This window comes from Stenotrophomonas sp. S49, assembly GCF_016624905.1.
Lineage (GTDB): Bacteria > Pseudomonadota > Gammaproteobacteria > Xanthomonadales > Xanthomonadaceae > Stenotrophomonas.
In genome coordinates, this window is the sequence record NZ_JACVUD010000007.1 from 1 (window position 1) to 57,125 (window position 57,125).

Annotated in this window: 47 protein-coding genes (1 of these 47 running past the window's edge); 24 read left to right on the forward strand and 23 right to left on the reverse strand. The window is 66.9% G+C overall.

Annotated features, from left to right (window positions below):
• Positions 1–170: 170 nt before the first annotated feature.
• Both IAE58_RS02615 and IAE58_RS02620 read right to left on the reverse strand, forming a co-directional pair.
• Positions 171–716 carry a WG repeat-containing protein gene (locus IAE58_RS02615; protein ID WP_199933174.1) on the reverse strand — a complete coding sequence of 182 codons (546 nt, stop codon included), beginning with the start codon at positions 714–716 and terminating at the stop codon, positions 171–173.
• On the reverse strand, positions 713–2,419 hold the full coding sequence (locus IAE58_RS02620) for an alkaline phosphatase (protein WP_108753738.1): 1,707 nt from the start codon (positions 2,417–2,419) through the stop codon (positions 713–715). The genes IAE58_RS02615 and IAE58_RS02620 overlap by 4 nt, the downstream gene beginning before the upstream one ends.
• 154 nt (positions 2,420–2,573) lie before the next feature.
• On the opposite strand from IAE58_RS02620, the gene IAE58_RS02625 reads away from it, so the two are divergent.
• The 7 genes from IAE58_RS02625 to IAE58_RS02655 all read left to right on the forward strand — a co-directional run bounded on the left by IAE58_RS02625 (position 2,574) and on the right by IAE58_RS02655 (position 9,666).
• Positions 2,574–3,908: a dicarboxylate/amino acid:cation symporter gene (locus IAE58_RS02625; RefSeq protein WP_164275740.1), complete on the forward strand. Its 1,335-nt coding sequence runs from the start codon at positions 2,574–2,576 to the stop codon at positions 3,906–3,908.
• A 273-nt stretch (positions 3,909–4,181) separates the two neighbouring features.
• Positions 4,182–4,679, forward strand: a complete 498-nt coding sequence (locus tag IAE58_RS02630; RefSeq protein ID WP_233614806.1) for a hypothetical protein — start codon at positions 4,182–4,184, stop codon at positions 4,677–4,679.
• On the forward strand, positions 4,679–5,296 hold the full coding sequence (locus IAE58_RS02635) for a hypothetical protein (RefSeq protein WP_199933172.1): 618 nt from the start codon (positions 4,679–4,681) through the stop codon (positions 5,294–5,296). Before IAE58_RS02630 ends, IAE58_RS02635 begins: the two co-directional genes overlap by 1 nt.
• 43 nt (positions 5,297–5,339) lie before the next feature.
• Positions 5,340–6,722: an adhesin gene (locus IAE58_RS02640; RefSeq protein ID WP_199933171.1), complete on the forward strand. Its 1,383-nt coding sequence runs from the start codon at positions 5,340–5,342 to the stop codon at positions 6,720–6,722.
• Between the two features lie 139 nt (positions 6,723–6,861).
• Positions 6,862–7,566 carry a C39 family peptidase gene (locus IAE58_RS02645; protein WP_108750275.1) on the forward strand — a complete coding sequence of 235 codons (705 nt, stop codon included), beginning with the start codon at positions 6,862–6,864 and terminating at the stop codon, positions 7,564–7,566.
• Positions 7,567–7,579: 13 nt separating this feature from the next.
• On the forward strand, positions 7,580–8,332 hold the full coding sequence (locus IAE58_RS02650; RefSeq protein ID WP_199933170.1) for a hypothetical protein: 753 nt from the start codon (positions 7,580–7,582) through the stop codon (positions 8,330–8,332).
• A gap of 44 nt (positions 8,333–8,376) precedes the next feature.
• Positions 8,377–9,666 carry a transporter gene (locus IAE58_RS02655; protein WP_199933169.1) on the forward strand — a complete coding sequence of 430 codons (1,290 nt, stop codon included), beginning with the start codon at positions 8,377–8,379 and terminating at the stop codon, positions 9,664–9,666.
• A gap of 245 nt (positions 9,667–9,911) precedes the next feature.
• On the opposite strand, the gene IAE58_RS02660 is transcribed toward IAE58_RS02655, so the two are convergent.
• The 3 genes from IAE58_RS02660 to IAE58_RS02670 all read right to left on the reverse strand — a co-directional run bounded on the left by IAE58_RS02660 (position 9,912) and on the right by IAE58_RS02670 (position 12,940).
• Positions 9,912–11,264, reverse strand: a complete 1,353-nt coding sequence (locus IAE58_RS02660) for a sigma-54 dependent transcriptional regulator (protein ID WP_199933168.1) — start codon at positions 11,262–11,264, stop codon at positions 9,912–9,914.
• Between the two features lie 231 nt (positions 11,265–11,495).
• Positions 11,496–12,200, reverse strand: a complete 705-nt coding sequence (locus IAE58_RS02665) for a C40 family peptidase (RefSeq protein WP_233614814.1) — start codon at positions 12,198–12,200, stop codon at positions 11,496–11,498.
• Between the two features lie 200 nt (positions 12,201–12,400).
• The gene (locus IAE58_RS02670; protein WP_199933166.1) at positions 12,401–12,940 is read right to left on the reverse strand and encodes a C40 family peptidase; all 540 of its coding nucleotides are present in this window, start codon (positions 12,938–12,940) and stop codon (positions 12,401–12,403) included.
• A gap of 111 nt (positions 12,941–13,051) precedes the next feature.
• Between IAE58_RS02670 and IAE58_RS02675 the strand changes: the two genes are divergently transcribed.
• From IAE58_RS02675 to IAE58_RS02700, 6 genes are all read left to right on the forward strand, one after another.
• Positions 13,052–13,534 (forward strand): peptidylprolyl isomerase, encoded by a 483-nt coding sequence (locus tag IAE58_RS02675; protein ID WP_108753733.1) that lies wholly within the window; start codon positions 13,052–13,054, stop codon positions 13,532–13,534.
• A 101-nt stretch (positions 13,535–13,635) separates the two neighbouring features.
• The gene (locus IAE58_RS02680; protein WP_199933165.1) at positions 13,636–14,880 is read left to right on the forward strand and encodes a DUF418 domain-containing protein; all 1,245 of its coding nucleotides are present in this window, start codon (positions 13,636–13,638) and stop codon (positions 14,878–14,880) included.
• Positions 14,881–14,989: 109 nt separating this feature from the next.
• On the forward strand, positions 14,990–16,348 hold the full coding sequence (gene gorA / locus IAE58_RS02685; protein WP_199933164.1) for a glutathione-disulfide reductase: 1,359 nt from the start codon (positions 14,990–14,992) through the stop codon (positions 16,346–16,348).
• A 161-nt stretch (positions 16,349–16,509) separates the two neighbouring features.
• Positions 16,510–17,430, forward strand: coding sequence for a DMT family transporter (locus IAE58_RS02690; protein ID WP_108753730.1), 921 nt, complete (start codon positions 16,510–16,512; stop codon positions 17,428–17,430).
• Positions 17,337–17,765 carry an MGMT family protein gene (locus IAE58_RS02695; RefSeq protein ID WP_233614805.1) on the forward strand — a complete coding sequence of 143 codons (429 nt, stop codon included), beginning with the start codon at positions 17,337–17,339 and terminating at the stop codon, positions 17,763–17,765. The genes IAE58_RS02690 and IAE58_RS02695 overlap by 94 nt, the downstream gene beginning before the upstream one ends.
• Before the next feature lie 93 nt (positions 17,766–17,858).
• A complete protein-coding gene (locus tag IAE58_RS02700) occupies positions 17,859–18,533 on the forward strand; it encodes a rhomboid family intramembrane serine protease (protein WP_199933163.1) in 675 nt (224 codons plus the stop codon).
• 150 nt (positions 18,534–18,683) lie between these two features.
• Here the strand turns inward: IAE58_RS02700 and IAE58_RS02705 are convergent, their stop codons facing one another.
• Both IAE58_RS02705 and IAE58_RS02710 read right to left on the reverse strand, forming a co-directional pair.
• The gene (locus tag IAE58_RS02705; RefSeq protein ID WP_199933162.1) at positions 18,684–20,270 is read right to left on the reverse strand and encodes an NAD(P)/FAD-dependent oxidoreductase; all 1,587 of its coding nucleotides are present in this window, start codon (positions 20,268–20,270) and stop codon (positions 18,684–18,686) included.
• Entirely contained in the window at positions 20,267–20,749 is a 483-nt protein-coding gene (locus tag IAE58_RS02710) for a VOC family protein (RefSeq protein WP_108756811.1), read from the reverse strand. Before IAE58_RS02710 ends, IAE58_RS02705 begins: the two co-directional genes overlap by 4 nt.
• A gap of 125 nt (positions 20,750–20,874) precedes the next feature.
• Here IAE58_RS02710 and IAE58_RS02715 point away from each other — a divergent pair, with 125 nt between their 5' ends.
• The gene (locus IAE58_RS02715; protein ID WP_199933161.1) at positions 20,875–22,530 is read left to right on the forward strand and encodes an SDR family oxidoreductase; all 1,656 of its coding nucleotides are present in this window, start codon (positions 20,875–20,877) and stop codon (positions 22,528–22,530) included.
• 90 nt (positions 22,531–22,620) lie between these two features.
• On the opposite strand, the gene IAE58_RS02720 is transcribed toward IAE58_RS02715, so the two are convergent.
• The 4 genes from IAE58_RS02720 to IAE58_RS02735 form a co-directional block, all read right to left on the reverse strand.
• Complete coding sequence (locus IAE58_RS02720) at positions 22,621–24,627, reverse strand: M13 family metallopeptidase (protein ID WP_199933160.1); 2,007 nt, start codon at positions 24,625–24,627, stop codon at positions 22,621–22,623.
• Positions 24,628–24,975: 348 nt separating this feature from the next.
• The gene (locus IAE58_RS02725; RefSeq protein ID WP_108753725.1) at positions 24,976–27,123 is read right to left on the reverse strand and encodes a M13-type metalloendopeptidase; all 2,148 of its coding nucleotides are present in this window, start codon (positions 27,121–27,123) and stop codon (positions 24,976–24,978) included.
• Positions 27,124–27,282: 159 nt separating this feature from the next.
• On the reverse strand, positions 27,283–30,210 hold the full coding sequence (locus IAE58_RS02730) for a TonB-dependent receptor (protein WP_233614811.1): 2,928 nt from the start codon (positions 30,208–30,210) through the stop codon (positions 27,283–27,285).
• Between the two features lie 410 nt (positions 30,211–30,620).
• Positions 30,621–33,425, reverse strand: a complete 2,805-nt coding sequence (locus IAE58_RS02735; protein WP_199933158.1) for a TonB-dependent receptor — start codon at positions 33,423–33,425, stop codon at positions 30,621–30,623.
• Positions 33,426–33,782: 357 nt separating this feature from the next.
• On the opposite strand from IAE58_RS02735, the gene apbC reads away from it, so the two are divergent.
• Entirely contained in the window at positions 33,783–34,637 is an 855-nt protein-coding gene (gene apbC, locus IAE58_RS02740) for an iron-sulfur cluster carrier protein ApbC (protein WP_199933157.1), read from the forward strand.
• Positions 34,638–34,715: 78 nt separating this feature from the next.
• Here apbC and IAE58_RS02745 read toward each other — a convergent pair whose 3' ends face one another.
• Positions 34,716–37,763, reverse strand: a complete 3,048-nt coding sequence (locus tag IAE58_RS02745) for a TonB-dependent receptor (RefSeq protein WP_199933156.1) — start codon at positions 37,761–37,763, stop codon at positions 34,716–34,718.
• Between the two features lie 377 nt (positions 37,764–38,140).
• On the opposite strand from IAE58_RS02745, the gene dcd reads away from it, so the two are divergent.
• Positions 38,141–38,713 (forward strand): dCTP deaminase, encoded by a 573-nt coding sequence (dcd, locus tag IAE58_RS02750; RefSeq protein ID WP_108750257.1) that lies wholly within the window; start codon positions 38,141–38,143, stop codon positions 38,711–38,713.
• A gap of 82 nt (positions 38,714–38,795) precedes the next feature.
• Here dcd and IAE58_RS02755 read toward each other — a convergent pair whose 3' ends face one another.
• Genes IAE58_RS02755 through IAE58_RS02765 form a run of 3 tightly spaced genes read right to left on the reverse strand, consistent with a single transcriptional unit; the run spans position 38,796 to position 40,069 of the window.
• The gene (locus IAE58_RS02755) at positions 38,796–38,963 is read right to left on the reverse strand and encodes a DUF5668 domain-containing protein (RefSeq protein ID WP_005410498.1); all 168 of its coding nucleotides are present in this window, start codon (positions 38,961–38,963) and stop codon (positions 38,796–38,798) included.
• A gap of 15 nt (positions 38,964–38,978) precedes the next feature.
• Entirely contained in the window at positions 38,979–39,401 is a 423-nt protein-coding gene (locus IAE58_RS02760; protein WP_108762548.1) for an HIT family protein, read from the reverse strand.
• Positions 39,398–40,069: a dienelactone hydrolase family protein gene (locus tag IAE58_RS02765; protein WP_199933155.1), complete on the reverse strand. Its 672-nt coding sequence runs from the start codon at positions 40,067–40,069 to the stop codon at positions 39,398–39,400. Before IAE58_RS02765 ends, IAE58_RS02760 begins: the two co-directional genes overlap by 4 nt.
• 204 nt (positions 40,070–40,273) lie before the next feature.
• On the opposite strand from IAE58_RS02765, the gene rimO reads away from it, so the two are divergent.
• Together rimO and IAE58_RS02775 are read left to right on the forward strand one after the other, a co-directional pair.
• The gene (gene rimO / locus IAE58_RS02770; RefSeq protein ID WP_199933154.1) at positions 40,274–41,635 is read left to right on the forward strand and encodes a 30S ribosomal protein S12 methylthiotransferase RimO; all 1,362 of its coding nucleotides are present in this window, start codon (positions 40,274–40,276) and stop codon (positions 41,633–41,635) included.
• A gap of 8 nt (positions 41,636–41,643) precedes the next feature.
• A complete protein-coding gene (locus IAE58_RS02775) occupies positions 41,644–42,459 on the forward strand; it encodes a DUF3025 domain-containing protein (protein WP_199933153.1) in 816 nt (271 codons plus the stop codon).
• A gap of 79 nt (positions 42,460–42,538) precedes the next feature.
• Here the strand turns inward: IAE58_RS02775 and greB are convergent, their stop codons facing one another.
• Complete coding sequence (gene greB / locus IAE58_RS02780; protein WP_199933152.1) at positions 42,539–43,045, reverse strand: transcription elongation factor GreB; 507 nt, start codon at positions 43,043–43,045, stop codon at positions 42,539–42,541.
• A gap of 120 nt (positions 43,046–43,165) precedes the next feature.
• Complete coding sequence (locus IAE58_RS02785; protein WP_199933151.1) at positions 43,166–44,671, reverse strand: helicase HerA-like domain-containing protein; 1,506 nt, start codon at positions 44,669–44,671, stop codon at positions 43,166–43,168.
• 123 nt (positions 44,672–44,794) lie between these two features.
• Between IAE58_RS02785 and IAE58_RS02790 the strand changes: the two genes are divergently transcribed.
• Together IAE58_RS02790 and IAE58_RS02795 are read left to right on the forward strand one after the other, a co-directional pair.
• Positions 44,795–46,405 carry a transglycosylase SLT domain-containing protein gene (locus IAE58_RS02790; RefSeq protein ID WP_199933150.1) on the forward strand — a complete coding sequence of 537 codons (1,611 nt, stop codon included), beginning with the start codon at positions 44,795–44,797 and terminating at the stop codon, positions 46,403–46,405.
• A gap of 20 nt (positions 46,406–46,425) precedes the next feature.
• Positions 46,426–46,773: a ribonuclease E inhibitor RraB gene (locus tag IAE58_RS02795; RefSeq protein WP_199933149.1), complete on the forward strand. Its 348-nt coding sequence runs from the start codon at positions 46,426–46,428 to the stop codon at positions 46,771–46,773.
• A gap of 171 nt (positions 46,774–46,944) precedes the next feature.
• On the opposite strand, the gene asd is transcribed toward IAE58_RS02795, so the two are convergent.
• Positions 46,945–47,787, reverse strand: a complete 843-nt coding sequence (gene asd, locus IAE58_RS02800) for an archaetidylserine decarboxylase (protein ID WP_108771972.1) — start codon at positions 47,785–47,787, stop codon at positions 46,945–46,947.
• Complete coding sequence (locus IAE58_RS02805; protein WP_199933148.1) at positions 47,784–48,434, reverse strand: SCO family protein; 651 nt, start codon at positions 48,432–48,434, stop codon at positions 47,784–47,786. The genes asd and IAE58_RS02805 overlap by 4 nt, the downstream gene beginning before the upstream one ends.
• A gap of 122 nt (positions 48,435–48,556) precedes the next feature.
• Between IAE58_RS02805 and prmB the strand changes: the two genes are divergently transcribed.
• The 4 genes from prmB (at position 48,557) to IAE58_RS02825 (ending at position 52,736) form a co-directional block, all read left to right on the forward strand.
• Positions 48,557–49,486, forward strand: a complete 930-nt coding sequence (gene prmB, locus IAE58_RS02810; RefSeq protein WP_108754847.1) for a 50S ribosomal protein L3 N(5)-glutamine methyltransferase — start codon at positions 48,557–48,559, stop codon at positions 49,484–49,486.
• Entirely contained in the window at positions 49,483–50,586 is a 1,104-nt protein-coding gene (aroC, locus tag IAE58_RS02815; RefSeq protein WP_199933147.1) for a chorismate synthase, read from the forward strand. The genes prmB and aroC overlap by 4 nt, the downstream gene beginning before the upstream one ends.
• The gene (locus IAE58_RS02820) at positions 50,579–51,616 is read left to right on the forward strand and encodes a D-glycerate dehydrogenase (RefSeq protein WP_199933146.1); all 1,038 of its coding nucleotides are present in this window, start codon (positions 50,579–50,581) and stop codon (positions 51,614–51,616) included. Before aroC ends, IAE58_RS02820 begins: the two co-directional genes overlap by 8 nt.
• A gap of 91 nt (positions 51,617–51,707) precedes the next feature.
• Complete coding sequence (locus IAE58_RS02825; protein WP_199933145.1) at positions 51,708–52,736, forward strand: aspartate-semialdehyde dehydrogenase; 1,029 nt, start codon at positions 51,708–51,710, stop codon at positions 52,734–52,736.
• A gap of 275 nt (positions 52,737–53,011) precedes the next feature.
• Here IAE58_RS02825 and IAE58_RS02830 read toward each other — a convergent pair whose 3' ends face one another.
• The 4 genes from IAE58_RS02830 to mdcB form a co-directional block, all read right to left on the reverse strand.
• Positions 53,012–53,731, reverse strand: a complete 720-nt coding sequence (locus tag IAE58_RS02830; protein ID WP_199932277.1) for a GntR family transcriptional regulator — start codon at positions 53,729–53,731, stop codon at positions 53,012–53,014.
• A 302-nt stretch (positions 53,732–54,033) separates the two neighbouring features.
• Positions 54,034–55,401: an SLC13 family permease gene (locus IAE58_RS02835; protein WP_199932276.1), complete on the reverse strand. Its 1,368-nt coding sequence runs from the start codon at positions 55,399–55,401 to the stop codon at positions 54,034–54,036.
• Positions 55,402–55,506: 105 nt separating this feature from the next.
• Positions 55,507–56,427, reverse strand: a complete 921-nt coding sequence (mdcH, locus tag IAE58_RS02840; RefSeq protein WP_199932275.1) for a malonate decarboxylase subunit epsilon — start codon at positions 56,425–56,427, stop codon at positions 55,507–55,509.
• On the reverse strand, positions 56,424–57,125 hold the 3' portion of the coding sequence (mdcB, locus tag IAE58_RS02845; protein WP_199932274.1) for a triphosphoribosyl-dephospho-CoA synthase MdcB. Its footprint extends 156 nt past the window's final position; the window shows 702 of its 858 coding nt (coding positions 157–858); its start codon lies off the right edge, out of view; it ends in the stop codon at positions 56,424–56,426. Before mdcB ends, mdcH begins: the two co-directional genes overlap by 4 nt.

Sequence of the window (57,125 nt, forward strand, 5' to 3'; positions counted from 1 at the left end):
GCATGGATGCGGCTGCCAAGCCTACACGGACGTACTTGCGGCGTCCCCGCACTCCGACACCGCCCCGCCACCCCACGGGATGCCGCTTTTGACGTTGCCGTTGCCGTTGCCGTTGCCGTTGCCGTTGCCGTTGCATTGAGCGGGTGCAGGGAGCAGCCCTGCCGAAAACCCTACTTCAGCCGACGACCGCTGCGGTCGATGCGGAACCAGTCGCCGCCTTCCATCGGCGTGTGCCCGTCAGCATCGGGCGTGCCGCGCCGGCAGCCGTTGCAGACTTCGGCCACACCGTCGTGGAACGGCCAGGCGAAATCGAAGGTCGGTTCGATCACTTGCCGCAACGCCACGTCGAAGTAAGCGATGCGCTCGCCCACGCGGCCACGCAGCAGACCGTCCTGCAGCGTGTCCGGGCCGTTGTCCCAGGTGATGACCGCCAGGCTGCGGCCAGTGCGGTCCACGTAATGGAAACCGCCGCCGGCATGAACCACCGCCAGCCCCTGCGCGTCGTAGGGCAGGGCGGCCAGCGCCGTGGCGTCCAGCCGCGGCTGACCTTCGGCAACGGTGCAGCCCGGCAACGCCACCAGCCCTTCGCTTTCGGTCAGCAGCTGGCACGCAGGCGCTTGTGCCTGCGCACCGGCACTGGCCAGCACGCCCAGCAGGGCCAGCCACCGCGCGATGCGGCGGCCGGCCCCCTCGGCAGGGGCCGGCAGCGGCCTCACTTGGCCTCGGCCTTGCGTTCGAAGGCGTTCGGCGCCGGCAGCTGCACCGGCACACCCTGCGCATCGCAGGTGCCGGCCTGGCACAGGCGCGCGCGCAGGGCCGGGGCCGCCTGCACGATCATGTGGTAGATCGCGTTCTGTTCCAGCGTGCCGCGGATCGCTTGGCTGCCCGGGCCACGGGCCCAGATGCCCACGTCTTCGCCGCCGTGCGATTCGGACTTCATCGGCACCAGCGCTTCCTGCATGTAATCGGGGTGCTCGGTGTCCACCGCGTGCAGGTCGGGGCGGCCCTTGGCCTGCTCGAACGTGCTGGGGTTGTGCGGGTAGCGCTTCGGTCCGGCCGGCTGCTGGTTGGTGGCGCCGGTGTGGCCGGGGCCGTTGGCGTAGCTCAGCGTGGTGTAGGGCTGGCCGTTGCCGTCCAGGGCGTTGTCCAGCTTGCCGGCACCGTCCTCGCCCCCCTTGTCCTTCACCTTGCCCAGGATCGGGTTGCCGCGTGCGGGGTAACCGACGAAGTTGAGGGTGTGCGAGTGGTCGGCGGTGACGATGATCAGGGTGTCATCGGCCGAGGTCAGTTCGTTGGCCACGCGCACTGCATCGGACAGGGCAACGGTTTCGGTCAGCGCGCGGTAGGCGTTGCCACTGTGGTTGGCATGGTCGATGCGCGCGCCTTCGATCATCAGCACGTAGCCTTCCTTGTGCTGGGCCAGGTTCTTGATTGCCGCGGCGGTCAGTTCGGCCAGGCTCGGCTCGCCGGACGGATCCTGCGGGCGCTCGTATTCGTAACGCATGTGGTCCGGTTCGAACAGGCCGAGCAGGGCCGGGGCGTTGGCGGCGGCGGCCAGCTGCTTGCTGTTCCACACATACGCACCCTGCGGATGCGCCTGCTGCCATTCCTGCACCAGGCTGCGGCCGTCCAGGCGCTGGCCGACCTTGTCGTCATATTCGGGGTCGCGCTCTTCCACGGTGGTGAACTCGCCACGACCGCCGCCCAGGGCGACCAGCGGGCCACGCCCATAGCGCGAGGTGGACAGCAACTGCTGGGCGATGTCCTGGCAGCCGGCGGCCTTGGCTTCCTCGGTCAGGTCGGTGTCGTTTTCCCAGTTGCGCTCGGGCGAATGGGCGTAGGTGGCGGCCGGGGTGGCGTGGGTCAGGCGTGCGGTGGAGACGATACCGGTGGCCAGGCCGGCGCTGTCGGCCAGCTGCAGCCAGGTCAGCAGGCCCTTGGACAGGCTGTCGGCGCAGTCGGTGCGGCTGCCGGCGCTGACGCCGATAGCGCCCATATGGGTCTTCACGCCGGTGGTGATGGCGGTCATGGTGCCGGCCGAATCCGGCGTCTGCGAATCGGTGTTGTAGGTCTTGCTGAACGCGGTGGCCGGGAAGCGCTCCCACGACAGCAGGTTCTCTTCGCCGGCGCTGCCCTTGCGCTGGCCTTCATAGATGCGCGCGGCGGCCACGGTGGTCAGGCTCATGCCATCGCCCAGGAACAGGATGACGTTCTTGGCCTTGCCGGCCATCGCGCCGTTGGCTGCGGCCTGTGCGGCGCCACTGCGGTACCACCACTGCGGGGTTTCGCCGGCCGGATGGGCAACCGGATCGACGGCGACCTTCAGGCCGGCCGGGGCAGTGGCGGGGGCGGTGCTGGCGCAGGCGCCCAGCAGCAGGGTGGTGGCGCAGGCGGCCAACAGAGAGACGGAACGACGCATGGACGCTGGGATCTCACAAACTGTAACGGGACGTTCATTATGCCCGGCCCAGCAAGGCACGCCGATGACACACTGATTTGCCGGTGCGGCGGTCGTTCCCGCGGCAGGCTTGGGCTATCGTGGAACCATCCCTTCCTTCCCCTCTGGATTGCCTATGAAGCTGGTCTCTGCCTGGCTGCGGATTCCATTCTGGCAGCGCGTGGTCGGTGGCTTCGTGCTTGGCGCGCTGGCCGGCTGGGCGCTGGGCCCGGCCGCCGAAACGTGGTTCGGCCCGCTCGGCGAACTGTATGTCACCCTGATCAAGATGATCGCGGTGCCGCTGGTGTTCTTCGCGGTCATCAACGCGATCTCGTCGCTGCATGGCCAGAAATCGGTCGCCGCGCTCAGTGGCCGCACCTTCCTGTGGTTCGTGATTACTGCGGCACTGGCGGTGTGCGTGGGCCTGGGCGTTGGCACGGTGCTGCAGCCTGGTGCCGGTGGCCTGCAACTGTCAATGGCCAGCAACTACGTGCCGCGCGAAGTGCCCAGCGTGGTGCAGGTGCTGCTGGACGTGGTGCCGGCCAACGTGTTCTACGCGCTGTCGGGCATCGGCACCAAGGTCAACGCCGCCGGCGAGACCGTGCTGGCGGCCGGTCGCGGTTCGATCCTGCCGGTCATCTTCTTCGCCGGCCTGGTCGGCTTTGCCATCGTCAAACTGGGCGAGAAGGTGACCGAGGCGCGCAAGCTGGTCGGGCAGATGAGCGACATCATGATCCAGGTGACCCGCTTCGTGCTGGAAGTCACCCCGATCGGTACGTTCGGCCTGATCGCCGGCCTGGTCGGCAGCTACGGCTTCGAGAAGCTGCTGCCGCTGGGCCATTTCGTGCTGGCCCTGTACGTGGCCTGCGCGCTGCACATCGTGGTGGTCTACAGCGCGCTGCTGCTGTCGCACGGCCTGAACCCGCTGAAGTTCTTCCGCGGCGCGGCGCCGGGCATGCAGGTGGCCTTCGTCAGTTCGTCCAGCTTCGCGGCGATGCCGGTGGCGCTGCGCTCGATCACCCACAACCTGGGGGTGAACAAAGATTACGGTTCGTTCGCCGTGCCGCTGGGCGCCAGCATCAAGATGGATGGCTGCGGTGCGATCTACCCGGCGCTGTGCGCGGTGTTCATTGCCCAGTACAGCGGGGTGCCGCTCACCCCGGAACAGTACGTGGTGGTGCTGATCGCTTCGGTGCTGGGCAGCTTCGGTACCGCCGGCGTTCCGGGTACGGCGGTGATCATGGCCACCGTGGTGCTGAGCGCGGCCAACCTGCCGCTGGAAACCATCGGCTACCTGTATGCCATCGATCGCATCCTGGACATGATGCGCACGATGACGAATGTGACGGGGCAGATGCTGGTGCCGGTGCTGGTGGCCAAGGAAACCGGGCTGCTGGACCAGAGCGTGTACGACAACCCCAGCACCAATGTCGGTATCGACGATCCCGACCCGACCCCGCCGCGCAGCTGAAGCGGGGCTGCAACGGGTTGTATCAGCCCCTGTAACAGGACTGATACAGCCCCCGCGCAGCCCGTGAATCCTGCGTTTCGCGCGCGTTAAGCCCAACGAAATCCCAACGCGGCTGTAACACCGCGGCATCAACCGGCGCGCGTGAGCGCACGCGCAGGCCTTGTGCAACGGGCCTGCGGAAGTTGGCACGGAAACTGCTCCCTCCCTGCGCATACGCAACGGGAGAGCGGCATGGACGGCAGCAGCATCCTCATTGGTAGCCCGGTTCGTCAGATGGCACTGCTGCTGGCCATGGCCTGCCCGCTGGCCGCCGCCGCATCCGGTGCGCGCCAGGGCGTCAAGGCGCAGCCTGGCGAAATCGTGCTGCTGCGCGATGTGTCCACGCGCCCGGCCTACCGCATGGCCCCACCCGGCGTGGCGTTGATCGCCGACCCCAAGCCACAGCGTGAAATCGCCGGTGCACTCGGCAGCAGCGGCGCGCACGGTGGCATGGACGAACTCAGCGACGATGACTACGCCGGGCTGGGCGCTGGGCAGACCCAGCAGCTGGCCGCGCCCGGTGGCACCACGGTCGAACGGGTGACCCACCAGGCGCTGGGGGGCACGCTTGGGCGTTCCGGTGACAGCATGATGAGCGGCAGCAACCTGAGCGGGGCGATGAGCGGCCCGCTGGGTGCGGTGGGCAGCACCACCCGCGGCATCGGCGATACGGTGCGCGGTGCGCTGTCGCAGTTCCCGCTGGGCGCACCGGCGCCGGGCGGTGGCAAATGATGCGGCGCACGCGGGGCCTGCTGCTGGTGGTGGTGCTGCTGCCGGCCACGGCGCTGGCCGACGACTACAGCGGCATGCTGGCCTACCTGGATATCGCCCGCATCGACGGCCGCGCGCTGGCTGGGGCCAGCGGCGCCATCGCGGTGAACCAGGCCGCGGGCGATCTGAACATCCAGGCCAATCTGCAGGGCATGGCCAGCGGCAACCAGGCCAACGTGGCCGTGGCCGCACGCCAGCAGCACGGCGGCAACGTGGTGCTGTCGGCACCGTTGCAGGCCAGCGCACATATCGCCGGGGAAGCATTGGCCGGCGCCAGTGGTATCGCATCGATCAACCAGGCCAGCGGCATCGCCAACACGACGCTCAACGTCGTCAGCGTGACGCTGGCCCGGCAAGGGATACGCGAATCCGATGACGCGGCGTTGGCCGCAGCGGATATCGCGTCAGCAGGGGGGCAGGGCGACACCGGTGACGGTGTTGCGGCGGGTATCCGCAGTGTCGGCGTCGCTTCGACGGCACTGCGGGGCTTCGACGGTGTCCTGCAACTCAATCAGATCGCGGGAGCGCGCAATGACACGGCCAACGTGCTGACCATGGCCGTGCAGGGCAACCCGTGAGCAACAACCACCCGATGTATCACCTGATGAGAGAGAGGGCACCATGAACGCGAACCTGAAAAGGACCGTGCTTGCGATGGCGATTGCCACGGCCTCCACTGCGGCTGCGGCCAACGGCTGGGACAACCAGAACGCCAACGCCAACATCAACCACAACCATGTCGTGACCGAAACCCGCAACGACACCCACAACCACACCGACAACGAGGTCCGCAACTGGACCCGTACCAACACCACGGTACGCAGCAACACCGATACCTCCAACATCACCCGCAACCGCACGGTGAACGAGCAGGTACAGAAGCACAGCAACATCCAGGCCGACGAGCGCAAGGAAAAGAGCAACCACGGCGTCGACGTGAACTTGGAAAAGGACCTGCGCCTGAGCTCGGACATCAGCTTCTCGGGTGATCCGGAAGTGACCGGCTCGATCGATCTGGATTCGGCCGCCATCGCGGTCATCGACAACCGGCAGTCGATCAGCAACAACGTAGGCTCCAACAGCCTGGTGACCAACAGCGCCTCCATTGCCGACGATGTCGGCGCCGGTGCGTCGGGCAACCTCGGCTTCAACGTGGTAGCCGGTGACAACAACGCGCAGGACAACGCCGCTTCGCTGTCCGCCGCTGACGCGTCCTTCAGCTTCGGCATGGCCGACGCCGAAGTGTTCGTCAACCAGGCCGGTATGGGCAACGTCACCATGAACTCCGGCGTCACCAACGCCGCCAGCCTCGGTGGCAATGCCTTCGGTGGCGCGTCGGGCAACATCGGCGTGAACATCGCCTCGGGCAACAACAACGAGCAGAAGAACGCGCTCGCTGCGTCGGTGGCCACCAGTGCCATGGCCCAATCCAGCATCAGCTCCAACCAGATCTCCAGCGGCAACGCGGTGTCCAATGCCGGCTATGTGCAGTCCTACACCGACACCGTGGAAGTGGGCATGAGCGGTGGCGTGGGCGGCCTGACCCTGGCCTACGGCGCCGGCACCTACAGCGGCCGTGGCAACGCTTACCAGATGGCGAACTACTACCTCGACACCTGGGATGGCGACCTGCCGCATCCGGACGGCAACAGCACCGGGCACATCGATCTGGACAACGAGATCCAGAACGCAACGATGAACCCGTACCGTCAAGGCGTGGGTGGCCTGGGCTTCGACACGCGTGAAAGCGGCACCAGCCAGTTCGTCGAACTGGGCATTGCCGACCTGTACGCCAGCCTGAGCGGCACCGTCACCACCACCCGTTGGGTGAACGTCAACGCCACCAACACCTCGGCGCTGTCCGGCAGTGCCTTCTCCGGGGCGTCGGGCAACATTGGCGTGAACGTGGCGTCCGGCACCGGCAACCTGCAGGCCAACAGCCTGGCCCTGGCCGTGGCCCAGCCCAGCACCGGCGGTGGCGGCGGTACCGGTGGCGGCGAGTAACACCGTGCGTGACCGCTTTCGCAGCTGACCTGCGTTGAGCGCAACAAGCCCGGCCGTCCGCCAATGGCCGGGTTCCCCGGGGGCCCCTGTCCCTCCTCCCCCTTGGGGCAGGGGCTCCTTCCTTTCCGTGGAGAGCACCATGGCCGGTTCCCGTTGGTGGTTGCGTGTTCTGACCTGCCTGCTGTTGCTGGGCAGCGCCGGTGCCTGGGCCGGGGACGTCGCCTTCAGCGGCGTGCTGCCCAACGGTGCGCTGATGCAGCAGAAGGTGGAAAGCATGCAGGAGCGGCGCTACCGCAACCTGGTGCGCCAACACACCGACTACAGCTGTGGGGCCGCCGCGCTGGCCACGATCCTGCGCTACGCCTACCACCTGGACACCACCGAAGCCACGGTGATCGAGGGAATGATGGGGGTTTCCGATCCACAACTGGTCAAGGAGCGCGGTTTCTCGCTGCTGGACATCAAGCGCTATGTCGAATCGCTGGGCATGCGCGGCCGCGGCTACCGCATTGATGAAACGCGCCTGCGCACCCTGCGGGTGCCGGGGCTGGTGCTGATGGATGTGCGCGGCTTCCGCCACTTCGTGGTGCTCAAGCAGGTGCGGGGCGGCGTGGTGGAAGTGGCCGACCCGATCCTGGGCAACCGTGCGCTGCCGCTGCCGGAGTTCCTGGAGGCCTGGCCGTCGCGCGCCGTTTTCGTCGTCATCGGCAGCGACTTCGATCGCAATACGGTCCTGCTGCAACCGAGTGAACGGCCCAGTGCGCGCGCGCTGTATGCGCGGCAGGGGCCGATCACCGATGCCGAGCTGGTCGACTTCGGCTTCAGCCATGCCGACCTGTTCTGAAGGAGGCACGATCATGTTTCGCCAACGTGTACTGATTGCTGCGCTGCTGGTACTTCCTGCGTTGCCCGCGTGGGCCGCAGACGGTGCGCCGGGGCGCGGCTTGAAGGAAATCCCCGATCCGGAGCTGAACCTGATGCGTGGCCGCTACACCGTGGGCGGCAACAACGTGGCCTGGTTCGGCGTCACCATGATTTCGCAGTGGAAGGGCAATGACGGCGGCGCGGTGCAGGGTGCGCTCACCCTGGGCATGGATTTCCGCCAGGGCAGTACGCCCAAGCTGACCTTCCAGCCCAGCGTGCAGGTCACCGCCGCCGATGCACCGCTGCCCGATACCAGTGGCCGCAGCATCGACAGCACCGGCCTGGCCAATGCCAGTGGCCTGGTGCAGAGCGTGCAGGTGGCGGGCGATGGCAACACCGCGCGCAACGTCACCTCGCTCACCATTCGTGATGGCGCCGTGCCCGTGGCCGGCAGTGACGACGGAACGCGCATTGCCCAGGTGCAGCAGGGTGGCGCCAGCGCCAGCGCGGTGCTGGACGGCAACCAGGCACGCCTGCTGTTGCAGGTCGATGGCCAGGGCATGGTGCAGCAGTGGATCCGCAATGGCAGCGTCGGCCAGGGTATTGCCCTGAGTGGCGACGGCCAGAACGCCAGCAACCGGCTGCAGCTTGAGCTGGTACGTAATTCCGTGGCCGGCAACCTGCCGTTGAGCCAGAACGTGGCCCAGGCAATCGCGCTGAACCGCGGCATGGGCCCGGGCCAATAAACCGGTCCGGTCAAGGGGGACAACGTTCAACGCAGGTCACTGACATGCATACCTATGTGCGGCTTACCCCGCTGGCGCTGGCGGCGCTGGCGGCCAACGCCTTCGCCCAGCAGCCGGCGGCCAACGATGCGACCGACGTGCAGGCATTGATCGGCCAACTGGAACAACTGAAAGCCAACTACGCGCAGGAGGTACGGCGCCTGCGCGAACTGGACATGCAGGTGCAGGCCATGCAGGCCCGCCTGAACGGTCGTGCCGGCGCGGCATCCACACCGGCGGCGCCACTCGCCCCGGCGGCCGCGGCCGCGGTACCGCCCAGCAGCGAGGGCTACGCCAGCACCGCTGCCGAAGCACAGCAGGCCAAGCAGGAAGCGCGGCGCAGCGTGGACGACGTGAAGCAGCAGCAGGCGGCGCTGTTCTCGCGCAGGTTCACCCTGGAAAACAGCCTCACCTATGCCCGCTACGACCGCAAGCAGCTCACCCTCAATGGCTTCCTGGCGCTGGATGCGATCTTCCTGGGCAACATCGCCATCGAGAACGTCGAATCCGATTCGCTCACCTACAACCTGGCCGCGCGCTGGGGCGTGAGCCCGAACCTGACCTTGAACGCCGACGTGCCCTACCTGGCACGGCGCACGGTGTACCAGAAGGGCGGTGCCGGCGGTGCCGCCGCCGCGATCGCGCAGGAAGAAACCAACGGCAATGGCCTGGGCGATGTGAGCGTGAGTGCGAACTACCGGCTGTTCGGCGAACGTGGCTGGCGGCCGGAAACCGTGCTGACCGGCGGAGTGACCGCACCGACCGGGCGTGCCCCCTACGGGCTGGACTGGAAGGTGATCGAGCGTGATGACGACGACTACATCCGCTTTGCGGTGCCGCGCGAACAACCCACCGGCAATGGCGTGTGGCAGGCCAACCTGGGTGTGTCGATGGTCAAGACCGCCGACCCGGCGATCCTGTTCGCCAACGCCGGTTACATCCATTCGTTCCCGCGGGGTTTCAGCGATATCGACAGCAACCCGGACACCACCAACCCGGGTGACGTGAAGCTGGGCGGATCGGTGTACTTCGGCGCAGGCGTGGCGTTTGCCTTCAACGAGCGCACCAGCCTGAGCATTTCCTTCAGTGACAAGATCACCGCGCGCGCCTCGACACGGTTCAAGGGCGGGGAATGGGTGAAAGTGATCGGCAGTGATGCCAATGCCGCCTCGCTGAACCTGGGCGTGACCTATGCGCTGAACCAGAACACCACGCTGGTCACCCTGCTGGGCATCGGGCTGACCCCGGACGCGCCGGACTTCACCCTGGCGTTCAAGGTGCCGTACATGCTGTAGCGAAGGGCTGACGCCCTGCATCGGTAGCGCCGGGCCATGCCCGGCGTTTCGTTTCAACGACCGCGGAGGGGTGTCACTTTCTTTGCTTGTGCAAAGAAAGTAACCAAAGAAACACACCGCCGTCGGCGAGCCGGCGCTGCGCTCAGACACCGGCGCCTCTTCGCCCTCGCCGGACCTGCGGTGCTCGGCTCGCTTCAAGGCGGATCCAAATCAACGTCAACGTCAACGTCAACGGCAGCCGGGCATCACCGCTCCGGGGGCAGTTCCAGGCGGTGCTTGCGGCACAGCCGGTAGACGGTCACGCGCGATACCTGCATGTGCCGGGCGCAGGCGGATACGTTGTAGCCGTGCTGGCGCAATGCCTGCAGCAGCAGATCGCGTTCCACCTGGCCACGGGCATCCTGCAGCAGTGCGCGGGGTTCGGGCAGTGCGTCGTCGGCAAGTTCGAGGTCGGCGGCGGTGATCAGTTCGCCCTCGGCCACGATCGCCGCACGCTGCACGCGGTTCAGCAGTTCGCGCACATTGCCGGGCCAGCCGAAACCACGCATCGCTTGTCGGGCACCGGTGTCGAAACCCCGCGCGCGGCCGGGATGGCGCTGGCGGAAGCCGCGCAGGAAATGATCGGCCAGCAGCAGCACATCGCTGCCACGCTCGCGCAGCGGGGGCATCGGCAGGCGCAGCACGTTCAGGCGGTAATACAGATCGCGCCGGAAGCGGCCCTGGGCCACCGCCTGTTCCAGTTCGACATGGGTGGCGGCCAGCACCCGCACATCCACCCGCAGCGGCTGATTGCTGCCAACGCGTTCGAGCGTGCCTTCCTGCAGCACGCGCAGCAGGCTGGTCTGCGCATCGCCGGGCAGGTCGCCCACCTCGTCCAGGAACACGGTGCCGCCATGGGCCGATTCGAACAGGCCGATGCGGCGCTGGGCGGCGCCGGTGAACGCGCCGCGCTCATGGCCGAACAGCTCCGACTGCACCAGGTTGGCGGGAATGGCGCCGCAGTTCACCGCCAGGAAGGGCTTGCCGGCCCGGCCAGACAGCGCATGCAGGGCCTGCGCGGCCAGTTCCTTGCCGGTGCCGGTTTCGCCGGTGACCAGCACCGGCAGATCCACCGGCGCGAATTTGTGCAGGGCCGCGCGCACGGCCAGCACGCGCGGGCTGTCACCGATCAGGGCCGGCAGGCCACCGCCATCGCAGGCGCGCGCCGGGTCGCTGGTGTCAGCGTCGGCCTGGCGCCGCATGGTGGACACCAGCGCGCCCAGTTCCAGCGGCAGGGTGAACTGGTTCTGGCAGGCCAGCAGGACGTCGGTCCAGGCAGGGGGAGGGCTGTGCACGTCCGCCGGCAGCACCGCCAGCCAAGGCAGGTGCTGGTGCTGCTGCACCCAGGGCAGCAGTGCCTGCAGCGCGTCCAGATCGAGGTGGCGCAGGTCGATCACTGCCACCAGATGGTCACGACCGCGCAGGCCGACGGCCATCGCCGGCCCGGGCGCCACGCAGCGCAGCTGCCAGCCGGCGGCGGCCAGCGCGCCACGCTCGGACGCGTGCGGCTGTCCGAACCAGATCACGCAACGTGATGGAATTTCCAGGCTTGCTGCCATTCCTTTCCCCCCGGCACGCAGACAGCGCGGGCGGGGTCTGGCTGGGTATCCCGGCATGCCGCCCCACGCCGGGTTACGCAGGCCGCGGGCTGGCGGCCGGCCGCGGCCCAACGGACCGTGACATCAAGCACCAACGCACGGGGCGACGGCCAGCGGCCAGCGGCGCGGCCACGAAAAAGCCGCTGCAGGGCAGCGGCTCGGTCGTTCAGGCGGTGACGGTGCGGGCGGCGGTCAGAGATCGACCCGGCGCGCCTGCATGAACTTGTTGCCCCAGTAGCCGCTGAGCAGGGTGTCCACGCGCACGTCCTTGCCGGTGCTCGGGGCGTGCAGGAAGCGACCTTCGCCCACGTAGATGCCAACATGGTCGACCCGACCCTTGCGGCCGAAGAACACCAGATCACCGGCGGCCAGCGAGGCGCGGTCGTTGATCAGCTGGGCGTTGTTGTCGTGGGCCATTTCGCGCGAGACGCGCGGCAGTTCGATGCCCAGTGCCGAACGGAACACGTAGCCCACCAGACCGCTGCAGTCGAAGCCGCTGTCCGGGTTGCTGCCGCCCCAGCGGTACGGGGTGCCCAGCAGGGTCATCGCGCGGCGCAGCAGCGACTGCACCTTGCCGTTGTCGGCTTCACTGCCGACCACGACGCTGCCGTTGGCGGCGCTGCTGGTGTCGTAGTTGGCAAGCAGGCGGCTGAGATCGCCAGCGACCATGGCCGAGCGGTCCATCAGCGGAATGGTGTCGTTGGCAGCCAGGTGCGGCAGCAGGGCGGCCAGGGTGGCGCTGGCGGCGGCGTCGGCGCGGCTGCGCTGGGCGGCCGGTTCGGCCTTGGCGGCCGGCTTGGCAGTGGCTTCCACGGAAGCCGGTGCCGGTGCGTCGGAACGGTTCGGAGCGGTCTGCGCCCAGGCCGGAAGGCTGGAGAGGCAGAGTGCCAGGCCCAGCAGCAGCGGGCGGGCACGATGTGAAGGAACGGCGGTCTGGCCTTGGCCTTGCAGGTCGTCAGTCGTCACGCGTCGGTCACAGAAAAAAAACGATGGGGCATCATGCCCTGTAAAAGCCGCGATAAGTTAAAAATTCCGTTATAAAATCGTTATTTACAGTGTGATGCGCGTCACAGTTTTGAACATAGCGCCTGTTCAGTTTAGCGAAGGACGCGTTTCGCTCCTGTGTAGTGGTCTTTCCAGTAGGGACCACTGAGCGAATCCAGACGCACCGTGCCGCCGGTGCTGGGCGCGTGCACGAAGCGGCCTTCGCCCACGTAGATGCCCACGTGGGTCACGTTGCCGCGACTGCCGAAGAACACCAGATCGCCGGTGGCCAGGCGCTGCGGGTCGATCCTCGGGCCCTGCACCGCGGCCAGGTCGCGCGAGGTGCGCGGCAGCTTCACGTCGACCATTTCCCGGTACACGTAGGTGACCAGGCCGCTGCAGTCGAAGCCCGAATCGGGGGTGTTGCCGCCATAGCGGTAGGGCGTGCCGACCAGGCTGATCGCGCGCATCAGCACCGAATTGGCGGCCTCGGGGTTGTCCGGCGTGGTCGCCGGCCAGTGCGCCGAGGGCGGCGGCGGGGCGGGGCGGGTGGCCTTGCCGCCGCCGCAGGCGGACAGCAACAGGGGCAGGGCCAGCAGCAGGGCGGGCGCGAAGAGCCGGCGCGGGCCGGACGAAACTGGCGTGATGTGCATGATCTCCGGATAATGCGCCACCTTGGATTGGCCGTCATGATGGCGGCGTCCCCGCCGGGCGACAACCCGCCCCAACCCGCCTGCCTTCGGCAGATCCAGACAGAGTTGCGCATGAAGATCGAAAAAGACCGCGTTGTCCGCTTCCACTACACCGTTTCCGAAGTCGGCCAGGCGCCGATCGAGTCGTCCAAGGACCGCGGCGAGCCGCTGGCGATCCTGATCGGCCACGGCAACATCATCCCGGGCCTGGAAAACGCCATGATGGACCAGGAAGCCGGTGCGACCTTCAGCGTCGACGTGACCGCTGCAGATGCCTACGGCGAACGCCGCGAAGGCCTGTCCCAGCGCGTGCCGAAGAAGCATTTCGGCAACGCCAAGCTGGCCCCGGGCCAGCAGGTGGTGCTGCAGACCAACTTCGGCCCGCGCGCGGTCACCGTGCAGAAGGTCGGCATGAGCGTGGTAGACGTTGACCTGAACCACCCGATGGCCGGCAAGGACCTGCACTTCGACGTGGAAATCGTCGAAGTGCGCGAAGCCGGCAAGGAAGAGATCGAACACGGCCACGTGCACGGCGACGGCGGTCACCAGCACTGATCGCAGCACGATCGTGATGCCAGCAACGGCCCGCTTCGGCGGGCCGTTGTGTTTCCGGACCAGGCCGCGGGCAGACCCGCAGTGCGCCCGGCAGCGGCATAATGACGGACCTGCCCACCGGATGTTCCGTGAACGCCGCACTTCCTTCCCTGCAGCCGGTCCCCTCCGGCGAACGCATCGCCGTGCTGGATGTGCTGCGCGGGGTGGCCCTGCTGGGCATCCTGCTGATGAACATCGAGGCCTTCGCCGGCCCACTGGAGCTGGCCTTCACCGGCATCGACACGCACTGGCAGGGCATCGACTACTGGGCCGATGCGTTCGTCTACGTGTTCGTGCAGGGCAAATTCTTCACCCTGTTCTCGCTGCTGTTCGGTGCCGGCTTCGCGGTCATGGCCCAGCGCGCCGAAGCGGCCGGCCGTGACTTCGCCCCTTTCTACCTGCGCCGCAGCGCGGGCCTGCTGCTGATCGGGCTGTGCCATGCGCTGCTGGTCTGGTCCGGCGACATCCTGGTGCTGTATGCGCTGGCGTCGCTGCCGCTGCTGGCCTGTCGTGAAGCCCCGCGCAGCTGGCTGCCCTGGATGGGAGCCACGGTCTATCTGGGCGGGGTGCTGCTGATGCTGCTGGTGGGTGCCATCGTGTCGATGGCCACCCCGCATGACGTGCAGAAGATGCTGGCCGACGCCCAGCAGAGCATCGACCAGCAACGCCTGGTGTACGGGCAGGGCAGCTGGCTGCAGGCCAATGGCCAGCGCCTGCACGAGTTCGGCGTGGCGCTGGGCGGCATGATCATTTCCGGGCCGCAGGTACTGGGCATGTTCCTGCTCGGCAGCTGGTTCGCCAGCAGCGGTGCATTGGCCGCACCGGAACGTTTCCCGCGCCTGTACGCACTGCTGCGCTGGGTCGCACTGCCGCTGGGCCTGCTGCTGACGCTGGCCGGCACGTACTGGAAGCCCTACCTGCAGCCCGGCGCCTACGATCTGCCCACCACCGCCGCCATGGCCCTGGTGGCGATAGGCGCGGTGCCCATGTGCCTGGGCTACCTGGCGTGGATCGTGCGTTGGCGCGTGGCCCTGCGCGGCCTGGCCGCGGTGGGGCGCATGGCGCTGACCCATTACCTGCTGCAGTCGCTGTTGTGCACGCTGCTGTTCTACCACTATGGGTTGGGTGCGTTCGAGCAGGTGCCGCGCGCCTGGCAGCTGCTGCTGGCGCTGGCCCTGTTTGCGGCGCAGGCGGCGATCAGCCACGCGTGGCTGCGTCATTTCCGCTTCGGGCCGGTGGAATGGCTGTGGCGGGCGATGACCTACCGGCAGTGGCCGGCCATGCGCCAGGCGCGCGCGGCCGACTGACGTGCCGTATCACTCACGCTGAACCGCCGGCCTGCCATGGCATGCTGGCCGCGTGCGCGTGGCGTACCCCTGATGATGTTGTTGTTTCCCCTGACTGCGAGCGATTGCCATGAGTACTGCGCCCTTCGACTATGACCTGATCGTGCTGGGCGGCGGTTCTGCCGGCCTGGCCGGCGCGATCCGCGCCGCGCAGTACGGCAGGCGGGTGGCGCTGCTGGAACCGGGCGAGTTGGGCGGTACCTGCGTGAACATCGGCTGCGTGCCGAAAAAGGCAATGTGGCTGGCGGCCGATCTGGCCGAGCGTATCGGCCTGGCCCATGCGATGGGTTTCGACGTACCGGCACGCCCGGCGCTGTCCTGGAAGGAGCTGGTGATCCACCGCCAGGCCTATATCAGCAACATCCACAAGAGCTACCACGCGCGCCTGGACGAGACCGGCGTAGTGCGCATTCCTGCGCGCGGCCACCTGCTGGATGCGCACACCGTGGCCTGCACCGATGGCGTGCGCTACAGCGCCCAGCACATCCTGATCGCTACCGGCGCCCACCCGCAGCGGCCCGACGTGCCCGGCGCCGAGCTGGGCCTGGTATCGGATGATTTCTTCGATCTGCGCGCGGCGCCGGCCGAGGTTGCGATCGTCGGCGGCGGCTACATCGCCGTGGAACTGGCCGGTCTGCTGCAGGCACTGGGCAGCCGGGTCAGTCTGCTGGTGCGCGGGCAGCGCCTGCTGGACCGGTTCGACCACGAACTGACCGAACGGCTGGCCGAAAACCTGCGCCAGCAGGGCGTGCGCATCTGCTTCGAATTCGACCTGAAGGCACTGCAGCGCGACGACCAGCAGGTGCGCGTGGTGGGCGCGCAGGGGGCGCTGGACTGCGCGTTCGATGCGGTGTTCTTCGCTACCGGCCGCCGCGGCAACAGTGCGGATCTGGGCCTGGAGGCGCTGGGCATCGGCATCGGTGAGCACCGCCAGGTGCAGGTCGATGAATGGCAGACCACAGCGGTGCCGAGCGTGCACGCGGTGGGTGATATTGCCGGCAAGGTCGGGCTGACCCCGGTGGCGGTGGCCGCAGCGCGGCGCCTGATGGACCGCCTGTTCGGCGGCAAGCCGGAATCGAAGATGGATTATGAGACCGTCCCCAGCGTGGTGTTCTCGCACCCGCCGCTGGGCGCGGTTGGCCTGAGCGAACAGCAGGCGCGCGAGTGCTTCGATCAGGTAACGGTCTACCACAGCCGGTTCCGGCCGATGCTGCAGGCGCTGGCCAACGGCACCCAGCGCAGCCTGTTCAAGATGGTATGCGAGGGCCCGGAAGAACGCGTGGTCGGCATCCATCTGCTGGGTGAGGCCGCCGATGAGATCCTGCAGGGCTTTGCGGTGGCGGTGAAGATGGGGGCGACCAAGGCGCAGTTCGACGCCACCGTGGCGATCCATCCCACCTCGTCGGAAGAAGTGGTGTTGATGCGGTAACCCGGCTGGGTAGAGTCGAGCTTGCTCGACTGATCAACCTAGCTCGACTGAAGGACCGCGCGCAGTCGAGCAAGCTCGACACTACGGCCTGCGCCGCCCCATGCGACAATGGGCGCCCCACGATTGCCCCTGGCCGCCCCGCGCGGCCTGTTGCCGTTCCCATGTCCAGCCCGTCTTCGCGCATCGCCACCGCTTCGCCCCGCATCGCGCTGGGTGGCATCGGGCTGGCCGCAATCGGTGCCGTTGCGGCTTCCGGGAAGGCCATCATCGTCAAGCTGGGCCTGCGCCATGGCGTGGATGCGACCACGCTGCTGGCCCTGCGCATGCTGATGGCGTTGCCGCTGTTCGTACTGATGGCGCTGTGGAGCGCACGCCGCGCCGAACCGTTGTCCTGGGCGGACCGTGCGCGCGTGCTGTGGCTCGGCTTCACCGGCTACTACCTGTCCAGCCTGCTCGATTTCCAGGGGCTGCAGTACATAAGCGTGACCCTGGAACGGCTGATCCTGTACTTGAACCCGACCCTGGTGCTGCTGATCAACGTGCTGCTGGCGCGGCAGCGGCCGGGGCGCTGGCAGATCGCCGCGCTGGTGCTCAGCTACCTGGGGGTGCTGCTGGCCTTCGGCCATGACCTGCAGCGCGAGGGCGGGCAGATCATCATCGGCAGTCTGCTGGTGCTGGGCAGTGCGCTCAGCTACGCGCTGTACCTGTTCGGCAGCGGGCAGGTGGTGGCGCGCGTGGGCGCGGTGCGGCTGACCGCCTATGCCAGCTGCGTGGCCAGCGTGCTGGTGCTGCTGCACTTTGCGGTGACCCACCCGCTGCCGCTGCTGTGGCAGGCACCGGCGCCGGTGCAGTGGTTGTCGCTGGTCAATGCCACGGTGTGCACGGTGCTGCCGGTGCTGGCGATCATGCTGGCGGTGCAGCGCGTGGGTTCGTCGCTGGCCGCGCAGGTGGGTATGCTGGGCCCTGTTTCCACCATCGTGATGAGCCTATGGTTGCTCGACGAACCGATGGGGCCGGCGCAGATCGCCGGCACCGTGCTGGTCCTGCTGGGCGTGCTGCTGGTGACGCGCCTGCGGCGCTGACCCCGGAACAGGCGCGCGCGCGCATCCTGCAGGTGATCCATGCCATTCCGCCGGGCCAGGTGATGGGCTACGGCCAGGTCGCCATGCGTGCCGGTCTGCCCGGTCGCGCCCGCCTGACCGCCCGCGTGCTGGGGCAGAACGACGATCCCAGCCTGCCCTGGCACCGGGTGCTGCGTTCGGACGGCCGTATCGCCATGGCCGAAGGATCGGCGGGCTGGCGCGAGCAGGCGCAGCGGCTGCGTGCGGAAGGCGTGGTGGTCACCAATGGCCGCGTGCGCATGCCGGCGATCGACCCGGACGCCGCCCTGGACGCGGCGCTGTGGGGCCCGGCCTGAGCATCGCCGCCGGCTGAACCGGCACGCCAGCGCCGTCGCCAAACCCACACCCTGCACCGGCTATGATGGCGTTCGTTCCATGCCGGCCATCCCATGTTCCCGCGACTGCCCACCGTTACCAAGGCCCTGCTGATCGCCAACGCGATCCTGTTCCTGCTGCAGCAGCCGTTCCTGCTCGGCATGCAGACCTTTGCGCCGTTCATGCTGCAGCCCTTGCAGCAGGGCTTCGACGCCTTCTCGCCGGGCGGCAACTTCCAGCCCTGGCAGCTGCTGACCTATGGTTTCCTGCACGGCAGCTTCGGCCACCTGTTCTTCAACATGCTGGCCGTCTTCATGTTTGGTGCGCCGCTGGAACAGACCTGGGGCGAGAAGCGGTTCCTGATCTATTACCTGGTGTGCGTGGTGGGCGCCGGCCTGTGCCAGTTGCTGGTCGGCTCGCTGCTGGAAGACCCGGCGCCGGTGCTGGGCGCATCCGGCGGTGTGTTCGGCCTGCTGCTGGCCTACGGCATGCTGTTCCCGAACCAGCGGGTGATGCTGCTGTTCCCGCCCATTCCGATGAAGGCACGCACCTTCGTGATCCTGTTCGGCGTGGGCGAACTGGTGCTGGGCATGACCGGCTGGCAGCCGGGCGTGGCCCACTTCGCGCACCTGGGCGGCATGCTGTTCGGCTGGCTGCTGATCCGCTACTGGCGCGGCCAACCACCGTTCAGCAAGCGCCGCCCACCCGGCCCGCCAAAGCGCCCGAACCACCTGCGCAGCGTCAAATGATCCGAAGGATCATTTGACGCGGGTAGGTGCCGACCGTTGGTCGGCACACATTCAACCGGATCATTTGACGCGGGTAGGTGCCGACCGTTGGTCGACACGAAACCTCCGGTAGGTGCCAACCAATGTTGGCACCTACCCATGCGGACCATCTCACAGATCCTGCAGCACCACCTGGGCGGCATTGTGCCCCGGTGCCCCGGTCACGCCGCCACCGGGATGGGTGCCCGACCCACACAGATACAGACCGGGCAGGGCGCCGCGATACCCGGCCTGGCCCACCATCGGCCGCGCTGAGAACAGCTGGTTGGCGCTGAGCGCGCCATGGAAAATGTCGCCGCCAATCAGCCCGAACGTGCGCTCCAGATCCAGCGGCGACAGCACCTGCCGGCCCAGCACGCTGGCCGCGAACCCGGGTGCATGGCGATCAACGGTGGCGATCATCAGATCGGCCACGGTGTCACGGTGATCATCCCAGTGCCTGCCGCCTGGCAGCACCGGCGCCACGTGCTGGCAGAACAGGCTGGCCACGTGCTGCCCCGGCGGCGCCAGTGAATCATCCAGGGTGCTGGGAATCAGCATCTCCACGATCGGTTCGCGCGACCAGCCGTCGCGGCGTGCATCCAGCCACGCGCGATCCATGTAGTCCAGGCTGGGGGCCAGGATGATGCCCGCGCTCAGGTGTGGGCCGGGACCGGGCAGGGCACGGAAGTCGGGCAGGGCAGACAGCGCCACGTTCATGCGGAAGGTGCCCGAACCACAGCGCCACTGCGCCATGCGCTCGCGGGTGGGTGCCGGTACCTGCTGCGGTTCCAGCAACTGTTCGTACAGCAGTTTCGGATTGACGTTGGCCACCACCGCGTGGGCGCGCTCGCTGCTGCCGTCGGCCAGCACCACGCCGACCACGCGCCCGTGTTCGACCTGCAGGTGGCGCACGGCGGCATCGACCCGCAGTTCGGCGCCGGCCTCGCGTGCGGCCGCGGCAATGGCCTGGCTGATCGCGCCCATGCCACCGATCGCATGGCCCCAGGCGCCCTTCACCCCGTTGCACTGGCCGAACACATGGTGCAGCAGTACGTAGGCGCTGCCTGGCGTATACGGGCTGGCGTAGTTGCCGACGATGCCGTCGAAGCCGAACAGTGCCTTGATCGGTTCGCTCTCGAACCAGCGGTCCAGGTACTCGGCGGCCGACAGGGTGAACAGGTCCAGCAGTTCCTGCCGCAGCGCCGGGTCCAGCGCCGCCAGCTCGCGGCCAAGCCGGCCCATCTGCCACAGCGCCGGAAGCGCACGCCAGCCGGCGTCCACGCCCAGGTCGGGCGGCGCGCGCAGTGCCCAGGCGCGCAGCACGTCGGCGAAGATTTCCAGGCGGGCTTCATAGGCGGGCAGGGCCTGTGCATCGCGCGCGGAAAATTTCGCCACCTCGGCCTGGGTGCGGCCCGGTGCTGCCAGCAGGTAGCGGCCATCGGCCAGCGGCAGGAAGTTGTTCACCGGCCGCGCAACGATGCGCAGCCCGTGCTGGTGCAGCTGCAGGTCGTCGATCACTTTCGGCTGCAGCAGCGACACCGTGTACGAGGCCACCGAGTTGCGGAAACCCGGGTGGAATTCTTCGGTGACGGCGGCCCCACCCAGCACCGCGCGTCGTTCCAGCACCAGCACCCTGTGCCCGGCGCGGGCCAGATAGGCTGCGCACACCAGACCGTTATGGCCGCCACCGACGATGATCGCGTCCCAGTGGTTCATGCCTGCGCGATGGCTGCTTCGATGGTGGCGATGTCGATCTTCTTCATCGGCATCATGGCGTTGAACGCGCGTCGCGCCAGTGCCTTGTCGCTGCTGGTCACCGCGTCCATCAATACGCGCGGGCTGATCTGCCAGGACACGCCCCAGCGGTCCTTGCACCAGCCACATTCGCTTTCCTGGCCGCCGTTGCCGACGATGGCGTTCCACAGCCGGTCGGTTTCGGCCTGGTCCTCGGTCTGGATCTGGAACGAGAACGCTTCGCTGTGCTTGAACGCCGGGCCACCATTGAGGCCCACGCAGGGAATGCCGTACACGGTGAATTCCACCATCAGCACATCGCCCTCGCGGCCGTCGGGGTAGTCACTGGGCGCGGCATGCACGGCGGTCACCGCACTGTCGGCAAAGGTCTGGGCATAGAAGGTGGCCGCCGCCAGGGCGTCCTTGTCGTACCACACGCAGATGGTGTTCTTGTGGGCCATGGCCGGGCTCCGCAACGGTCGATGGCGCAGCGATAGCACGGGGCCCGTTAACACCGGATCGTGCTGCGCTGCAGGAGCGCCAGGCGGCGCGTTACCATGGCGCAATGACACGACAGGGAAGGCGCGTGAAGATCCTGGTTCTGGGTGGGTACGGTGTGTTCGGTGGGCGCTTGGTGCGGTTGCTGGCCGATCTTGCGCAGTTGGAGCTGTTGATTGCAGGCCGCAACCTGGCAGCGGCGCAGGCGTTCTGCGCGACCCATCAGGGCCAGCCGCGGGTACGCCCGCTGCAGGTGGACCGGCGGCAACTGGCCCCGGTACTGCAGGCCGAGCGCCCTGACCTGGTGGTCGATGCCTCCGGCCCCTTCCAGGATTACGGCGAGCACCGCTACAGCGCGGTGGAAGCGTGCATCGCTGCCGGCATCGATTACCTGGATTTCGCCGATGCCACCGACTTCGTGTTCGGCGTCTCCGCCTACGATGCACAGGCGCGCGCGGCCGGTGTGTACGTGCTGTCAGGGGTCAGCAGTTTCCCGGTGCTGACCGCTGCGGTGCTGCGGCAGATGGCCACGCGCATGGATATTGTGCGGGTGGAAGGCGGTATCGCGCCGTCGCCGTTCGCAGGCATCGGCCTGAACGTGATGCGCGCGGTGGTGGGCTATGCCGGTTCGCCGGTGAAACTGCGCCGGCGCGGCCGCGATGGCCACGGCGTTGGTCTGGCCGAGAGCCGCCGTTTCACCGTCGCGGTGCCGGGGCGCCTGCCGCTGCGCAACCTGCATTTTTCGCTGGTGGATGTGCCGGACCTGCAGGTGCTGCCGCCCGAACACCCGACCATGACCGATATCTGGATGGGCGCCGGCCCGGTGCCGGAAGTGCTGCACCGGGTGCTGAACCTGCTGGCCAGGGCGCGCTGGCGCTTCAAGCTGCCCTCGCTGGAACCGTGTTCGCGCCTGTTCTACACCGTGCTGAACCTGATGAAGTTCGGCGAACATCGCGGCGGCATGATCGTGCGTGCGCAGGGCACCTGCAACGGCGCGCCGGTTGAACAGAGCTGGCACCTGCTGGCCGAAGCCGATGACGGTCCCTACATTCCATCGATGGCGATCGAAGCGGTGATCCGCAAGCAACTGGCCGGTGAGCGGCCGGCACCGGGCGCGCGCGCGGCCACCCACGCGCTGGAACTGTCCGACTACGAACAGCTGTTCGTCGGCCGCACCATCCACACCGGTTTCCGCCGCGACATGCCCGGTGCCAGCCTGTACCAGCGCGTGCTGGGCGATGCGTATGCGCGATTGCCGGCCGCCGTGCAGGCGCTGCACGCGCCGGGTGCGGCGCAGCGCTGGGCGGGGCAGACGCAGGTGGAGCGCGGGCGCGGCGTGTTGTCGCGCGTGCTGGGCAGGATCTTCGGTTTCCCCGCCGCCGCTGCGAACGTGCCGGTGACGGTGCAGTTCAGCCCCGAAGCGGGCGGCGAGCGCTGGACGCGCACCTTCAACGGGCAGCGCTTCTCTTCGCTGCAGACCGAAGGCAAGGGCCGTGACGAGGCGCTGCTGGTCGAGCGCTTCGGTGCCGTGGCGGTCGCCTTGGCGCTGGTGGTGGACGGCGGACGGCTGCAGCTGGTGCCACGCAGCTGGTCGGTGCTGGGCATCCCGCTGCCGCGCGCACTGCTGCCCGGTGACCAGAGCTTCGAGTACGAGGCGGATGGACGTTTCGTGTTCGACGTGGAGATTGGCGCGCCGATCGTGGGGCGCATCGTGCACTACCGGGGCACGTTGCAGCCGGGTTGACCGGCATCCACGGGTGGCGTGGATCGACCTTTGGTACATGCGAAAAAGGCGCCCGAAGGCGCCTTTTCCGTTACTGGATCACCGCTGCATTCAACGCCAGACCTTGATCTGCTCTGCGTCGGTGCGCTGCATCGGCTGGCCGGCCTTGCAGCTGAAGGTCGCGCCGAAGGCCGGCAGGTTCGACAGCGGCCCGTTGGTGCGCCAGCGGCCCGGTGCACGGATGTCGGCTGTCAGGCGGCGCGCGGCTTCGTTCGGCGACAGCTGCTGCGGCCACAGTGCGGCCCAGGCGCGGAAGAAGCCCTGCTGCTGGGCCGGCTTAGCCTTGGGCTCCTGTGCCGTGTAGGCGGCCCAGGCCAGTTCCAGGCCAGCGATGTCGGCCAGGTTCTCTTCCTGGGTCAGCGTGCCGTTCACCTTGGCACCCTTCACACCGGGGAATTCGTAGGCGCCGTACTGCGCGGCCACGCGGTTGCCCAGCAGGGTCCAGGCGGTCTTGTCAGCGGGCGTCCACCAGCTGCGCAGCTCGCCCTTGGCATCCACCAGGGCGCCCTTGGCATCGATGGCGCGGTTCAGTTCATGGCCGACCAGGCCGCCGAAGCTGCCGAACTTGTCGGCGGCGTCGGCCTTGGCGTTGAACACCGGGCCCTGCAGGATGGCGGCGGTGACGATCAGGCGGTTCTGGGCCAGATCGTAGGCCAGCGACGGCTGCTGCGGCAGCACGTCCCAGCGGCGGTCGGCGTTGCCCTTGCCGATGCGCTTCATTTCTTCGCGGTGGCGCCAGGTGGAGGCGATCAGCATGTTGCCGCCGAACGAACCACGGCCCATCGGCTGCACGCTGTAGTCCAGGTCGCGCAGCGGGGTGCCGATCTCGATCTTCAGCGCGGCCAGCTTGGCCTGCGCTTCGGTCTTGGCCTCGGCGCTCATCCAGGTGCTGTTCTTCACCGCGTCGATCTGCACTTCACGCACCTTGTCGACGATCCACGCTGCCTGACGGCGGTCTTCGGCCGACAGGTAACGCGCGGCATATTCGCGGCCGACCATCGGGCCGGCAGCCACGTTGATGGCGTCCAGCACGCTTTCCCAGCGCTGCGGCGGCAGGGTTTCACCGCGCAGCACGCGGCCGCGGAATTCGAATTCCGCATCGCGGTAGGCCTTGGACAGGTACGGCGCCATCGAATCACCCACGCGCCAGCGCAGGTAGGCCTTCCACTGGTCCGGCTTGAGCTTGGTGACCATGCCGTCGAGCTGCTTGAACAGCTGCGGGTCGGCCAGCGAGACCAGGTCGTCGTTCACGCCCTGCGCCTTCAGGAAGGCATCCAGCTGCAGGTTGCGGTAGCGGCTGTTCAGATCCTTGGTGGAGATCGGCGCGTAGTTGTTGAACGGGTTGTTGATGCCGGCCAGCGACTGCGCATTGCGCGCCAGTTCGGTTTCCAGCGCGATGACCGACTGCGCTTCGGCATCCAGCTTGGCGGCCGGGGTGCCGGTCAGGGCCAGGATCTGCTTCACGTAGTTGCGGTAGCGGCCCATCAGGGCGACCGTGTCCGCGTCGGTGCGGGTGTAGAACGCCGGATCGGGCAGGCCCATGCCGCCCTGCATGAAGTAGCCGATGTGGCGGTCCAGCGCCTTCAGGTCCACGTCGGGGCCGAAGTTGAAGGCCACCGGAATACCGACCTGGTGCAGCGCGGCGATCGAGGCCGGTACATCCTTGGCCTTCTTGATGGCATTGATGCGGGTCAGCAGCGGGGCGATCGGGTTCGAGCCGTCCGCTTCCACGGCGGCTTCGTCCAGGCCGCTGGCCCAGAAGTCGCCCAGCAGCTTCTGCACGTTGCCCTGCGGCGCCTTCATCGAGGCGTCCAGCAGTTCACGCTGCTGCTGGCGGCTGCGGTCGACCAGCTGGCCCAGCGCGGTCGCGGCGCCGGTCTGCGGGGCCGGGTTGGCCTTCAGCCAGCTGGCGTTGGTGGCGTCGTAGAAATCGCTGCACTGGGCGCTCACGGCAGGCGCGCGCGCGGCCTTCTTCTTGGCGGCGAATGCATCGTGGGTCGGGACCAGGGTCGCCAGGCTGATGCCCAGGGCGACGGCAAGCGGACGGAAGTTGGGCATGTAGAACGAATCCATGATGGATTGAGGGCGGGCGAACTATAGCAAGCCGTGCATGGGCGCGGCATGCACGCGTCACGCGGTGTTCGCCGGGCATGGCCCGGCGCTACCGGGGGTGATGGCATGGGCGCGGCATGCACGCGTCACGCGGTGTCCGCCGGGCATGGCCCGGCGCTACCGGGGGTGATGGCATGGGCACGGCATGCACGCGTCACGCTGTGCTGCGCTTGCCCGCGGTAGTAGATCCACGCCATGCGTGGATGGCGTTGCCTGCATGGGATCCGACCCCGGAAAAACAAAGGCCCGGGACGTCCCGGGCCTTTGCAGGTCTACCGCAGCCTCAGCCGTGGCTTACCAGATCACCACCTGCTGGTCGCCGGTGCGGGCCATCGGCGAACCGGCCTTGCACTGGAACGCCGCAGCGAAGGTCGGCAGGTTCGACGGCGCACCCATGGCGCGGAACTGCGCCGGGGCGTGCGGGTCGGTGGCCAGGCGGACCTTGGCGTTTTCCGGGGTGTACTTGGTGCGCCACACGGTGGCCCAGTTGAAGAAGAAGCGCTGGTCGCGGCTGAAGCCATCGACCTTCGGGTCTTCCTTGCCGGCGCTGGCCTTCTGCAGGGCGTCGTAGGCCGTGGCCAGGCCGCCCAGGTCGGCGATGTTCTCGCCCAGGGTCAGCTTGCCGTTCACCGCCTGGCCGTCCACCTTGTACTGGTCGAACTGCTTGACCAGCTTGCCGGTCAGGCCTGCGAAGTTCTTCGAATCGCCTTCGGTCCACCAGTTCTCGAAGTTGCCGGTCGGCCCGAAGCGGCTGCCCTGGTCATCGTAACCGTGGGTCATTTCGTGGCCGATGACCGCGCCGATGCCGCCGTAGTTCAGGGCGTCGTCGGCCTTCGGGTCGAAGAACGGCGGCTGCAGGATGGCGGCCGGGAACACGATCTCGTTCTGCAGCGGGTTGTAGTAGGCGTTGACCGTCTGCGGGGTCATGCCCCACTCGGTCTTGTCCACCGGCTTGCCGATCTTGGACAGGTTGTACTGGTAGTTGAACGCGGTGGCCGCGCGCACGTTGCCCAGGTAGCTGTCACGGTTGGTCTGCAGGCCCGACCAGTCGCGCCACTTGTCCGGGTAGCCGATCTTCGGGGTGAAGGTTTCCCACTTGGCGATGGCCTTGGCCTTGGTTTCATCGCTCATCCAGGACAGGCCCTGGATGCGGTCCTTCAGCGAGGCGGCCAGGTTCTTCACCAGGTCTTCCATCTTCGCCTTGGCTTCCGGCGAGAAGGCCACCTTCACGTACAGCTGGCCGAAGGCTTCGCCGGCGTCGCTTTCAATGGTGCCCAGCACGCGCTTCCAGCGCGGCTTCTGTTCCTTCTGGCCGTTCAGGGTCTTGCCGTAGAAGTTGTAGCTTTCCTGCACGAAGGCTTCGGACAGGTACGGCGAAGCGCCATCCACGGTGTGGAAGCGCAGGTAGGCGCGCCAGATCGACGGATCGGTATCGGCCAGGGCCTTGCTCACTTCCTGGTGGAAGGTCGGGATGGCCAGCGAGAACTTCTCCGGCGCGGCGACGTTCTGCGACTTGAAGAACTCGGTCCAGCTGAAGTTCGGGGTCAGCGCGTCGGCCTCGGCCAGGGTGACCGGGTGGTAGAACAGTGACACGTCGCGCGACAGTTCTTCGCTCGACTTGGAGGCCTTTGCCAGGCGGGTTTCGAACTTGACCACGTCCTCGGCCTGCTTGGCGGCATCGGCCGCAGCCACGCCGGACAGTTCCAGCACCTTGGCCACGTGGGCCTGGTAGGCCTTCAGCTTGTCGGCGTTCTTGGCGTCGGTGTAGTAGGTGGTATCGGGCAGGCCCAGGCCGCCCTGGCTGGCGTAGGCCATGTTCATGGCCGAGTTCTTGAAGTCGGCTTCGGCGCCGAAGCCGAACAGCACGTTCTCGCCCTTGGCCGCGCTGCTGCGCAGGTAGTCGGCGATGGCGGCCTTGTCCTGCAGGCCATCGATGGCGGCCAGGTCGGCCTTCAGCGGCTCGATGCCCTGGGCGTTGATCTTGGCCTCGTCCATGCCGGTGGCCCACAGGTCACCGACCACCTTCTCAATGTGGTCCGGGTTCTTCACCTGCGCCACCTGCTCGACCAGCTGGTGCTGCACGGCCACCGAACGCTCGTCCAGGATGGTGAAGGCGCCCCAGCTGGTGCGGTCGCCCGGAATTTCGTTGGCGGCCAGCCACTTGCTGTTCACGTAGTCGCCGAAGGCGGTGCAGGCGTCCTTGCTGGCGTCCAGGTCACCGGGCTGGAAGGCGTTGTAGGCCGGCAGCTTGCTCTCGTCCAGCTTGTAGGCAGTGGCGGCTTCGGTGGCGGCCGGCGTGGAGGCGGTGGCGTCCTTTGCCGGGGTATCAGTCTTGCCGCAGCCGACCAGCGCGGCCGAAACGGCCAGGGTCAGCAGCACGATCTTGGGAGTACGGGTCACTTGAATGGCCTCCAGGCCGAGTGAGTCAGGGAAAGGCCGCATGGGCGGCCGTGGGCCGAACAATACGCCTGCGGCCCGGCCTGCAAGGGTGTCGAAGGTCATGGCCGATTGCAAACCCGCCAGCCGTTGGCCGGACCGCCAGATACGGAAAAGGAAAGGGCGGCTTGCGCCGCCCTTTCCGGGTACTGCCTTGCAGCGCTATCAGAACTTGTACGAGGCGCCCATGTAGAAGTAGCGGCCCACGTTGTCGTACAGCGCCGAACCCACGTCCGAACCGAAGTAGTTCACCGGCGGATCCTTGTCGAAGGCGTTGTCGATGCCCAGGTACACGTCGATCTTGTCGCCCGGGAAGCGATAGCCGAACTGGAAGTTGTTGTACACGTAGGAACCGTTGCGGATCGGGCTCTGCGAACCGGGGTTGCTGTTGTAGCTGTCCGGGGTCACGCGCAGGTTGCCGTCCACGTAGGTCATGTCCCACGACGCACGCCACTGGCCCAGCGAGTACTTGGTCTGCAACTGGGCGCGCCAGCGCGGATCGGTCACGTAGGTGACGTACTCGGTGTATTCATCCGGGAAGTCCTGGAAGGCCCATTCGCGGGACTGCAGCAGACGGGTACCAACGAAGCGCACCACGGTATCGCCACCGGCCAGCTTGAAGCGGTAGTCCATTTCCAGGTCGACACCGATGCGGCGCGAGCGGGCCAGGTTTTCGTTCAGCGCGGTCCAGCGGGTGATCGAGTACTCGGGGAAGGCGCGGCCCGTGGCGTCGGTGAAGCCGCCAACCGGCGCACGCACGATCTGGTCACAGAACGCGTTGCCCACGCCCCCCGGCGAATCGACGCAGCGGGTCGCGTTGGTCTGCGCGTTCACTGCACCGATGGCGTCCTTCAGGTTGATGTTCCAGTAATCGATCGACATGCCGAACCCTTCCAGGAACTCCGGCTGCCACACCAGGCCGTAGGTGAAGCTGCGAGCGCGCTCGGGCTTCAGGTCCGGGTTGCCGCCGCTCACGCCGGGGCGGCTGGCGGTGTAGGTGTCGACCCAACCCACCGGAATGCCCAGCGCCGAGCAGTTGGCCTGGCGCAGCGCCGGGTCCTTGGCGGTGGACGGACGGTTGCTGTTGGTCACCAGGTAGTTGCAGGGGTCGGCGACGGTGGCGAAGTTCTCGCTCTGCGGGTTGTACAGTTCACCGATGCTCGGTGCACGCACGGCCTGCGAAAGGGTGCCGCGGGCACGCAGCGACGGGATGATGGTCCAGTCCAGACCGACCTTCCAGGTGGTGGTCTTGCCGATGCTGCTGTAGTCGGACCAGCGACCGGCGGCATCCATGGTCAGGTTGTAGATACCCGGGATGTCGGCCAGCAGCGGCACGGTGGTTTCCACGAACGCTTCACGCACGTCGTACTTGCCGGCGCGGTTGGGAATGGCGTTGAGGAAGGTCAGGCCCTGTGCGGCCAGCGGATCGGTGATTTCGCGGCTCTTCTCGCGGCGGTATTCCACGCCACCGGCCACGCCCACATCACCGGCCGGCAGGCTGAACAGCGAGCCGTTGGCAACCGATGCGCTGAACACGCTCTGCTGGATGCGCGAGAAGTTGTACGAATTGACGTTCATCCAGTCGCGTGCGGCCTGCGTTACCTGGCCATTGCCCAGCACGCTGAACGGAACGCATCCATCACGGCCGAATGCCGAGTAGACGCGGCCGGTGTGCGGATTGATGGCGTTCGGATTCAGGGTGGTGCGGCAGGTGACCTGGCCGGTGGCCGGGTCGATCACCGCGTCCAGACCCGCCTGCCAACGCTCGTTGATGCGGTTGTTCAGGTTCCAGCGCTTGACCTCGCTCTGGCCCCAGTTGCCGTACACATCGTAGGTCCAGTTTTCGCTCAGGTTGCCTTCCATGCCGAACACGAAGCGCTGGGTGTTGCGCTCCACGTGCTCGCCGCGCTGGCCGGCATCGACGTTGAAGCGGTTCAGCGTGAGCGACGAGGCGCCGTTGGCCAGCATCAGCGCACGCAGTTCCGGCGACACGAATGCGTTGTCACGCTGGATGCGGATGGTGGTGTCGAACGACGGCTGCGCCAGGAAGTCCGACTCGGTCTCGGTGTACTTGCCTTCGAAGTACAGGCGGTGGTTGTCGGTCAGATCGAAGTTGACGATCGTGTTCACGCTCTTGCGATCGAACTCCGGCTGCAGGTCAGCCACGGCGTTCAGGTCGGCGAAGTCGCAGTTGGTGCAGCTGCTGTTGCTGACGACGATGCCGTCGTAGCGCTGCTTGCGGAACGTGCCGTCCGGGTTGAACTGGTAGCGGTTGCCCCAGGTGGCCGGATTGGTGGCACTGAAGGTGCCCAGGGTGAACGTACCGCCGTAGGAGATCGAGTGGTTGCCGCCCGGGCCGCTCAGCACGGTCTGCGGGTTGCTTTCGCTCGGCGGCTTGGACGAGTCGTAGTTCGGGTTCGGAACCGAGACCAGGTACTCGCGGCCGATCGCACGGTCGGTACGCACGAAGCGGTCCTGCTTGCTGTATTCCAGCGCGATGGCGGCGTTGCCGCGGCCACCGGCGAAATCGGTACCGGCCGACACGCTGACGAACGAGCGGTTGAAGCCGCCTTCATCGGCCATGCCGGTCTGGCCACGGATTTCAGCGCCGTCGAAGGACTTCTTCATGATGAAGTTGACCACGCCGGCCACGGCGTCGGCGCCGTACACGGCCGAGGCGCCACCGGTGATGACTTCCACGCGCTCGATCCATTCCACCGGAATGGTGTTCACGTCCACCGAGGTCGAACCGGAGGTCGCACCCACGTGGCGGCGGCCGTTCACCAGCACCAGCGTGCGCGAGGTGCCCATGCCGCGCAGGTCCAGCAGGCCTACGCCGGCGGTACCGATGAAGCGGGTGGAGTTGCCCAGCGTGTAGCTCGGGGTCAGCGCCGGCATGCGGGTCATCAGGTCGCCGATGTTGTTCGCGCCGGTGGCGCGGATTTCTTCGGCGGTGATGGCCGTCACCGGTGACGGGGTGACGAAGCCGGTGCGCGCAATACGCGAGCCGGTCACGCTGATGCGATCCAGATCGACCGGGTTGGAACCCGGGGTGGCTTCCTGTGCCAGGACGGGTGCGGCGGCGGCGAACATCAGGCCGGCCAGCAGTGCATTGGTCAGCGGGTGGCGACCGGGCAAGCGATGGTGCGTCATCAAGTGAATCCCCCTAAGAAGTGTGAAACGCCAGACTTCCCTGCCGACGTTCTGCAAATGTTCATGCGTCATCCTGACGTCACCGGAACCTAACACGGTCTTAACGAGAAATGTACGGTTGTGTCACAAGAGTTTGCTAAATCAGTCAGTTCGACACACAAAACTGCAACAAATACAGCGCCTTAGTCTCAGTTTCCTTTGCAACTTCTGGCGGCCTGAGTGGACGATGAATGGGGCTATCGGCTTAACAATGCGCAGCCGGCCGGGTGCTGGCCTGCGGTGGCATGACCGCCAGGCAAAAAAAGACCCCGCCGAAGCGGGGTCTCCAGTCAACGCGTTGTGGCTGTGGCTTACTTCGCGCCGAAGTCGTACTTGGCCTGCACGTAGATCGCACGCCCGTAGGCGCTGTACAGGTAGTTGTTGTACGGCTGGCCGCTGGTGCCGGCGTAGCTGTAACGCTGGTTGTCAGGCAGCTTGTTGAACACGTTGTTGACCATCAGCGACAGGGTCAGGTTGTCCATCGCGCGGTAGTTCACGCTCAGGTTGTAGGTGGTGTAGGAACCCCACTTGCCGGCCTTGTAGCCCGAGCTGTGCACGTAGTCGTAGCCGTTGCCCAGGTAGGCCATGTAGTTCGGCGTCTTGCCGATGTAGTTGGCATACAGGGTGGTGGTCCACTTGTCCTTGGCCCAGGCGATGGAGCCGTCGGCGCGCACCTTGGCGTAGGAATCGTAGATCCACATCGCGTAGGGGTCACGCAGCAGGTCCAGGTACTCGTCGCCCGGCTGCGGCTGCAGTTCGCGCTTGAGCATGTTGGTGTAGTTGCCCGAGAACTGCAGCGAGCCGAAGCGACCGATGTCCTGCACGTACTTGAAGCTGGCCGTCAGTGCCTGCAGGTTCTGCCGCGCGACGTTCATCTTCGGCGTGTAGATTTCATCCAGCACGCCCGAAGCATCGCGGGTGATCCAGTCGCTCACGTTCTGGCAGCTGGCCGAGGTGTTGTTGGTCTGGCCGTTGCGGCAGTAGTACTCGGCCAGCAGCAGCTGGTCGGAACTGAGCGTGTTGACCTCGTTCTCGATCTTCCAGTTGTAGTAATCCAGCGACACCGACAGGTTGTTGATCGGCGCCCAGACCACGCCCGCGTTCCACACGTCGGCGGTGATCGGTTCCAGGTCCGGGTTGCCGGACTGGGTGCCGAACACCGACACGCTGTCGTACGGGCAGCCGGTGGTGTTGGCCGGGTCATAGCCCAGCTGGCCGCAACGGTAGTAGTCGGTGGAACCGTTGGCGTAGTAACCGCTCACGCCCTGGAAGGCATCGGACAGGGTCGGCGCGCGGAAGGCGGTGCCGTACTTGCCGCGGAACAGCAGGCTTTCGATCGGACGGAATTCCAGGCCCACGCTGTAGGTGGCCTTGTCGATGGTGTTGCCACCGATCTTGAAGGCGTCATAGCGGCCCGAGCCGGTCACGGTGAGCGAGTCGAGCAGCGGCAGGCGCAGCTCGCTGGTCACCGCGTAGCTGCTGCGGTGGCCGGCACCGGACACCGCCGTGGTGCCCCACACGCTGCCATCGACCAGGCGGGCATCGGGGGTGTAATCCCAGCCTTCGCTGCCGCCTTCCACCACCACCGCGAAGCCGGCGTCACCGCCGGGCAGGCTGAACAGCGAACCGTTGGTGACCTGCGCGCGCAGCAGGTTCTGCCAGGTGCGGCTCTGGCTGTAGGTGTAGCCGGTGAAGCTCTGGAAATCACCCGACGGCAGCGGCGAGTAGAACGCATCCCAGTCCGGGCTGTAGATGTTGTAACCCGTGCTGGTGGTGCCCAGCACCGGGCCCAGCACTCGGGTTTCGAAGTAATCGTTGATCGGGTCGGCCCAGCGCACGAAGTTGCGCTCGGTCAGCTTGTACTCGCCGCGGGTGAAGCTGGCGCTGTAATCCCAGTTGCCCGCCGTACCACGGCCGCCCAGGGTGACCTGGTAAGCCTTGTTGCGGTCGGTGTTCATGATGTCGCGGTAGCCGGCGCCGCCGATGTCCTCCGGCGCGAACACGCGCTGCAGGTTCATGTACTGGCCGCTGTCCTGGTCGTAGAAGCGACCCCAGCCGGAGGAGGTGCCCCACCAAGTGTAGTTCGAACCGGTGGCGTACTTCACTTCTTCCAGGCTGTACAGCGCATCGCCGAACAGCTGGAAGTTGTCATTCACATCGAAGGTGGCCGAGCTGTAGATCTGCCCGCTTTCCTTGCCGTTCTTGATGGTCTTGTAGCCGGTGCCGTAGACCGAGCCGCAGGCCTGGCCGGTGGGGCGGGTGCCCAGCACCGTGGTGCCGCCGAACTGGCCGGCCACGTCGGCGCACAGATCCGGGTCCATCATCGCGTAGCGGTTGCTGTTGGCCGGCAGCAGCACCAGGAAATCGTTGGACACGTACTGCGGGCTGTAACCATCGGGGTTGTTGACCTTGGTCAGGTCACGCTGGTAACCCCAGATCGGGCTGGTCTTTTCGTACTGCACGTTCACCAGCGCGTTGAAGCGGTCATCCTTGGAATTGAAGCCGTGCGCCGCACTGAAGCGGAAGCTGTTGCCGCCGCCCTCGGTGTAGGCACCGCCGCGCACGCTCACCGTGCCGCCGTCCATGCGTTCCTTCAGGATGATGTTGACCACACCGGCAATGGCGTCCGAACCGTACAGCGAGGACTGGCCGCCGGGCAGGATCTCGATGCGCTCGACGATGTCGATCGGGATGCCGCTGATGTTGTTGAACGTATCGCTGCCGTTGTACAGCGCCGGATACGAAAGCATCGGGCGGCCGTTGATCAGGTACTTGGTGTAGCCCGGGCTGAGGCCGAACATGCCAGCCGCTTCAGCGCCCTGGGTGAACGAGGCCGAGGTCTGGCCGCCCTGCAGGCCGCCGGTGGACAGCGAGGACTGCTGCAGCACATCGGCCACGCTGGTGAAGCCGCGGGTCTGGATGTCTTCGGCAGTGACCGTCAGGACCGGGGTGTGGTTCTCGATCTCGGTCTGCGGAATCAGCGAGCCGGTAACCGTCACGCGGTCCAGCTGGGTGGTGGCGCCGTCCTGCGCCGCGGCGGCGCCGCTGGCCAGCAGGGTGCCGATCAGGGCGAGAGTCAGTGGGTGACGCGAAAACGCATTGCGGTGGCTGTGCATGAAGGATCCCCATCGAAACAGATCAAGGCGGTGTCATCCATGACGGCTTTAAAGTGCTTTCAGTTGCATTCCATTCATCTCGACCGTAACACGGCTTTAACAAGCCCCACACGTGTCTGTCACAGCCGTTCGGCAGGGACGTCTTGAAAACGTTTTATCAATCAATGACTAAGCGGATTATTTGGAAGTATGTCAATTTGTTGCGGTGCGCAATACTGTGTTGCGGCTTCGATAAAAGGCATGTATATCAATGGCTTGCGCATGGCGCCACGCGTGCGCCCGCCGTCGCCAGGGAGCCGGGTCCGGCCCAGCTTGTATGATGGCCGGCTCTCAATTCAGATCTCTTCGGAGTCCGCAGTGAACAGTCAGACCCGCCGTCCCCATGCCAGCCAGGTCCAGAAGGGCCTGACCCCGCATGCGCGCATCCGCAACGTGATCGCGGTGGGCTCGGGCAAGGGCGGGGTGGGCAAGTCCACCACCTCGGTGAACCTGGCCGTGGCGCTGCAGCAGCTGGGCGCACGCGTGGGCGTGCTCGATGCCGATATCTATGGCCCCAGCGTGCCGGCCATGCTGGGCCTGTCCGGTCGCCCGGAAAGCCCGGACAACAAGAGCATCGAACCGATGCGCGCGTTCGGCGTGGACACCATGTCCATCGGCTACCTGGTGGAAGACGAGACGCCGCTGATCATGCGCGCACCGCGTGCCACTGCAGCGCTCACCCAGTTGTTCGAGGACACGCTGTGGGATGACCTGGATTACCTGCTGATCGACCTGCCGCCGGGCACCGGCGACATCCAGCTGACCCTGGTGCAGAAGATTCCGCTGGCCGGTGCGGTGATCGTCACCACCCCGCAGGACATCGCCACGCTGGATGCGAAGAAAGCGCTGAAGATGTTCGAGAAGGTCGAGGTGCCCGTGCTCGGCGTGGTCGAGAACATGGCCGTGCATACCTGCAGCAACTGCGGGCATGTGGAGCACCTGTTCGGTGAAGGCGGCGGCGAGCGCATGGCCGCGCAGTACGGTGTGCCGCTGCTGGGCTCGCTGCCGCTGCAGATCGATATCCGCGAACAGGGCGATGCGGGTACGCCGATCACCGCCGCACAGCCCGATTCGGCCACCGCCCAGGCCTACCGCCAGGCCGCGCAGCGGTTGATCGAGGAAGTGGGCAAGCGCCCGCGCGGTGCCATCCCGATCCTGTCTTCGCTGCTGTAAACCTGCAGGTCTTCGCGCAGAAACAGAACCGCCGGCGCAAGGCCGGCGGTTCCATGGGTTCAACACCTGGGGTACGGCTTACCAGTCGTACTGCACCTGGAAGCGCACGTAGCGCGGGTCGTTGAAGTACTTCGGGGTGTTGTAGTTGTAGTAGGTACGGATGGTCGGTGCCGAGCTCGGGCGACCGTACTTGGTTTCGTACACCTGCACTGGCTTGATGTTGTTGAAGGCATTGAGCACCGACACCTGCATGCTCAGGCCTTCCAGCCAGTTGGGCGTGTAGGTGATGTTCGGGCTGACCGTGAACTGCCACGGCGTGCGGCCCGCGCTGCCGACCTTGGCGATATCGTCGGTGCCCTGTTCGCAGGTGTGGAATACGCCGTTGTAGCCGTATTCGGTGTCGAAGCTGCCCCAGCCGCCGCCCAGGCAGCTCTTGGGGGCGCCGGACTGGGCCAGCACGTTCACGCCCACCGACCACTCATCGGTGAACTTGAAGCCACCGTACAGCTTGAAGCTGTGGCGATGGTCGTTGAACAGATAGCCGTTGGCGCCGTACATGATCTCGGCGAAGTCGAAGTCCGAGGTCGTGCCGGTATCGTCCTGGCCGTTGGTACTCTTGACCAGGCCCTCGTAGTTGCCTTCCAGCTTCGACCAGGTGTAGGACAGGCTGGCATACCAGCGCTCAGTCTGCTTGTCTGCGCTGAGGGTCACCGCCTTGTAGCTGCGCTTGGCCTTCGGGCCCAGGGTTGCACCCGGCACCGTAATGTCGTCCACGCTGCCATCGCCGTCCACGTCCAGGGTGACGTTCAGATCGCTGCCCGGGTTGTAGATCCAGCAGCCCGGCAGGCCTTCGGGCACTGTCCACGGGTCGGACCAGTTGGACAGGTCGTAGCCCGCCGCCACCGCCGCGTTGTACAGCGAACGCGAATCGCAGGTGTCATCGATCACGTTGTTGATACGGCGGTAGGTGGCCTTGATGCCCACGGTCCAGTCGTTCAGGAAATCGATCGACGAGCTGATCTGCTGCTGGTAGCCCAGGATCACTTCATCCTGGGTGTACGGCTTCAGGCCACGCGAGGCCACCGCACGCGGATCCGGGGTGGCACCGCTTTCGCCATTGATCACCGAATCGTAGGCGCCGTCCTCGTAGCTGCCGGTGATGATCGGCGAGCCATTCGGGTTCACGCCGCTGTAGGTGAAGTATTCGTCCAGGTAATAGGACGCGCTGGCCGCGCGCAGTGCCACGTTGGCCGCGATGGGCAGCGAGTAGCGGCCGACCGAGGCAAACAGCTTGCTGCGGCCATCGCCCAGGATGTCCCACGAGAAGCCGGCGCGCGGCTGCCAGATGTCATCCTGCTTGACGAAGGAGATGCCGTCGGAGTTCTTGTTGTCGAACGAATCGTTGCGGATGCCCGCGTACAGCATGAAGTTCGGCGTTATCTGCCAGTTGTCCTGCAGGTACCACGACTGCTGCTTGATCTTGATCGAACCACCGTTGCGGAAGTTCACCCGCTCGGCGTAGTCGTCTTCCAGGTACCACAACGCACCGCCCGAGTACGAGGTGCCCTGCACCGAGGTCCACTTCTCGTCGCTGTAGCCGAAGCCGATCTTGTGGTCGCCCAGCTGCCAGTCGAAGTCCAGGCGGGTGCCCTTGCGTTCGTTGCTGCCGCCGAAGATGCCAACCGTGCTGGCCACGGCGCAGCCGATGCGACGGCCGGTGCCGCCGGTCTCGGTACGGTAGTCCAGCACGTAGGGGCAGCTGCCTTCAGGGCTGTTGATGTCACCGTTGTAGGTGCCCATCACGCCATCGGGGCTGATCGTGTGCTCCGAACTGCGGTTGCGCATCTGCCCATACTGGACCGAGGCGGTCAGGTTGTCGGTCAGGTAGCTGGTCCACTTGAACACGTCGGTTTGGCCGCCGGTCTTGCCCACCAGCTCGCCCAGGTAGCTGGTCTTGGCCGGCTCGCCGCCGCTGCTGGCATCGTCGTAGGCGGCGTTGTAGTAGTCGTAGTTGTAGCGACGGCTGTTGTCGAAGCCGGTGTATTCCAGGTGGTTGCTTTCGTTCAGGTACCAGTCCAGCTTCAACAGCCAGTACGGGGTCTTGGACTCGTAGTCGTAGGCGGTGGTGGACAGCGCCGCAGCGCTTGGCGGCCGGCCGTTGGTGGTGTACTGCGAGCCACGATTGCTGTAGCTGCCGGTCTTGGAATTGCTGAACTGGCCCATGGCGAACACGAACAGCTTGTCTTCGATCAGCGGGCCGCCGGCCCACACGCTGTAGACGTTGGAACTGCTGCTGTTGCGATCGTAGGAGCGGAAGATCGAGCCGTCGTTGTAGTAGGTGTCCGGCTCGTTCTCGCGCAGCGAATCCGGTGCACCGGTCCAGCTGAAGCCGCCCTTCCACTCGTTGGTGCCGCGCTTGACGTTGACGCTGGTCACGCCGCCGGTGGAGAAACCGTACTGCGCGCCGTAGCCGCCGGTCTGCACGTCCAGCTGGTCGATGGCCTGGTACGGCACCTCGGAGAACGACAGGCTGTCGTACAGATTGGTGACGTTGAAGCCGTTGACGTAGTAGCTGTTTTCCGCCGCCGAGGCGCCGCCGAACGACGCCGGACCGAAGTAGCCACTGGCCGCGACGGTGCCGGGGGTGAGCAGCGAGATGCTGGTGATGTCACGCGCCACCGGCAGCGAGTTGAGCTTGTCGGCGGTGAACGTGGTGCGCGATTCAACGCTGCCCAGGTCGATGGTGTTGGCCGCGCCCAGGGCGCGCACGTTCACCGTATCCAGCGAGGTGGCCGCACTGCCGTTGGTGCTGGCGAAGGTGGTGACCGACGACTGGCCGGCAACCACGGTCACGCGGGTGGTGGCGGTGGGCGTGCCATTGCTGACCGTGGTGACCTCGTAGGTGCCGGTGGGCAGCTGCGAGACGCGGAAGCGCCCATCGGCGCTGACGTTCACTTCGCGGGTGGCGCCGGAGGACAGGCTTTTCACCTGCACCTTGTCGGCTGCGGTGGCGCTGCCGATGATGTCGCCGGAGGTGCTCTGTGCGTAGCTGGTGCCGGCCAGTGCGCTGAGCATTACCGCCAGAGCGGTGCGCTTCAGGCTGCGCCGTTTGTTGTTCACAGTCATCGTGTTCCTTGGCTGGAGAGCGGGGACGGATACCGCGTTGAGTTGCCTGAACGGGCTGTTCAGGCTGAATGGAAACGTAACGAGCACGTCTTCTTCACGCAACATTACTGCGGCACTGCAACACGCCAAGGTCCGGAAATACCTGTGCAACACCTTGAAAATACAGGTGATTTCAATTTGTAACGAAATGTCTCGAATGGCCTTGCGGTACTGGCGGACACGACATATTCGTGCTAAGTGAAAATATATGGGAGAATAAGTATCACTTGTTAAGCGTCGTTCGCGACGCGCGCCCGCCGTGGCCGCCATGCGGAGGCGGGCTGTAGAATCGCCGCCTCGGGTGGCGTCCCGAATTTCTCGATCAACCAGGACAAAGCATGAGCATCAAGAGTGACCGTTGGATCCGCCGCATGTCCGAGCAGCACGGCATGATCGAGCCCTTCGAGGCCGGGCAGGTGAAGCAGGCCAACGGCGAGCGCATCGTCAGCTATGGCACGTCCAGCTACGGCTACGACGTGCGCTGCTCGCGCGAGTTCAAGGTGTTCACCAACATCAACTCCACCATCGTCGATCCCAAGCACTTCGACCCGGGCAGCTTCGTGGACATCGTCGGCGATGAGTGCATCATTCCGCCCAACAGCTTCGCGCTGGCGCGCACCGTCGAGTACTTCCGCATCCCGCGCGACACCCTGGTGGTGTGCCTGGGCAAGAGCACCTACGCGCGCTGCGGCATCATCGTCAACGTGACCCCGCTGGAACCGGAATGGGAAGGGCACGTGACCCTGGAATTCAGCAACACCACGCCGCTGCCGGCGCGCATCTATGCCAACGAAGGCGTGGCGCAGATGCTGTTCTTCCAGGCCGCCGCCGATGACGTCTGCGAGACGTCCTACAAGGATCGTGGTGGCAAGTACCAGGGCCAGACCGGCGTGACCCTGCCGCGCACCTGAGCGCACGGGTCATTGCGTATCGGTAGCGCCGGGCCATGCCCGGCGTTGGGGAATTCGCCGGGCATGACCGCCCGGCGTTCTCTTATTTGCCGCGCCCGAACAGCATGGCGATGCCCACGCCCACCAATGCCACCGGCCACCAGGTCAGCAGCAGCTTGGACAGGTTCAGATGCGTCCAGCCCAGGTTGCTGGCAAGCATGAACAGGCCGATCAGGATCAGCAGGATGGCGGCGACGAGGTTGAATCGCATCGGGTCGGCACTGTCTCAGGAGTGGGCCGGATATCCTAGCCGTTCCTTCCAGTAGGCGACATGCTGGTCCAGTGCCGCCGGCTCGTAGCGGTGGGCCGGGCCGCTGCCCCAGACCGGGCCGGGCCAGGCCGGATCACCGTCGTGGCGGCCAATCACATGGAAATGCAGCTGGCGCACGATGTTGCCCAGCGCGCCGATGTTGATCTTCTCTACCCCGTCCGAGCCCTTCAGGGCCTTGCAGGCGCGGTTGAGTTCGGTGCGCAGCTTGTCCTGCTGCTCGCCGTCCAGCTCGATCCACTCGGTCACCCCGGCCAGGCGCGGTACCAGCACCAGCCAGGGGAAGCGCTCATCGTTCATCAACCGCACTTGCGACAACGGGCCTTCGGCGACCAGCACGCTATCGGTGGCCAGGCGTGTATCCAGTTCGAACTCGCTCATCCAAGATGCTCCGTGAAGAAGTCCAGGGTGCGTTGCAGCGCCAGGGCGGCGCTGTCTGGATCATACGCATGTCCGACGTCGCGGTTGAAGGCATGGTCGGCCGGATAGACGTAAGTGGGCATCTGCGGCAGTTTTTCGCGGTGGGCCTGCACCGCCTCCGGCGGAATGCTCTTGTCCAGCGCGCCGAAGTGGAAGATCGCCGGGGCCTTGGGTGTTTCGTCCAGGTAGTTCACGTTGCGGCCGCCGTAGTAGCTCACCGAGGGCAGGCCCAGGCGCATGGCCGCCAGCAGGGCTACGCTGCCGCCCCAGCAGTAGCCGACCGTGCCGACCTTGCCGTACGGGGCCAGCCGGGTCGCGGCGGCGCGTACCACTTCCAGGGCCTTTTCCATGCCCAGGGTGTTCACCCGTTCCAGCCCATCCTTCACGCCTTCGGCGGTGTAGGGCAGGGCATCGGTGTCGGCCTCGGCGCCATCGACCAGATCGAAGAACGACGGCGCCAGCACCGCATAGCCCTGGGCGGCGAAGCGCTCGGCCACGCTGCGGATATGCGGGTTGGCGCCGAAGATCTCCTGCACCACCACCAGGCCGGCGCGCGGTTTGCCTTCGGGCAGGGCCTGCCAGGCGCGAACCGGGCCGTGGTGCGTATCCAGGGTGATCCATTCGGACATCGTCGGGAACCTCGTTGCAGGGGACAGGCCTGCATTGTCGGTGCTGGCCGGGTTAGCGGCGCGTCAGCGGCTGTGCGCGATCGGGCGGCTGGCCGTTCAGGCGCAGGCACCAACCCCGGTATACTGGCGCCCTTTCAGGCCCCGGCCCCCAGGTCCCCCTGCCATGCCGGCAGGGGCCCAGGCCCCCAGAGTCCCGCGATTTCCATGTCCCAGCTGAACCCCAAAGTCGGCTTCGTCAGCCTTGGCTGCCCGAAGGCCCTTGTCGATTCCGAGCGCATCCTGACCCAGCTCCGCTCGGAAGGGTATGACATCGTCCCGTCCTACGATTCGGCCGACGTGGTGGTGGTCAACACCTGCGGCTTCATCGATTCGGCGGTGACCGAATCGCTGGATGCGATCGGCGAGGCCATGAACCAGAACGGCAAGGTGATCGTCACCGGCTGCCTGGGCAAGCGCCCGGAGCAGATCCGCGAGGCCTACCCGAACGTGCTGGCGGTCTCTGGCCCGCAGGACTACCAGAGCGTGATGGAAGCGGTGCATGAAGCGCTGCCGCCCAAGCACGATCCCTTCGTGGATCTGGTACCCGACTACGGCATCAAGCTGACCCCGCGCCACTACGCCTATCTGAAGATTTCCGAAGGCTGCAACCACCACTGCAGCTTCTGCATCATTCCCTCGATGCGCGGCAAGCTGGTCTCGCGCCCGGTCGATGACGTGCTGCGCGAAGCCGAGCGGCTGGTGCGTGGCGGGGTGAAGGAACTGCTGGTGGTTTCGCAGGACACCTCGGCCTACGGCGTGGACGTGAAGTACGCCGAAAAGATGTGGCGCGACAAGGCCTACCAGACCCGCCTGAAGGCGCTGTGCGAAGGCCTGTCCGAGCTCGATGCCTGGGTGCGCATGCACTACGTCTACCCGTACCCGCACGTGGACGAGGTGGTACCGCTGATGGCCGAGAACCGCATCCTGCCGTACCTGGATATTCCGTTCCAGCACGCCAGCCCGCGCATCCTGCGCCTGATGAAGCGCCCCGGTGCGGTGGAAAAGACCCTGGAGCGCGTGCAGAACTGGCGCCGCATCGCCCCGGACATCACCGTGCGTTCGACCTTCATCGTCGGCTTCCCCGGCGAGACCGAGGCCGAGTTCGAAGAGCTGCTCTCGTTCCTGGACGAGGCGCAGCTGGACCGCGTCGGTGCCTTCGCCTATTCGCCGGTGGAAGGTGCCACCGCCAACGCGCTGCCGGACCCGGTGCCGGAAGAAGTGAAGCAGGAGCGCCTGGCGCGCTTCATGGAAAAGCAGGCGCAGATTTCCGCTTCGCGCCTGGAGGCCAAGATCGGCACCGTGCAGCAGTGCCTGGTCGATGCCATCGAAGGCGATATCGCCGTGGCCCGTTCGCGCGCCGACGCGCCGGAAATCGACGGCTTGGTGCATATCCAGAACGCCGACCAGGTGGCGCTGCGCGTGGGCGAGTTCGTCGACGTGGAGATCACCGAAAGCGACGACCACGATCTGTACGGCGATGCGCTGCCGCCGAGCACGCGCCCGGGGTTCGACCTCAAGGTTCTTTGACCACAGCGATGGCCACCGACGCCGGCCATCGACGCTTCGTACCGCCGCCGCGTGCGGCGGTGGCGGCAGCGGTCTTCCGGCACCCCCTGTATGCCGGCGTGGCGGCCTTCGCTGACCTGCTGGCCGCGCCTGGTTGGCCCAGCGTGTCCGCGCTGGATGCGCGCCTGGCCGTGCCGGGCCTGCGGCTGGTGGAACAGAGCGCCGCGCTGCTGGCCGATGGCCTGCACTACGAAACCCGCATTGCCCAGGGCCGCCTTGCTACGCGTGCGGAAAACTGGCATGACCTGTTCAACGCCCTGGTCTGGGCCAACCAGCGGCCGTTGAAGCGTGTACTCAATCGCCAGCAGTGCCGGCACATCGCCGCGATGGCACCCGGCCAACGCAACCGCGCGCAGGCCGCGCTGACGCAGTTCGATGAAACCGGCGTGGTGGTGCGGGTGCGCGACCCAGAGCTGCTTGCTGCGTGGGACGCGCATGACTGGTCGGCACTGTTCGCGCCTGCGCCCTGGAAGGCGGGCGGTATCGCGGTGGCCGCCGTGTTTGGCCATGCGCTGATGGAGCAGGCACTGCTGCCCGGGCGGCGACTGGTAGGCAAGTGTCTGGTGGTGCGTGGCGATGAAGACGCCGCCTGCATCGAAGCGGTGGTGCAGGCCGTCGAACAGGGCCAGGCGCTGACAGATCCTTTGCAGCTGCGGCCGCTACCGCTGGCCGGCATTCCCGGCTGGCACGGCGTGCAGGACGCCGCCTTCTACGCCGATGCCGGCTACTTCCGCCCGTTGCGCGAAGGGCGCCAGTACCCGCCGCCGCTGCACATGGCCGGGTAGAGTCGACTGTCAGTCGACTGCTTTTCCTGCAATCTGCGAAAGCCCTGCGCTGCGCGCGGTAGTCGACTGACAGTCGACTCTACCGGGCCGGGTATTCCACCCCGATCACCGCGAACGTGAACTGCCCGCCGGGCAGTTCCACCGAAAACTCATCGTCGATGCGTTTCTTCAGCAGCGCCCGCGCCAGTGGCGAATCAATGCTGATCCAGCCCAGTCCGGCATCGGTCTCGTCCGGGCCGACGATGCGATAACGGCTGGTCTGCCCGCTGTCCACGTTTTCCAGCTCCACCCAAGCGCCGAAGAACACCGCCTGCGGGTCGGTCGGGGTGGTGTCCACCACGCGCAGTGCGTCCAGGCGCTTGGTCAGGTAGCGCACCCGGCGATCAATCTCGCCCAGCTGCTTCTTGCGGTAGGTGTATTCGGCGTTCTCGGAACGATCGCCCTCGGCCGCCGCGGCGGCCAGCGCCTTCACCACCTCGGGGCGGCGCACGCGCCACAGCTCATCCAGTTCGGCTTTCAGCCGGGCATGGCCGGCGGCGGTGATCAGGGCAGTGCTTTTTTCTGCGGGGGGACGCCAACGGGACATGCAGTACGGATTCTTGTCAGGAGTAAGGAATGGGGTCGGAGCCCTCCCGGGCGGGAGGGATCCGACCCCAGGGTCAGATCCCTTTCCCACGGAAAGGGCTCTGACCCCGGCAGCGAACGCTCAGCGCTTGCCGCCGAAGATGCCGCCCAGCAGCCCGCGCACGATCTGGTTGCCCAGCTTGGTGCCCACGGTGCGGGTGGTCTGCTTGGCCATGGTTTCAATCATGCCCTGGCGGCGCTTGGTGCCGAAGATCGCATCCTTGATCGCCTGGCCGAAGCCGCCTTCCTGCGCCTCGTCCTGTTCGCGACTGCGTGCGGCCGGGGCCTCGGCCTTCGCCACCACCTTCTGCGCGCGCTGGGCCAGCAGTTCGGCGGCCGATTCGCGGTTCACCGCCGTGTCGTAGCGGGTGCCCACCGGGCTGCCGGCGCGCACCTGCGCGCGTTCGGCCTCGGTTACCGGCCCCATCCGGCAGCGGGGTGGGGCGATCATGGTCTGCTGCACGGGCATCGGCACGCCCTTGTCCTGCAACGTGGACACCAGCGCCTCGCCGGTGCCGAGCTGGCCCAGCGCCTTGGCCACGTCCAGCTTCGGGTTCGGTACGAAGGTTTCGGCGGCGGTCTTTACCGCCTTCTGGTCGCGCGGGGTGAACGCGCGCAGCGCGTGCTGCACCCGGTTGCCCAGCTGACCCAGGATGTTGGCCGGCACGTCGTCGGGGAACTGCGAGCAGAAGTACACGCCCACGCCCTTGGAACGGATCAGCCGCACCACCTGTTCGATGCGCTGCACCAGCGAGGCCGGCGCGTCGTCGAACAGCAGGTGGGCCTCGTCGAAGATGAAGACCAGCTTGGGCTTTTCCAGGTCGCCCACTTCGGGCAACTTTTCGAACAGCTCGGACAGCAGCCACAGCAGGAAGGTGGAATATAGCTTGGGCTTGAGCACCAGTTGGTCGGCGGCCAGGATGCCGATCACGCCGCGCCCATCGTGATTGACCCGCATGATGTCGGCCAGCTCCAGCGCCGGCTCGCCGAAGAAGCCTTCGCCGCCGTCCTGCGCCAGGCGCAGCAGCGCGCGCTGGATGGCGGCGATCGACTGTGCGCTGACCAGGCCGTACTCGGTGGAAATGTCCTTGCGCTCCTCGGCCACCAGGGCCAGCAGGGCGCGCAGGTCGTCCATGTCCAGCAGCAGCAGGCCGCGGTCGTCGGCCAGCTTGAACACGATGTCCAGCACGCCGGACTGGGTGTCGTTCAATTCCAGGATGCGCGCCAGCAGGGTCGGGCCCATTTCGCTGACGGTGGTGCGCACCGGGTGCCCCAGCTTGCCGTACAGGTCCCAGAACACGGTGGGGCTGCCTTCCGGGGCATAGCCAGCCACGCCGATCTGCGCGGCGCGCTGCAGCAGGCTTTCGCTGCCGGTGCCGGGCACCGCCAGGCCGGATACATCGCCCTTCACATCGGCCAGGAACACCGGCACCCCCAGCCGCGAGAATCCCTCAGCCAGCGTCATCAGGGTCACGGTCTTACCGGTGCCGGTGGCGCCGGCCACCAGACCGTGGCGGTTGCCCAGTTTCGGCAGCAGGGTAACGGCCACATCGTCGGTCATGCCTTTGCCGAGCAGAATCGGATCCATGGTCCAGCCCTTGTGGTGAATACGGTCAATGTTAACCGGCGGCGGCAGCCGGTCGCCGGCCGGGTTGCCCGGACCTTGGCGGCACCGCTACTCTGCCTGCCTGTTTCGCACACAGTGCCACCAATGCCCGTTCCTGTCCTGATTTCCCGCACCTGGCCGCTGCTGGCCCTGGTTGGCCTGGTTTCTCTGGCGCCCGACGCCCATGCGCAGCGGGTGTCGGCGCGGGACAAGGTGAAAGTGGACGCGCTGCAGCAGCGCATGGCCGCGGCCGAAAAGCGCTATGGCGACGCCTTGCTGCTGGTGGCCAATGCCGATCCCAAGGGCAGCAACGAGGCCGATGCCGCGCTGGAGGACATGGAAGATGTCATCAGCGAATGCGTGAAGCAGAAGGGCTGCCAGATGGGCAGCATGCTGGCCACCTACAAGCGCCTGCTGAAGCGCGATGCCGACGCCGCCAGCGACGATGACGCCACCGCCGACGCCGGCGACCGCCTGGAGGCCGACCCGGACCACGTCGGCCCGCTGGCCGCCGATGTGCCCGAAGCGGCGCGCGCGGCCGCCCTGCTGAACGACAAGCGCCATGCCTTCGACAACATGGTCGAATACAACCCGGCCGTGCAGGCCGGCATCCGCCGCTGGCTGACCGACATGCGGCCGGCGCTGATGACCACCTACGAGAACTACCAGAACCTGCGTGCGGTGATGTGGCCGGAGTGGGAAAAGCGTGGCCTGCCCGAGGCCCTGCTGTTCGGCATCATGGCCAAGGAATCCAATGGCCGCGTACATGCGTCTTCGCGTGTTGGTGCGGCCGGGTTGATGCAGTTCATGCCGGCCACCGGCCGCCGCTTCGGCCTGGGCCCGGATGGCACCGGCTTCGACACCCGCTTCGACGCGCGCAGCGCGGCTGAGGCCAGTGCCGCATACATCAATGAGCGTATGCGCGGATTGAACAACAGCGTTGAACTGTCGCTGGCCGGTTACAACGGCGGTGAAGGCCGTGCCGCGCGCGTGGCACGCGAAAATCCGGGGCAGAGTTTCTGGGTGGACCGGGTCTACAACCAGTTCCCGGGGGAAACCAAGGACTATGTGCCGATGGTGATCGCCGCGGCGTGGATCTACCTGCACCCGCAGCAGTACGGCGTGGAATTCCCGAAGATCAATGCGCAGCCGGCCACGGTGCGCCTGGCCCGTTCGACCACCATCTATGAACTGACCATCTGCCTGGGCAGCCACGGCACCCGCGATGGCTACATGCGCGCGCTGCGCAACCTCAACCCGCGCTATGAGGCCGATGGCTGGATTCCGGCCGGCACCCTCATCAATGCCACCACGCGCATCGCCAGCCTGTACCAGCGCAACTGCGTCAGCGGCCCGCGCGCGGACCTGGCGCGCACGCTGATCACGGCCGATCTGAACGCGGCCATCGTGCGCCCCAGCGCGACCACCTACACCGGCAGCGTCGCGGTGGGCGGTCTGGTGCCGGTGGCCGATCCGAACGCGGCCAGCCCGGTGGCCACGACCCCGGCCGCGCCGGTGGCCGCACCGCGTCCGGCCCCCGCGCCGCGTGCCAAGCCGGCACGCAGCTACAAGGTCGGCAAGGGCGAGACCCTGGGCCGTATTGCCGCCAAGTTCCAGTGCGACGTGCCGGTCCTGGCCCGCGCCAATGGCCTGAAGGCCCCTTCCTACAGCCTGCGCCAGGGCCAGACCCTGAAGCTGCAGGGCTGCGACAAGTAACTGCCCGGAGACCCCACCGCATGGACCTGCAAGCCACCCGCGACCTGTTCGAGAACCTGCGCGAGAACACCGACTGGGATCTCAGCGTGCCCCTGCTATGGGGCTACTACTTCGTGCATTCCACCCCCGAGCGCCTGCAGGCGCTGGCTGCCAGCCTGCAGAAGCAGGGCTACACGGTGGTGGACCAGTTCGAGCAGGAGCCGGAAGAGGGCGATGCGCCCTTCCACGTGCTGCACGTCGAGCGCGTCGAGATCCACGACGAAGCCTCGCTGGACCTGCGCAACCAGGAACTGGCCGCACTGGCCAGCCAGCTGGGCGTTGAAGACTACGACGGCGTGGACGTCGGCCCGGCCCCGACCCTCCAGTAGCGTCGAGCTTGCTCGACTGCTTCAATCCGTAGAGTCGAGCTTGCTCGACTGCTCGGGTTTTGTAGAGTCGAGCTTGCTCGACTGCCTTGGCATGGCGCCAGTCGAGCAAGCTCGACTCTACGACGGCATCCCCGGCATTCCGAGAATGCCCGGGATCCCGCCGCCCAACCCTCAGCGCAGCGTTGCCAGCGCCTGCCCCAGCTGCACCGGGCTTTCCGCGCCCAGCTGCGGGGCGAATTCGGCCACGCCCGGCGGCAGCAGCACGATCACCGTCGAACCGTAGTTGAAGCGCGCCATCTCGGCGAAGCGCTCCAGCACGATGCCCTGGCCGCGGTAATCCTTGCGGGTGATGCGATCGCCGTAGGCGGGAATCTCTTCACCACTCCAGACCGTTTCCACGCCCGACACCAGCAGCGCGCCGACCATCACGCTCACCATCGGGCCGAAGCTGGTGTCGAAATGGCAGACCAGGCGCTCGTTGCGGGCAAACAGGCGCGGCACGCCGTTCACCGCCGCCGGGCCCACGCTGAACAGTCGGCCCGGCACGTGCACGGTCTCGCGCAGGGTGCCGGTCCAGGGCATGTGCACACGGTGGTAGTCGCGCGGCGACAGGTACACCGTGGCGAACAGACCTTCGTTGTACGGCTTGGCATCTTCAGCGCTGCCCAGCAGTTCAGCGGCGGTGAACGACTGGCCCTTGGCCTGGAAAATGCGGCCGGCCTCGATCTTCCCCAGCTGGCTGATGCGGCCGTCGGCGGGCATCACCAGCCGGCGCGGATCGGCATCGGCCACGCGCGCGCCCGGCTTCAGCGCACGGGTGAAGAACTGGTTGAACGTGGCGTAGCTGCGCGGGTCGGGGTTGGCCGCTTCGTCCAGGTTGACGTCGAACTTGCGGGTGACCGTGTCGATCAACCAGCGCGACACGCGCGGATCGTCCGAGTACGCCAGCGAGCGCGCCATCGAAGACAGCAGGCGGTGGGGCAGGGCATACGTCAGGGCGGTGGTCAGGCTCATGGGGCGGATTTCTCGGTCAGCTTCTGCAGGTCGCGGGCAATGGCCGGCGCGTTGAACGGGGGGCGCACCAGGCCGGCAAGGCGGCCCTGCGGGTCAAGCACGGCCAGGCTGGCCGAGTGCTCCACGGTGTAATCCTCGGGGTTTTCGTCGAAGTGCTTGCCCGGCACCTTCTGGAACACGAAGCCCAGCGAGGTGGCAAAGCGCTCCAGCGAGGGAATGTCGGCGCTGGCGGCCAGGGTGTCCTTGTGGAACCCGTGCACGTACTCGCCCAGGCGGGTAGCGTTGTCGCGGTCCGGGTCGACCGACACGAACAGCACGCGCGGGCGCAGCGTGTCCGGCAGGTTCTGCCACTGGTTCTGCGCGCCGGCCAGCTCGGCCAGGGTGGTCGGGCATACGTCCGGGCAGAACGTGAAGCCCAGGAACACCAGCGTCCAGTGGCCCTTCAGCTCGCCCGGAATCAGGCGGGTGCCGTCGGACTGGGCCAGGTTGAAGTCGGGCAGGGGGCGCGCCTGCGGGTACAGGGTGATCGCCTCGGTGGCCGGCTGGTTGGCCGCCGGCTTCGGCGCGAACACCTGCTGCGCGGCCAGCAGGCCCAGGCCCGCGGCCAGGGCGATCAGCAGGATGATGCCGACGTTGCGATTGAACATGGGGGCTCCCGCGCGAAGTGGGCCCCATCATACCGGCTGTGGCCGGATCGTTTCCGTCGCAACGGATGCCGGCGCAGGCCGCAAGCCCTATAATCGTGGGCCACTTTGCCCGCAGTACCGCCATGACCGCTGAAACGGCCGCCGAACTCCACACGATCATCGACCTGATCCGCTACGGCACCAGCCGTTTCAACGCCGCGGGCCTGACCTTCGGGCACAGCTACGACAATGCCCTGGACGAGGCCACCCAGCTGGTGCTGCACAGCCTGCACCTGCCGCACGATCTCGGCCCGGCCTACGGCCAGGCGCGCCTGCTGCAGGAAGAAAAGCTGCGCGTGCTGGAGCTGTTCCAGCGCCGCATCGACGAACGCATCCCCGCCGCCTACCTGACTGGCGAGGCCTGGTTTGCCGGGCTCAGCTTCAAGAGCGACAAGCGCGCCCTGGTGCCGCGCTCGCCCATCGCCGAGCTGATCGAGTGCGGCTTCGAACCGTGGCTGGCCGGCCGCGATGTCAGCCGCGCGCTGGACCTGTGCACCGGTTCGGGCTGCATCGCCATTGCCATGGGTCACTACTACCCGAACTGGGAAGTGGATGGCGTGGACCTGAGCGATGACGCGCTGTCGCTGGCCGAAGAGAACAAGGAGCGCCTGCAGGCGCACAACGTCACCCTGCTGAAGTCGGACCTGTTCAACGGCCTGACCGGTCGCCACTACGACCTGATCGTCACCAACCCGCCCTACGTCACCAACGACGAGACCGATGCCCTGCCGCAGGAATACTCCTACGAGCCGGAAATGGGCCTGCGCGCCGGCGACGACGGCCTGGACCTGGTGCTGAAGATCCTGCGTGACGCCCCGCTGCACCTGAGCGAAGACGGCCTGCTGATCTGCGAAGTGGGCGAATCCGAACAGCACCTGATCAAGCTGCTGCCGGAAGTCGACTTCGCCTGGATCGAATTCAAGGTCGGCCAGATGGGCATCTTCGCGGTCGAATGCCGTGAACTGATCGCCCACAGCGCCCGCATCACCGAACTGGCGGCGCAGCGCCCGTGAGCTCCAATTCGTTCGGCAAGCTGTTCACCGTCACCACGTTCGGCGAATCGCACGGGCCGGCCATCGGCTGCGTGATCGATGGCTGTCCGCCGGGGCTGGCGCTGGATGCGGCCGAATTCGCCCACGACCTGCAGCGCCGTGCCACCGGCAAGAGCCGGCACACCTCGGCGCGGCGCGAGGCCGACGAGGTCGAGATCCTGTCCGGCGTGTACCAGGGCCTGACCACCGGCACCCCCATCGCGTTGCTGATCCGCAACACCGACCAGCGCAGCAAGGATTACGCCAACATCGGCCAGCAGTTCCGTCCGGGCCATGCCGATTACAGCTATTGGCACAAGTACGGCATCCGCGATCCGCGCGGTGGTGGCCGCTCCTCTGCGCGCGAAACCACCATGCGCGTGGCTGCCGGCGTGGTCGCCAAGAAGTGGCTGGCCGAGCGCTTCGGGGTGACCGTGCGTGGCTACCTGTCGCAGCTGGGCGAGATCCGTCCGTCCGGTTTCGACTGGTCGGCGGTGGAAGACAACCCGTTCTTCTGGCCGCACGCCGAACAGGTGCCGCAGCTGGAGGCGTACATGGATGCGCTGCGCAAGTCCGGTGATTCGGTCGGTGCGCGCGTGGACGTGGTGGCCGGCAACGTGCCGCCGGGCTGGGGTGAACCCATCTACGGCAAGCTCGATGGCGACCTGGCCGCCGCGCTGATGAGCATCAACGCGGTCAAGGGCGTGGAGATCGGCGACGGCTTCGCCAGCGCCGCGCAGAAGGGCACCGAACACCGCGATCTGCTGACCCCGCAGGGCTTTGCCAGCAACCATGCCGGCGGCATCCTCGGCGGCATTTCCACCGGCCAGCCGGTGGTCGCCTCCATCGTGCTGAAGCCCACCTCCAGCCTGCGCCTGCCGGGTCCGTCGCTGGATACCGAAGGCAATGTGGTGGAAGTGATCACCACCGGCCGTCACGACCCCTGCGTCGGCATCCGCGCCACCCCCATCGCCGAGGCCATGATGGCCCTGGTGCTGATGGACCAGGCACTGCGCCACCGCGCCCAGTGTGGCGACGTCGGTACCATCACCCCGCGCATTCCCGGGCAGGTCGATGGCTGATACGCGGCCGACGGTATGGGTGAGCCAGCCGCTGATCGACGCGGCCATCGCGCCGCTGCGCGATCGCGTGCGGCTGCTCGCCACCGAAACCGTCACCGCCTGGTCGCCGCAGCAGATCACCGAACAACTGGCCTCGGTCGACGGCGCCATCATCACCCTCAACGAGCGCATCGGCGCGGCCCAGCTGGCCGATGCCGCGCAGCTGCAGGTGATCGCCAACGTCGGCGTGGGCTACAACAACCTGGACGTGGACGCGCTCAGCGCGGCCGGCATCCTGGCCAGCAACACCCCCGATGTGCTGACCGAAACCACAGCCGACATGGGCTTTGCCCTGCTGATGGCCACCGCGCGTCGCATCACCGAATCCGAGCGCTGGCTGCGCGAGGGCAAGTGGGGGCAGTGGTCGTTCCAGACCATGCTCGGTGCCGATATCCATGGCAGCACCCTGGGCATCCTCGGCATGGGCCGCATCGGCCAGGGTATTGCCCGCCGCGGCGCGCACGGCTTCGGCATGAAGGTGCTGTACCACAACCGTTCGCGGCTGCCGGCCGACACCGAGGCTGCACTGGGCGCGACCTACGTGGACCTGGACACGCTGCTGGCGCAGTCCGACCACCTGGTCACCGTGCTGCCGTACACCCCGGCCTCGCACCACATCATCGACGCCGCCGCGCTGGCGAAGATGAAGCCCTCGGCCACCCTGGTGAACATTGCCCGCGGCGGCATCGTCGATGAACTGGCCCTGGTCGATGCGCTGGCCAACGGCCGCCTGGCCGCCGCTGGGCTGGATGTCTACGAAGGCGAGCCGAAGGTGCGCCCGGAACTGCTGGCGCTGCGCAACGTGGTGCTGACCCCGCATATCGGCAGCGCCTCGCTGGGCACGCGCACGGCCATGGTGCAGCTGGCCGTGGACAACCTGCTGGCCGGCCTGGGTCTGTCGGGCAGCCCGGCTGCCATGCCGAGCGCGATCAATGCCGACGCGGCCCTGGCCGCGCGTGCCGTGCTGGGTAAAAAAAGCGGGAAACGATAGGGAACCTCCACGCGCCCCGTCCGAGGAGGTTCCCCGAACCCAGCTGTCGTGCGTGAGTTTTCCCCTTCCCGTTTTTCGTGAGAGTTCCCCCATGAGCAATGCACAACGCAGCTTCCACGTCGCCATCGTCGGCGCCACCGGTGCGGTCGGCGAGACCATGCTGTCCATCCTGGCCGAGCGCGGCTTCCCCGTCGGCACCCTGAGCCTGCTCGCCTCCGAGCGCTCGGCCGGTGGCGAAGTCGACTACGAAGGCCAGAAGATCAAGATCCAGGACCTGGCCACCTTCGATCCCAGCGGCGTTGAAATCGCCCTGTTCTCGGCCGGCGGCAGCGTGTCCAAGGAATACGCACCGAAGTTCGCCGCGGCCGGTGCCGTGGTGATCGACAACTCCTCGGCCTTCCGTTACGACGACGACGTGCCGCTGGTGGTGTCCGAGGTCAACCCGGACCAGGTCGGCAACCGTCCGCGCGGCATCATCGCCAACCCGAACTGCTCGACCATGCAGATGCTGGTGGCGCTGGCGCCGCTGCACCGCAAGTACGGCATCGAGCGCATCAACGTGTCCACCTACCAGTCGGTGTCCGGCGGTGGCCGTTCGGCGATGGAAGAGCTGGGCAAGCAGACCGGCCAGCTGCTCAGCTTCCAGGACATCGATCCGCAGCGCTTCCCGGTGCAGATCGCCTTCAACCTGATTCCGCACATCGACGATTTCCAGGACAACGGCTTCACCAAGGAAGAAATGAAGCTGGTCTGGGAAACCCGCAAGATCCTCGGTGACGACAGCATTCTGGTGAACCCGACCGCGGTGCGCGTGCCGGTGTTCTACGGCCATTCCGAATCGGTGGCGATCGAAACCCGCGACAAGGTCACCGTGGCCGAAGCGCGTGCGCTGCTGGAACAGGCGCCGGGCGTGGAAGTGGTGGACCGTCACGAAGCCGGCGGTTACCCGACCCCGGTCACCCATGCCTCGGGCACCGACGCGGTGTACGTCGGCCGCATCCGCGAAGACCTGTCGCACCCGCGCGGCCTGAACCTGTGGATCGTGTCGGACAACGTGCGCAAGGGCGCCGCCCTGAACGCCGTGCAGCTGGCCGAGCTGGTCGCCGCCGAACAGAGTTGATACCCGCTGTCCTGTAGAGCCGGGCCACGCCCGGCTGCTTCTGCCCTTCGTAGAGTCGAGCTTGCTCGACTGCTTCTGCCGTTCGTAGAGTCGAGCTTGCTCGACTGCTTCACGCAACAGCAGTCGAGCAAGCTCGACTCTACCAAGCAGCGGTCAGCCGTCGTTTGTCGTGGCGGCCACAGAACAGCGGTCAGCCGCCGTCAGCCGCCATCGGCGGGGCGGGGTCAGCGGCCCGTGGTAGCGCCGGGCCATGCCCGGCGAGGCGACCGCCCCGCTCAGCCGCCGCCTTCGGTCGGCAACGGAGCCGGCACGTTCAGCAGCCCGCCACTGGCCACGTAGGCGGCCAGCGCCTGGCCCTGGCTCAGCAGGTGGCGTTCCATGGTGCGCTCGGCCGCGGCCGCGTCGCGGCGGCGGAAGCATTCCATCAGTTCACGGTGTTCGGCCAGCGACTGCGCGGTGCGGCCGGGGGCCAGCAACTGGCGTCCGCGGTGCATCTTCAGGATGCGGTGCAGATCGTGGGTGATGCGGATCAGCCACGGGTTGCCGGCGTAGTGCTGCACGGTTTCGTGGATCAGGTAGTTGTTGCGGTAATACTCGGCGATGTTGCCTTCGGCGGCTGCCGCTTCCATCGCCGCATGCAGGTCTTCCAGCTGCTGCACGCCGGCGTCGTCGATGTGCTTGACCGCCTCATGCGCGCAGCGGCCTTCCAGCATCGCCATTACCGGGAACAGCTGGTTCAGGTCTTCCAAGGTAAGCCGGGTGACCCGCGCACCGCGGCCGGCATCGATCTGCACCAGCCCTTCGGCGGCCAGCAGCTTCAACGCCTCGCGCAGCGGCGTGCGGCTGATGCCGAGTTCTTCGCACAGCGCGGGTTCGTCGATCCATTCGCCCGGCGGCAGCCGGTAATCGTAGATGCGCTCGCGCACATGCTCGGCCACCTCTTCATACAGAGGTGCGCGCTTCTTCGGTGAACGCGGAGCAGGAGCGATGGCCATGGTGAAAGTGTACTGCCTCCCTGCGTGCAACCTGTAAACCCGCCGGAAACGGCTGGGGAAAACGACTGGGGAAAAAGCCCAGGGAAAACGGCCGGGGAAAACGGCCGGGGAAAACGGCCGGGGAAAACGGCCGGGTAGAGTCGACTGTTAGTCGACTGCTTTCCGCACGGATGACGGCAAATCCCGCGCTGCGCGCGATAGTCGACCAACGGTCGACTCTACCCGGTCGCCCCCCCCAGTCGCCCCCAGCCGAATCCGGCCCGTGCATCGACGGGCGCCGTAATCCTCCGGCGCCCCGTCACTTACATCCAGCCCGGTACCACGAACACCAGCCAAGCCAGCAGCGGACCGAACACCACCACCAGTCCGCTATAGACCAGGAAGCGGCGGAACAGGGTTTCGCGTTCTTCCTTCGCGGCCGAGGCCACCACCAGCGCGCCGTTGGTCGAGAACGGGCTGACGTCGACGATGGTGGACGACACTGCCAGCGCGCAGATCACGCCCGCCGCGCCCAGATGGCCCTGCATCAGGAATGGAACCGCCAGCGGAATGGTTGCGCCCAGCACCGCGGCCGACGAAGCGAAGGCCGACACGATGCCGCCCACGTAGCAGACCAGCAGCGCGCCCAGCAGCGGAATGCCGATGCTGGAAACTCCATGGCCGATGAAGTCCACCGCGCCAGCATGTTCCAGCACGCCGATATAGGTCACCACGCCGCAGATCAGCAGCACGGTGGACCAGCTGATGCCATCGACGGCGCCCTTCTGGCTCTGCGGCGACAGCAGCGCCAGGGCCACGGCCACGGTGATCGACACCAGGCCGACGTTGAGGTTGTAGATCAGCGCGGCCACGCCCAGGCCCAGCAGGCCGATCAGGGTGAACAGGCGTTCGCGGGTGAAACCGACGGCTTCCAGCGCTACCGGATCGTTGGACAGCGTGCCCCCGCCGGCCGCCACCAGTGCGCCATGGCCTTCAATGGCGAACTGCCGCGACGAGGCCTGCGGTCCACCGGCCATCGCCAGTTCCGCCGTACCCATACCGCCGGTGGCGGTGATCGAGCCGCGGCGCAGCAGGGCGATGCCGCCGAACGCCACGAAGCAGATGATGGCCATCATGAAGTTGAAGCCAAGGCTGGTCAGGAAGACCGCCATCTCGGTCACTTCCAGGCCCGCCTTCTGCACCACGCCGTTGGTGATGCTGCCGTACACGCTGATGGGCGAGAAGCCGCCGGCCTGCGCGCCATGGATCACCAGCAGGCCCATCATCAACGGGTTGATGTTGTACTGCTTGGCAAAGCGCAGCGCGACCGGGCCGATGATCGCCACCGCGGCCGGGCCCAGCGCACCGAAGGCGGTCAGCACGGCGGTGATGACGAACATCACCCACGGAATGGCCACGATATGGCCGCGCACCGCTTTCACTGCCCAATGCACCAGCAGGTCGATGGTGCCGTTCTTCTGCGCGATGGCGAACAGGTAGGTAATGCCGACCAGGGTCAGGAACAGGTCGCCGGGGAAACCGGCAAGCACTTCCTTGCCGCCCATGTCGACCCACAGGCCACCGATGATGAAGGCCAGCGCGAAGGCCACGGCGCCCATGTTGATCGGCATGGCGGTGGCGACGATGAACATGATCACCAGGCCGATGATCGTTGCGATTTGTGGACTCATGCGCCCTCCCAGACACGTGACTCGCGGTACAGCTCGGATGGAGACCCGCCATCCCGGGGTAAGGCGTCGTACTGCATGCTGCGTGCTACGTACTGCTCGAACCCGTTACTGCTGCCGGTCCAGCGCGTTGCGGACCCATGCCGCTGCACCTTCCAGGCCCTGGAACTCTTCCACCGCGCGCACCTGGCAGCACGGGTAGGACGCGGCCACCATGCGCGCCAGCGCCGTGCCCGGGCCCAGCTGCAGGAATACCCGCGCGCCGCGCTCGAAGGCCTGGCGCATCACCTGTGCCCATTCGATGGTCTGTGCCAGCTGTGCCGACAAGGTGTGGATCACCGCCGCGCGATCACGCACCGGGCGCGCATCAATGCCGGCCAGCACCGGTAGCGTTGGCGCGCGCACCGCCGCCGCCTCCAGCGCCGTGACGAACGGTGCGACAGCGGCCGCAAGCAGCGGCGTGTGCGCGGCCACATGCACCGGCAGCACGCGCACCTCTGCACCCTGCGCGTGCGCGGCAGCAGCCAGTGCGTGCAGTGACGCCTGCGTTCCGCCCACGACGAAGTGATCGGCGCCATTGGCGATGGCGATGTCCACGGTGTGTGCATCGCACAGTGCCTGCAGTGTTTGCCGCTGCAAGCCCAGCACCGCCAGCAGGCCGCTGTCGGCCGGGCTGGCAGCGTCCATCAGCTGCGCGCGGCGGGCCGCCAGGTGAAGGCAGGCGCGGGCATCCAGGCTGTGGGCCACCGCATGCGCGGCCAGCTCGCCGATGCTGTAGCCGGCCACCAGCAGCGGTGCCGGCAGCGCATCGCGCAGGCCCTGCCAGTGCGCCAGCGTGGCCGCACACAGCAGCGGCTGCGCCAGTGCGTTGTCGAAGCGTGCCTCATCGGCGGCGGCCGCAACGACATCGCGGCCCAGCACCGCCTGCGCGGCATCCAGCACATCACCCGCAGCAGGCAGGTCGCGCACGCGATCAAACATCGCCGCGTGCTGCGCGCCTTGTCCGGGGCAGAGCAGGGCCAGGCTCATGCGCCCTCCTGCTGCAGCAGGAACCAGCTGCAGGCCAGCAGATCGGCACTGCCACCGGCGCTCAGGCGACGCGCCACGAAACCCTCACCGATGCGGTGCAGGCGTGCCTGCCAGCCAGCGGCGAACGCACCGCCGCCATCAAGAAAACCGCGTGCCTGCTGTTGCGCCCACGCCAGGCCGTCAGCACCGCCGCGGTGCAGCAGGTTCAGGTCATCCACGCGTGCAACCAGCTGCATCAGGGTCTGGCACAGCGCTGCATCGCGCGGCAGGCCCGCGTGCAGGGCGTGGCGCAGAGTGGGCACCGCCAGCTCGCGCAGCAGCGGATAACCGGCGGCGGCCTGTTCGCGCACGCCCGGCACGCCATGGCGCAGGCGCGCGCGCTGGCCGGGGCTGCCGGCATCCAGCGGCGCAGCGGCAAGATCGCTGGCCCAGTGCTGTACCGCCAGGCAGACCTGCGCAGCGGACACGGCGTGGCCGTGCTGGCGGCGGCAGCGTGCCGCAGCGGCCACCAGCAGGCCCAGGCTGAAGATGGCACCGCGATGGGTGTTGATGCCGCCGGTGGCGCGCAGCATGTCCGCTTCCGCGCCGATGCCGAGCGTGCGCAAGCGTGCAAACGGCGCATCGTCCGCGCCCGCGCGGGCAATTGCGGTGAAGTAATGGCGCAGCGCGAACAGGCTGCGCAGGAACGTGCCGGCATC

Bases quoted from the DNA above. Each gene is read 5' to 3' on its own strand.
- IAE58_RS02620 (WP_108753738.1), bottom strand. From the start codon at position 2,419: ATGCGTCGTTCCGTCTCTCTGTTGGCCGCCTGCGCCACCACCCTGCTG.
- IAE58_RS02625 (WP_164275740.1), top strand. From the start codon at position 2,574: ATGAAGCTGGTCTCTGCCTGGCTGCGGATTCCATTCTGGCAGCGCGTG.
- IAE58_RS02630 (WP_233614806.1), top strand. From the start codon at position 4,182: ATGGCACTGCTGCTGGCCATGGCCTGCCCGCTGGCCGCCGCCGCATCC.
- IAE58_RS02635 (WP_199933172.1), top strand. From the start codon at position 4,679: ATGCGGCGCACGCGGGGCCTGCTGCTGGTGGTGGTGCTGCTGCCGGCC.
- IAE58_RS02640 (WP_199933171.1), top strand. From the start codon at position 5,340: ATGAACGCGAACCTGAAAAGGACCGTGCTTGCGATGGCGATTGCCACG.
- IAE58_RS02645 (WP_108750275.1), top strand. From the start codon at position 6,862: ATGGCCGGTTCCCGTTGGTGGTTGCGTGTTCTGACCTGCCTGCTGTTG.
- IAE58_RS02650 (WP_199933170.1), top strand. From the start codon at position 7,580: ATGTTTCGCCAACGTGTACTGATTGCTGCGCTGCTGGTACTTCCTGCG.
- IAE58_RS02655 (WP_199933169.1), top strand. From the start codon at position 8,377: ATGCATACCTATGTGCGGCTTACCCCGCTGGCGCTGGCGGCGCTGGCG.
- IAE58_RS02660 (WP_199933168.1), bottom strand. From the start codon at position 11,264: ATGGCAGCAAGCCTGGAAATTCCATCACGTTGCGTGATCTGGTTCGGA.
- IAE58_RS02670 (WP_199933166.1), bottom strand. From the start codon at position 12,940: ATGCACATCACGCCAGTTTCGTCCGGCCCGCGCCGGCTCTTCGCGCCC.
- IAE58_RS02675 (WP_108753733.1), top strand. From the start codon at position 13,052: ATGAAGATCGAAAAAGACCGCGTTGTCCGCTTCCACTACACCGTTTCC.
- IAE58_RS02680 (WP_199933165.1), top strand. From the start codon at position 13,636: ATGACGGACCTGCCCACCGGATGTTCCGTGAACGCCGCACTTCCTTCC.
- gorA (WP_199933164.1), top strand. From the start codon at position 14,990: ATGAGTACTGCGCCCTTCGACTATGACCTGATCGTGCTGGGCGGCGGT.
- IAE58_RS02690 (WP_108753730.1), top strand. From the start codon at position 16,510: ATGTCCAGCCCGTCTTCGCGCATCGCCACCGCTTCGCCCCGCATCGCG.
- IAE58_RS02695 (WP_233614805.1), top strand. From the start codon at position 17,337: ATGGTTGCTCGACGAACCGATGGGGCCGGCGCAGATCGCCGGCACCGT.
- IAE58_RS02700 (WP_199933163.1), top strand. From the start codon at position 17,859: ATGTTCCCGCGACTGCCCACCGTTACCAAGGCCCTGCTGATCGCCAAC.
- IAE58_RS02705 (WP_199933162.1), bottom strand. From the start codon at position 20,270: ATGAACCACTGGGACGCGATCATCGTCGGTGGCGGCCATAACGGTCTG.
- IAE58_RS02710 (WP_108756811.1), bottom strand. From the start codon at position 20,749: ATGGCCCACAAGAACACCATCTGCGTGTGGTACGACAAGGACGCCCTG.
- IAE58_RS02720 (WP_199933160.1), bottom strand. From the start codon at position 24,627: ATGCCCAACTTCCGTCCGCTTGCCGTCGCCCTGGGCATCAGCCTGGCG.
- IAE58_RS02725 (WP_108753725.1), bottom strand. From the start codon at position 27,123: ATGCGGCCTTTCCCTGACTCACTCGGCCTGGAGGCCATTCAAGTGACC.
- IAE58_RS02730 (WP_233614811.1), bottom strand. From the start codon at position 30,210: ATGTTCGCCGCCGCCGCACCCGTCCTGGCACAGGAAGCCACCCCGGGT.
- IAE58_RS02735 (WP_199933158.1), bottom strand. From the start codon at position 33,425: ATGCACAGCCACCGCAATGCGTTTTCGCGTCACCCACTGACTCTCGCC.
- IAE58_RS02745 (WP_199933156.1), bottom strand. From the start codon at position 37,763: ATGACTGTGAACAACAAACGGCGCAGCCTGAAGCGCACCGCTCTGGCG.
- dcd (WP_108750257.1), top strand. From the start codon at position 38,141: ATGAGCATCAAGAGTGACCGTTGGATCCGCCGCATGTCCGAGCAGCAC.
- IAE58_RS02755 (WP_005410498.1), bottom strand. From the start codon at position 38,963: ATGCGATTCAACCTCGTCGCCGCCATCCTGCTGATCCTGATCGGCCTG.
- IAE58_RS02760 (WP_108762548.1), bottom strand. From the start codon at position 39,401: ATGAGCGAGTTCGAACTGGATACACGCCTGGCCACCGATAGCGTGCTG.
- IAE58_RS02765 (WP_199933155.1), bottom strand. From the start codon at position 40,069: ATGTCCGAATGGATCACCCTGGATACGCACCACGGCCCGGTTCGCGCC.
- rimO (WP_199933154.1), top strand. From the start codon at position 40,274: ATGTCCCAGCTGAACCCCAAAGTCGGCTTCGTCAGCCTTGGCTGCCCG.
- IAE58_RS02775 (WP_199933153.1), top strand. From the start codon at position 41,644: ATGGCCACCGACGCCGGCCATCGACGCTTCGTACCGCCGCCGCGTGCG.
- greB (WP_199933152.1), bottom strand. From the start codon at position 43,045: ATGTCCCGTTGGCGTCCCCCCGCAGAAAAAAGCACTGCCCTGATCACC.
- IAE58_RS02785 (WP_199933151.1), bottom strand. From the start codon at position 44,671: ATGGATCCGATTCTGCTCGGCAAAGGCATGACCGACGATGTGGCCGTT.
- IAE58_RS02790 (WP_199933150.1), top strand. From the start codon at position 44,795: ATGCCCGTTCCTGTCCTGATTTCCCGCACCTGGCCGCTGCTGGCCCTG.
- IAE58_RS02795 (WP_199933149.1), top strand. From the start codon at position 46,426: ATGGACCTGCAAGCCACCCGCGACCTGTTCGAGAACCTGCGCGAGAAC.
- asd (WP_108771972.1), bottom strand. From the start codon at position 47,787: ATGAGCCTGACCACCGCCCTGACGTATGCCCTGCCCCACCGCCTGCTG.
- IAE58_RS02805 (WP_199933148.1), bottom strand. From the start codon at position 48,434: ATGTTCAATCGCAACGTCGGCATCATCCTGCTGATCGCCCTGGCCGCG.
- prmB (WP_108754847.1), top strand. From the start codon at position 48,557: ATGACCGCTGAAACGGCCGCCGAACTCCACACGATCATCGACCTGATC.
- IAE58_RS02820 (WP_199933146.1), top strand. From the start codon at position 50,579: ATGGCTGATACGCGGCCGACGGTATGGGTGAGCCAGCCGCTGATCGAC.
- IAE58_RS02825 (WP_199933145.1), top strand. From the start codon at position 51,708: ATGAGCAATGCACAACGCAGCTTCCACGTCGCCATCGTCGGCGCCACC.
- IAE58_RS02830 (WP_199932277.1), bottom strand. From the start codon at position 53,731: ATGGCCATCGCTCCTGCTCCGCGTTCACCGAAGAAGCGCGCACCTCTG.
- IAE58_RS02835 (WP_199932276.1), bottom strand. From the start codon at position 55,401: ATGAGTCCACAAATCGCAACGATCATCGGCCTGGTGATCATGTTCATC.
- mdcH (WP_199932275.1), bottom strand. From the start codon at position 56,427: ATGAGCCTGGCCCTGCTCTGCCCCGGACAAGGCGCGCAGCACGCGGCG.